General features: G+C 72.0%; 48 protein-coding genes and 1 pseudogene (1 of these 49 running past the window's edge). 24 read left to right on the top strand and 25 right to left on the bottom strand.

Going from position 1 to position 57671, the window contains the following annotated elements:
- Positions 1-787, top strand: partial view of a hypothetical protein gene (locus tag AB0H84_RS45315; RefSeq protein ID WP_357619079.1) — the 3' portion only. It extends 641 nt beyond the left edge of the window; only the last 787 of its 1428 coding nucleotides appear in the window; its start codon lies off the left edge, out of view; it ends in the stop codon at positions 785-787.
- Complete coding sequence (locus AB0H84_RS45310) at positions 784-2076, top strand: AAA family ATPase (RefSeq protein ID WP_357619076.1); 1293 nt, start codon at positions 784-786, stop codon at positions 2074-2076. Before AB0H84_RS45315 ends, AB0H84_RS45310 begins: the two co-directional genes overlap by 4 nt.
- 37 nt (positions 2077-2113) lie before the next feature.
- Here AB0H84_RS45310 and AB0H84_RS45305 read toward each other — a convergent pair whose 3' ends face one another.
- Both AB0H84_RS45305 and AB0H84_RS45300 read right to left on the bottom strand, forming a co-directional pair.
- Complete coding sequence (locus tag AB0H84_RS45305) at positions 2114-3055, bottom strand: GNAT family N-acetyltransferase (protein ID WP_357619073.1); 942 nt, start codon at positions 3053-3055, stop codon at positions 2114-2116.
- A 91-nt stretch (positions 3056-3146) separates the two neighbouring features.
- The gene (locus AB0H84_RS45300) at positions 3147-4685 is read right to left on the bottom strand and encodes an MDR family MFS transporter (protein ID WP_357619188.1); all 1539 of its coding nucleotides are present in this window, start codon (positions 4683-4685) and stop codon (positions 3147-3149) included.
- Positions 4686-4820: 135 nt separating this feature from the next.
- Here AB0H84_RS45300 and AB0H84_RS45295 point away from each other — a divergent pair, with 135 nt between their 5' ends.
- Both AB0H84_RS45295 and AB0H84_RS45290 read left to right on the top strand, forming a co-directional pair.
- The gene (locus tag AB0H84_RS45295; protein ID WP_357619069.1) at positions 4821-5366 is read left to right on the top strand and encodes a TetR family transcriptional regulator; all 546 of its coding nucleotides are present in this window, start codon (positions 4821-4823) and stop codon (positions 5364-5366) included.
- A 95-nt stretch (positions 5367-5461) separates the two neighbouring features.
- Positions 5462-5905, top strand: a complete 444-nt coding sequence (locus AB0H84_RS45290) for an ATP-binding protein (protein ID WP_357619066.1) — start codon at positions 5462-5464, stop codon at positions 5903-5905.
- 77 nt (positions 5906-5982) lie between these two features.
- Here the strand turns inward: AB0H84_RS45290 and AB0H84_RS45285 are convergent, their stop codons facing one another.
- Together AB0H84_RS45285 and AB0H84_RS45280 are read right to left on the bottom strand one after the other, a co-directional pair.
- On the bottom strand, positions 5983-6339 hold the full coding sequence (locus AB0H84_RS45285) for a hypothetical protein (RefSeq protein WP_357619063.1): 357 nt from the start codon (positions 6337-6339) through the stop codon (positions 5983-5985).
- Positions 6340-6397: 58 nt separating this feature from the next.
- Entirely contained in the window at positions 6398-7360 is a 963-nt protein-coding gene (locus AB0H84_RS45280) for a Ppx/GppA phosphatase family protein (protein WP_357619061.1), read from the bottom strand.
- A 188-nt stretch (positions 7361-7548) separates the two neighbouring features.
- Between AB0H84_RS45280 and AB0H84_RS45275 the strand changes: the two genes are divergently transcribed.
- The 3 genes from AB0H84_RS45275 (at position 7549) to AB0H84_RS45265 (ending at position 12511) form a co-directional block, all read left to right on the top strand.
- Positions 7549-8535 (top strand): formylglycine-generating enzyme family protein, encoded by a 987-nt coding sequence (locus AB0H84_RS45275; protein WP_357619058.1) that lies wholly within the window; start codon positions 7549-7551, stop codon positions 8533-8535.
- Between the two features lie 4 nt (positions 8536-8539).
- Positions 8540-9670: an undecaprenyldiphospho-muramoylpentapeptide beta-N-acetylglucosaminyltransferase gene (gene murG, locus AB0H84_RS45270; RefSeq protein ID WP_357619055.1), complete on the top strand. Its 1131-nt coding sequence runs from the start codon at positions 8540-8542 to the stop codon at positions 9668-9670.
- 120 nt (positions 9671-9790) lie between these two features.
- Positions 9791-12511, top strand: a complete 2721-nt coding sequence (locus tag AB0H84_RS45265) for a SpoIIE family protein phosphatase (protein ID WP_357619052.1) — start codon at positions 9791-9793, stop codon at positions 12509-12511.
- Positions 12512-12513: 2 nt separating this feature from the next.
- Here AB0H84_RS45265 and AB0H84_RS45260 read toward each other — a convergent pair whose 3' ends face one another.
- From AB0H84_RS45260 to AB0H84_RS45220, 9 genes are all read right to left on the bottom strand, one after another.
- Positions 12514-13395 carry a hypothetical protein gene (locus AB0H84_RS45260; protein ID WP_357619050.1) on the bottom strand — a complete coding sequence of 294 codons (882 nt, stop codon included), beginning with the start codon at positions 13393-13395 and terminating at the stop codon, positions 12514-12516.
- A gap of 21 nt (positions 13396-13416) precedes the next feature.
- On the bottom strand, positions 13417-14325 hold the full coding sequence (locus AB0H84_RS45255) for a hypothetical protein (RefSeq protein WP_357619047.1): 909 nt from the start codon (positions 14323-14325) through the stop codon (positions 13417-13419).
- A gap of 22 nt (positions 14326-14347) precedes the next feature.
- Positions 14348-15235: a hypothetical protein gene (locus AB0H84_RS45250; RefSeq protein WP_357619044.1), complete on the bottom strand. Its 888-nt coding sequence runs from the start codon at positions 15233-15235 to the stop codon at positions 14348-14350.
- 410 nt (positions 15236-15645) lie between these two features.
- A complete protein-coding gene (locus AB0H84_RS45245) occupies positions 15646-16998 on the bottom strand; it encodes a High-affinity nickel-transporter (RefSeq protein ID WP_357619041.1) in 1353 nt (450 codons plus the stop codon).
- Positions 16995-18323 carry a hypothetical protein gene (locus AB0H84_RS45240; protein WP_357619039.1) on the bottom strand — a complete coding sequence of 443 codons (1329 nt, stop codon included), beginning with the start codon at positions 18321-18323 and terminating at the stop codon, positions 16995-16997. The genes AB0H84_RS45245 and AB0H84_RS45240 overlap by 4 nt, the downstream gene beginning before the upstream one ends.
- A gap of 53 nt (positions 18324-18376) precedes the next feature.
- Positions 18377-19753 carry a DUF4331 domain-containing protein gene (locus AB0H84_RS45235; RefSeq protein WP_357619036.1) on the bottom strand — a complete coding sequence of 459 codons (1377 nt, stop codon included), beginning with the start codon at positions 19751-19753 and terminating at the stop codon, positions 18377-18379.
- Positions 19754-19832: 79 nt separating this feature from the next.
- Positions 19833-20507, bottom strand: a complete 675-nt coding sequence (locus AB0H84_RS45230; protein WP_357619033.1) for a hypothetical protein — start codon at positions 20505-20507, stop codon at positions 19833-19835.
- A gap of 142 nt (positions 20508-20649) precedes the next feature.
- A complete protein-coding gene (locus AB0H84_RS45225; RefSeq protein ID WP_357619030.1) occupies positions 20650-20790 on the bottom strand; it encodes a hypothetical protein in 141 nt (46 codons plus the stop codon).
- Between the two features lie 115 nt (positions 20791-20905).
- Positions 20906-22291, bottom strand: a complete 1386-nt coding sequence (locus tag AB0H84_RS45220) for a phospholipid carrier-dependent glycosyltransferase (RefSeq protein WP_357619027.1) — start codon at positions 22289-22291, stop codon at positions 20906-20908.
- A gap of 150 nt (positions 22292-22441) precedes the next feature.
- Between AB0H84_RS45220 and AB0H84_RS45215 the strand changes: the two genes are divergently transcribed.
- Positions 22442-23098: a response regulator transcription factor gene (locus tag AB0H84_RS45215; RefSeq protein ID WP_357619024.1), complete on the top strand. Its 657-nt coding sequence runs from the start codon at positions 22442-22444 to the stop codon at positions 23096-23098.
- Entirely contained in the window at positions 23095-24270 is a 1176-nt protein-coding gene (locus AB0H84_RS45210; RefSeq protein ID WP_357619021.1) for a HAMP domain-containing sensor histidine kinase, read from the top strand. Before AB0H84_RS45215 ends, AB0H84_RS45210 begins: the two co-directional genes overlap by 4 nt.
- Here AB0H84_RS45210 and AB0H84_RS45205 read toward each other — a convergent pair.
- A complete protein-coding gene (locus AB0H84_RS45205; protein WP_357619018.1) occupies positions 24262-27084 on the bottom strand; it encodes a hypothetical protein in 2823 nt (940 codons plus the stop codon). The two genes, AB0H84_RS45210 and AB0H84_RS45205, sit on opposite strands and share 9 nt — an antisense overlap.
- A gap of 75 nt (positions 27085-27159) precedes the next feature.
- A complete protein-coding gene (locus tag AB0H84_RS45200) occupies positions 27160-29025 on the bottom strand; it encodes a propionyl-CoA synthetase (RefSeq protein WP_357619015.1) in 1866 nt (621 codons plus the stop codon).
- A 45-nt stretch (positions 29026-29070) separates the two neighbouring features.
- Here AB0H84_RS45200 and AB0H84_RS45195 point away from each other — a divergent pair, with 45 nt between their 5' ends.
- From AB0H84_RS45195 to AB0H84_RS45185, 3 genes are read left to right on the top strand one after another with little or no spacing between them, the layout of a single operon-like run.
- Positions 29071-29709, top strand: a complete 639-nt coding sequence (locus tag AB0H84_RS45195; protein WP_357619012.1) for a nucleotidyltransferase domain-containing protein — start codon at positions 29071-29073, stop codon at positions 29707-29709.
- Positions 29706-30500: a nucleotidyltransferase domain-containing protein gene (locus AB0H84_RS45190; RefSeq protein WP_357619008.1), complete on the top strand. Its 795-nt coding sequence runs from the start codon at positions 29706-29708 to the stop codon at positions 30498-30500. The genes AB0H84_RS45195 and AB0H84_RS45190 overlap by 4 nt, the downstream gene beginning before the upstream one ends.
- Positions 30501-30519: 19 nt before the next feature.
- The gene (locus tag AB0H84_RS45185; protein ID WP_357619005.1) at positions 30520-33555 is read left to right on the top strand and encodes an AAA family ATPase; all 3036 of its coding nucleotides are present in this window, start codon (positions 30520-30522) and stop codon (positions 33553-33555) included.
- A gap of 38 nt (positions 33556-33593) precedes the next feature.
- Here the strand turns inward: AB0H84_RS45185 and AB0H84_RS45180 are convergent, their stop codons facing one another.
- Both AB0H84_RS45180 and AB0H84_RS45175 read right to left on the bottom strand, forming a co-directional pair.
- Positions 33594-34355: an arylamine N-acetyltransferase gene (locus tag AB0H84_RS45180; RefSeq protein WP_357619002.1), complete on the bottom strand. Its 762-nt coding sequence runs from the start codon at positions 34353-34355 to the stop codon at positions 33594-33596.
- Positions 34356-34391: 36 nt separating this feature from the next.
- Positions 34392-35327: a GNAT family N-acetyltransferase gene (locus AB0H84_RS45175; RefSeq protein ID WP_357618999.1), complete on the bottom strand. Its 936-nt coding sequence runs from the start codon at positions 35325-35327 to the stop codon at positions 34392-34394.
- 133 nt (positions 35328-35460) lie between these two features.
- Here AB0H84_RS45175 and AB0H84_RS45170 point away from each other — a divergent pair, with 133 nt between their 5' ends.
- Complete coding sequence (locus tag AB0H84_RS45170; protein WP_357618996.1) at positions 35461-36387, top strand: hypothetical protein; 927 nt, start codon at positions 35461-35463, stop codon at positions 36385-36387.
- Positions 36388-36408: 21 nt separating this feature from the next.
- Positions 36409-36924 (top strand): hypothetical protein, encoded by a 516-nt coding sequence (locus AB0H84_RS45165; RefSeq protein WP_357618993.1) that lies wholly within the window; start codon positions 36409-36411, stop codon positions 36922-36924.
- Between the two features lie 160 nt (positions 36925-37084).
- On the opposite strand, the gene AB0H84_RS45160 is transcribed toward AB0H84_RS45165, so the two are convergent.
- Entirely contained in the window at positions 37085-37879 is a 795-nt protein-coding gene (locus tag AB0H84_RS45160; RefSeq protein ID WP_357618990.1) for a class I SAM-dependent methyltransferase, read from the bottom strand.
- A gap of 166 nt (positions 37880-38045) precedes the next feature.
- Between AB0H84_RS45160 and AB0H84_RS45155 the strand changes: the two genes are divergently transcribed.
- From AB0H84_RS45155 to AB0H84_RS45125, 7 genes are read left to right on the top strand one after another with little or no spacing between them, the layout of a single operon-like run.
- The gene (locus AB0H84_RS45155; protein ID WP_357618987.1) at positions 38046-39077 is read left to right on the top strand and encodes an SIS domain-containing protein; all 1032 of its coding nucleotides are present in this window, start codon (positions 38046-38048) and stop codon (positions 39075-39077) included.
- The gene (locus AB0H84_RS45150) at positions 39077-39961 is read left to right on the top strand and encodes a PfkB family carbohydrate kinase (RefSeq protein ID WP_357618984.1); all 885 of its coding nucleotides are present in this window, start codon (positions 39077-39079) and stop codon (positions 39959-39961) included. The genes AB0H84_RS45155 and AB0H84_RS45150 overlap by 1 nt, the downstream gene beginning before the upstream one ends.
- Positions 39931-40764 (top strand): transporter substrate-binding domain-containing protein, encoded by an 834-nt coding sequence (locus tag AB0H84_RS45145; protein WP_357618981.1) that lies wholly within the window; start codon positions 39931-39933, stop codon positions 40762-40764. Before AB0H84_RS45150 ends, AB0H84_RS45145 begins: the two co-directional genes overlap by 31 nt.
- Positions 40765-40771: 7 nt before the next feature.
- Entirely contained in the window at positions 40772-41668 is an 897-nt protein-coding gene (locus AB0H84_RS45140) for an amino acid ABC transporter permease (RefSeq protein ID WP_357618978.1), read from the top strand.
- A gap of 1 nt (position 41669) precedes the next feature.
- Positions 41670-42437 (top strand): amino acid ABC transporter ATP-binding protein, encoded by a 768-nt coding sequence (locus AB0H84_RS45135; RefSeq protein ID WP_357618975.1) that lies wholly within the window; start codon positions 41670-41672, stop codon positions 42435-42437.
- Positions 42437-43408, top strand: coding sequence for an ornithine cyclodeaminase family protein (locus AB0H84_RS45130; RefSeq protein WP_357618972.1), 972 nt, complete (start codon positions 42437-42439; stop codon positions 43406-43408). The genes AB0H84_RS45135 and AB0H84_RS45130 overlap by 1 nt, the downstream gene beginning before the upstream one ends.
- Before the next feature lie 20 nt (positions 43409-43428).
- On the top strand, positions 43429-44511 hold the full coding sequence (locus AB0H84_RS45125) for a LacI family DNA-binding transcriptional regulator (RefSeq protein WP_357618969.1): 1083 nt from the start codon (positions 43429-43431) through the stop codon (positions 44509-44511).
- Here the strand turns inward: AB0H84_RS45125 and AB0H84_RS45120 are convergent.
- The 3 genes from AB0H84_RS45120 to AB0H84_RS45110 form a co-directional block, all read right to left on the bottom strand.
- Positions 44501-46027: an aldehyde dehydrogenase family protein gene (locus tag AB0H84_RS45120; protein WP_357618966.1), complete on the bottom strand. Its 1527-nt coding sequence runs from the start codon at positions 46025-46027 to the stop codon at positions 44501-44503. The genes AB0H84_RS45125 and AB0H84_RS45120 overlap by 11 nt on opposite strands.
- A gap of 27 nt (positions 46028-46054) precedes the next feature.
- Entirely contained in the window at positions 46055-47209 is a 1155-nt protein-coding gene (locus tag AB0H84_RS45115) for an FAD-binding oxidoreductase (RefSeq protein WP_357618963.1), read from the bottom strand.
- 123 nt (positions 47210-47332) lie between these two features.
- Positions 47333-50128, bottom strand: coding sequence for an FAD-linked oxidase C-terminal domain-containing protein (locus AB0H84_RS45110; RefSeq protein WP_357618960.1), 2796 nt, complete (start codon positions 50126-50128; stop codon positions 47333-47335).
- A 30-nt stretch (positions 50129-50158) separates the two neighbouring features.
- Between AB0H84_RS45110 and AB0H84_RS45105 the strand changes: the two genes are divergently transcribed.
- Positions 50159-51607, top strand: coding sequence for a VOC family protein (locus AB0H84_RS45105; RefSeq protein ID WP_357618957.1), 1449 nt, complete (start codon positions 50159-50161; stop codon positions 51605-51607).
- 7 nt (positions 51608-51614) lie between these two features.
- On the opposite strand, the gene AB0H84_RS45100 is transcribed toward AB0H84_RS45105, so the two are convergent.
- Complete coding sequence (locus AB0H84_RS45100; protein WP_357618954.1) at positions 51615-52355, bottom strand: GntR family transcriptional regulator; 741 nt, start codon at positions 52353-52355, stop codon at positions 51615-51617.
- A 119-nt stretch (positions 52356-52474) separates the two neighbouring features.
- Between AB0H84_RS45100 and def the strand changes: the two genes are divergently transcribed.
- Positions 52475-53014, top strand: coding sequence for a peptide deformylase (gene def / locus AB0H84_RS45095; protein ID WP_357618951.1), 540 nt, complete (start codon positions 52475-52477; stop codon positions 53012-53014).
- Positions 53015-53063: 49 nt separating this feature from the next.
- On the opposite strand, the gene AB0H84_RS45090 is transcribed toward def, so the two are convergent.
- The 3 genes from AB0H84_RS45090 to AB0H84_RS45080 all read right to left on the bottom strand — a co-directional run bounded on the left by AB0H84_RS45090 (position 53064) and on the right by AB0H84_RS45080 (position 57090).
- Positions 53064-54596 (bottom strand): discoidin domain-containing protein, encoded by a 1533-nt coding sequence (locus tag AB0H84_RS45090; RefSeq protein ID WP_357618948.1) that lies wholly within the window; start codon positions 54594-54596, stop codon positions 53064-53066.
- Positions 54597-54692: 96 nt separating this feature from the next.
- Positions 54693-55955, bottom strand: coding sequence for a cellulose binding domain-containing protein (locus AB0H84_RS45085; protein WP_357618945.1), 1263 nt, complete (start codon positions 55953-55955; stop codon positions 54693-54695).
- 46 nt (positions 55956-56001) lie between these two features.
- Positions 56002-57090 carry a glycosyl hydrolase 53 family protein gene (locus AB0H84_RS45080; protein WP_357618942.1) on the bottom strand — a complete coding sequence of 363 codons (1089 nt, stop codon included), beginning with the start codon at positions 57088-57090 and terminating at the stop codon, positions 56002-56004.
- Between the two features lie 394 nt (positions 57091-57484).
- Between AB0H84_RS45080 and AB0H84_RS45075 the strand changes: the two are divergent.
- A pseudogene (locus AB0H84_RS45075) lies at positions 57485-57671 on the top strand (silent information regulator protein Sir2); the annotation flags it as partial.

Here is a 57671-nt window from a genome sequence, read left to right as displayed (position 1 = left end):
CTGGCCGCCCGCCGGGCCCGCGACCGATCCGGGGTTCGACGCGGAGGTGCTGGCGCCGGCCATCGAGAGCGGGGCGGCCGAGCGGATCACCGAGGCGCTGCGTACGCAGCTGGAGCCCACGTGGCGGCTCATGTGGCAGGCCATCGACCTGCTCGCCGGACTTCCCGAGGGGGCCGGCGTGGCCCAGCGGTGGGAGCAGGACCGCGGCTCGTTCAGCGGCATGGCGGCGCACATCGCCGAGGGCGCGCCGCCGCAGCCCAGGCGTGACGGCGCGGTCGCCGCCGCGGCCAAGCTGGCCCGCATGGAACGCGCCCAGGCCGCCTACGACGTGCAGCGGGCGTACGACGACCCCCTGGTCATGGCCGAGTACCGGCTCACCGGGGAGGCGTTCGCGGGCGAGGTCGTCGAGACCGTCCCCGACAACACCGAGGGCGAGGCCCGCTCCCGCAAGCTCCGCCCGCTGGTGGTGATCAAAACCGACGATCCGGTACGCCTCGCGCCCGGCACCTCCCTGGGCACCCCGCAACGCCGCGGCCAGGGCGCCGAGCTGGTCTCGGCCGACCAGGGCCTGGTCACCCTCAAGATCACCAAAGGTATGGGCCGGGGCAAGACGGCGGCGCCCGGAGCCGTGCCGGAGGTCGGGGAGCGCGTCTGCTACACCTCGCTGACGGACGACTTCCAGGGCTCCCCCAACCTCCCCGACACCGAGGCGACGCCGTGGACGCACGGCGGGCCGCCGCAGGAGTACGTACCCGACGACGAGGACGCCCAGGAGGAGTGGTCGTGACCGGCAGCCCAGAGCCCGGCAGCCCGGAGCAGGTCATCAGGAACGTCCTCGCCGACCTGCCCCGGCACCGCGGCGTGGTGGTCGACTCGCCGCCCGGGGCGGGCAAGTCCACGCTGGTGGTACGGGCGGCGGCGCACATCGCGGCGACCGGCGAGCCGCTGATGATCGTCGCCCAGACGAACGAGCAGGTCGACGACCTGGTGACCCGCATCTCCGAGAAGCACCCCCACCTGACCGTGGGGCGGCTGTCGGCCGGCGGGTACGTGCCGCCGCTGCGGCTGCTGGAGGTGCCCGGCGTACGGGTCGGCACCCGGATCCAGGACCTGGGCGATCCGGACATCGTCATCGCCACCGCCGACAAGTGGGCCTGGATCGGCGACCGGGTGTGGCCGTGGGCGATCGTGGACGAGGCGTACCAGATGCGCTCGGACAAGCTGCTGCGGATTGCGGGGCTGTTCGAGCGGGCGCTGTTCGTGGGCGATCCGGGGCAGCTCGACCCGTTCTCGATCGTGGACGGGGACCGGTGGTCGGGGCTGTCGTGGGATCCGCTGCAGAGCGCGGTCTCGGTCCTGCTGCGGCACAACCCCGACCTGCCGGTGCACCGGCTGCCGGTCTCGTGGCGGCTGCCCGCCTCGGCGGCGCCGGTGGTGTCGCAGGCGTTCTACCCGTTCACCGGGTTCCGGTCGGGGACCGGTTTCGAGGATCGGCGGCTGGAGCTGATGACCGGCGGCATGGGGACGGTGCACGACCGGGCCCTGGAGGAGGCGGCCCGGTCGGGCTGGGCGCTGCTGGAGCTGCCCAACCGGCACACGGTCCGTACGGACGGGGAGGCCGTGCAGGCGGTAGCCCAGCTGGCGGCCCGGCTGCTGCAGCGGGGCGCCGTGGCCTCCTCCGAGCAGGGCGAGCGCCCGGTGACGGCGGACCGCATCGCCGTCGGGGCCGCCCACCGCGACCAGGTCGCCGCGATCCGGGCCGCCGGGGTGCCCGCGGAGATCACCGTGGACACGGCCAACCGCCTGCAGGGGCGCGAGTACGACGTCACCATCGTCCTCCACCCGCTCTCGGGTCGCCGGGACGCCACGGCCTTCCACCTGGAGTCGGGGCGGCTGTGCGTGCTGGCCTCCCGGCACCGGCACGCCTGCGTGGTGGTGGCCCGGGCGGGGATCGCCGAACTCCTGGACGCCCATCCGTCGGCGGAGCCGGTGCAGCTGGGGGTGCCGGTCAAGTTCCCGGACGGGTGGGAGGCCAACCAGTCGGTCCTGGACCACCTGTCCCGCCACCGCGTCTGACAACCGCGGCGCGAGCCGGATGGGGGCCGTCCGGGCGTTACAGGCGGCGGCGCCAGACGTCGATGACGAGGACCGGGTGCATGCCCGCCGACTCGTACAGCCCCAGCGCGGGCGTCGTGTTGTTGGAGTCCACGTGCAGGATCGTGCCCTTGCGGCCCCGGGCGGAGTCGGCGGCGAAGGCGTGGCGCAGGAGGAACCGGCCGAGGCCCCTCCCCCGGAACTCCGGCAGGACCGCCAGGATGGCCACGTAGCCGCAGTCCTCGTCGGGGAGGAACTGGTTGTTGCCGATCACCACCCCGGCGGGGCGGCCGCCGACGCGGGCGAGCGTGAGCTGGGACCAGTCGTTGACCGACTGCGCCTGCCGGCGCGCGTACCAGGAGTCGTAGTCGACCGGCACGAACCCGAAGTGCTCGGCGAAGCCGGCCTGCTGCACGGCGTGCGCCTCGCGCCGCACCTGCTCGCTCTCCCCCGTGTGCAGCGTCACCCCGTCAGGCGGGACAGGCGGGTCCACGGGGCCGGAGTGGTCGATGCGCATGCGGTGGAAGCTGGTGCCGGGCTCGAAGCCGAGCTCCTTGGCCAGGGTCTGCATGGCCTCGTCGGAGCGGTAGACGTCGAGGTCCACGGTGACGTGGTCGTGGCCGCGTTCGGCGCCCAGTTCGCGGGCCCGGTCGAGCACCAGCCGCCACAGCTCGGCGGCCAGCTCGTCCGCCTCCTCGGCCCCGGGACGCACGATCACCTGGACGTGCACCAGGTCGCCGTCGCCGACGCGGTGCGCCCACGCCCAGGCGGTGAGGCGGCCGCCGGCGTCGCGGGCCAGCCAGGCGTCCTTGCCGAGGTCGAAGCCGGGCTCGGCGAGTTCGTCGGCGACGTCGTCAAGCGTGGCGTCGGGGGCGCCGATCACCGAGGTGTCGTAGGCGGCGATGAGCTCGTGGATGGCCGCCGCGTCCTCCACGCGCGGGCGGCCGAGGGTGTGATGCATAGCGGCGATTGTCCACAAAACGCCCGCCGCTCGCCTCCTGTTTTCCGCGGGCGCCGGCGCCACCACAGCGCCGGCGCCCCACTCAGGAGAATCAGCCGGCCGCTGAGGTGACGGCCTGCTCGTCCGCGGCCGCCGCGGGAGCGCCGCCGCGCAGCGGGATCTCCTTGACGAACGCCGCCAGCAGCGGCACGACGACCGCGAACGCGATGGCCCACCAGAAGACGCCGGAGATGGAGGTCGCCAGCGACTCCAGCAGCCCGGTGCGCATCTGGGCAGGCATGTGCGCGACCGCCCCGGGGTCCATCCGGCCGCCGCTCTTGGCCATCCGCTCGGCCGCCTGCGCGCCGAACCTGTCGGTCAGCTCGGACAGGAAGTGGTTGTTGAAGATCGCCCCGAACAGCGAGACGCCGAACGAGCCGCCGATCGACCGGAAGAACGTGGTCGCGCTGCTGGAGACGCCCAGGTCCTTCTGCTCGACGCTGTTCTGCGCGATGAGCATCGTGGTCTGCATCAGGAAGCCCATGCCGAGGCCGAGCACGGCGATGTAGACGCCGGTCTGCCAGGCGGACGTGGTGACGTCCATCGTGGACAGCAGCCACATGCCCACGGTCATGCCGATGCCGCCGAGCACCGGGTAGATCTTGTACTTGCCCGTCGCGGTGATGGCCTTGCCGACGAACAGCGACACGACCATCGCGGCCGCCATCATCGGCAGCATGAGCAGGCCGGAGTTGGTGGCCGTGGAGCCCTGCACCATCTGCTGGAACAGCGGCAGGAAGTTGATCGCGCCGAACATCGCGAAGCCCAGCAGGAAGCCGATGGCCGAGATGAGGGTGAAGTTGCGGTTGCCGAAGAGCTGCAGCGGCATGATCGGCTCGACGGCCCTGCGCTCGACCGCGATGAAGGCGACCAGGGTGACCACGGCGACCGCGATCAGGCCGAGGATCTGCCAGGAGCCCCACGCGTACTCGTTGCCGCCCCAGGTCGTGATGAGCACCATCGCGGTGATGCTGATCGACAGCAGGATCGCGCCCGCCCAGTCGATGCGCACCTTGCTGTGCAGCTTGGGCAGATGCAGCCGGACCATGATGACGGCCAGCGCGAGCGCGCCGATCGGCAGGTTCACGTAGAAGGCCCAGCGCCAGTCGAGGTGGTCGGTGATGAAGCCGCCGACCAGCGGGCCCGCGATCATCGCGAGCGACATGACACCGGCCATGATGCCCTGGTACTGGCCGCGCTCGCGGGGCGGCACCAGGTCGCCGATGATCGCCATGACGTTGACCATCAGGCCGCCCGCGCCGAGCCCCTGGATCGCGCGGAAGGCGATCAGCTCACCCATGCCGCCGTCCGGGCCGCCGAGCATCGAGGAGCCCGCCATGCCGCAGAGCGCGGAGCCGATCAAGAAGATGACGATCGAGATGATGAAGATGTTCTTGCGCCCGTACAGGTCGCCGATCTTGCCCCAGATCGGCGTCGAGACGGTGGTGCCCAGCACGTACGCCGTGACGACCCAGGACAGGTGAGTCAGACCGCCGAGCTCTCCGACGATGCGCGGCATGGCAGTGCCGACGATCATGTTGTCGAGCATCGCCAGGACCATCGCTAACATCAGCCCCGGCAGAACGACCATGACCTCGCGACGCCGTCCGGCTGTCTCCGCCACCACATACCCCCCAGTGAGTTGCAGACTTGCTTACTTGCCGCCCGGCAAGCATAGAATAAGGTAGATACTTACTTGCCGGCCGTCAAGTCGAAAAGGTGTGAAGTGCGGGAAGATACGCGAAGCCGGATTCAGGAGGTCGCGCTCAGGCTGTTCACCGAGCAGGGTTACGAGGCGACCTCGCTGCGGGAGATCGCCGAGGAGCTCGGGGTGACGAAGGCCGCCCTGTACTACCACTTCAAGACGAAGGACGACATCGTGGCGAGCCTCGTCGACGGCCGGCTGGCGCAGCTCGACGAGTTGCTCGAATGGTTCAAGGGCCAGCCGAAGACCACGGAAACACGGCGCGAGCTGGTCGAGCGCTACGCCGAACTGCTGAGCGGGACCCGGCACATCGAGGTGGCCAGGTTCCTGGAGCGCAACCAGACCGCGATGCGGGACCACCCCACGCTCATCAAGATCCGCGACCGGATGATGGATCTCGCGGCCGAGATGAGCGGGCCCGACGCCACGCCCGTCGAGCGCATCAGCCGCTCGCTGGCGATGTTCGCCGTGCACGCGGGCAAGTGGCTGGTGAAGGAGGGCGAGCTCTCCGAGGACGAGGTGCACAAGGCCGCCCTGGAGGTGGCCAGGCGCCTGCTGGAGGTCTGACTCCTGGGGCTTCCCACGTCCAAAGAGACGATTGACTCATCGGATGGAGGGCAGAGGGGTCCATGCACGCATCCGATTGGGAGGAGGAGTAGGCGGTGGAGGCCACGATAGCGCTCCGGCTGCCCAGGGATGCGGCGAGCGTCCCACTGACCAGGCAGATGTTGGACGGCACGCTGCGATCACTAGGCGTCGAACCACAAGTACGCGATGACATCGAGCTCATGCTCACCGAGGCCTGTTCCAATGTGATCAGGCACGCGGAGCCGAGCGACGACTACACGGTCAGCGCGACCGTGCACGATCATCTGTGCATCATCAAGGTCATCGACACCGGGAACGGGTTCGACCCTGAGAAGGACCCGAACAAGATGGTGGATCCCGAGCCCGGCGCCGAGCACGGACGGGGGATGCAGATCATGCATGCGCTCGCCGATGACATCCGCTTCACCAACAGGCGCGAGAACGGGGCAGTGGTCTGCCTGGAGAAACGCCTGCGGTACGCCCCCGGAGCGGCTGGACCGTCCCTCATGGCCACCTGAGACCCCCACCTGCAAGCGACGATCTTAAGGCGGCCATCCGAGATGGCCGCCTTAAGATCGTTGAACGCGCCGCCCGGTCAGAGCTGCGTGTGCCGCTCCGCCGGGCGGTGCGCGTGGATCCTCGAACGGTGCGCCTCCCCGCCGCGCCGGTACGCCCTGAGCTGGACGCCGCCGAGCGGGAGCCGACGGCGCATCCGGGGCACGGCCCCGCTCAGCTCCGCCCGCAGCCGGTCGGGAATCGCGCTCCCGCTGAGCTTCAGCGTCAGCTTCGGCCTGCGGTGGCCCAGCCGCCGCCGCAGCGCGCGCCAGTCCGCCATCGAGCCGGCCAGCACCGCGAAGCCGACGAGGGCGAGCACCGAGATGCCGAGCACGGCCAGGACGATGAGCAGGAGCGCGGCCAACAGGGAGCCGATCGTGCCGATCACTTCCAACATTTGGCGGAAAGTGCCCGCCCACCACCCCTTTATGCCAACTTCTCTGGGTATATCGGCCTTACTCTGGCGTACCACCGTTGAGTTGGTCGAGTCGCCCGGGCAGGAGGTCGAGCCGGCGCAGTATCACTCCCTCCCGCAGCGCCCACGGGCACACCTCGAGCCGGTCCACCTCGAACAGGTCCATGGTCGCGTCGGCGACCAGCGCCCCGGCGGCGAGCTGCGCCGCCCGGCCCTCGGACACGCCGGACAGCTGGGCCCGCTCGGCGGCGCCCATGGTGGTGAGCTTGATCACCCATTCGGCCATGTCCGCCCGGGACAGCGAGCGCGAGACGTACGGGCCCTCGCTGGAGGGCGCGGCGCCGGCGATCCTGGCGAGCTGCTTGAACGTCTTGGACGTGGCCACCGCGCGGTCGGCCTCGCCGTATCTGACGACGCCGCCGACCGTGCGGGCGATCTCGGTGCGTACGTGCCTGCGCAGCGCGCGGACCTCCTCCGGCGACGGCGGATCGCCGGTGAACCAGTCGCGCGTCAGCCGCCCGGCGCCCAGCGGCAGCGAGACCGCCACGTCGGGCTCCTCGTCCACCCCCGCGGCGATCTCCAGCGAGCCGCCCCCTATGTCGAAGGCCAGCAGCCGCCCCGACGACCACCCGAACCACCGCCGCACGGCCAGGAACGTCAGCCTGGCCTCGTCGCGCCCGGACAGCACCTCGATGTGCACGCCGCTGCGCGCCTCGACCTGCGCGAGCACCTCCTCGCCGTTGGCCGCCTCGCGCACGGCGGAGGTGGCGAAGGCCAGCAGGTCCTCCACCCCCTTGTCCTCCGCCAGGGCCACGGCCTCCTCGACGAACGCGGCGAGCCGCTCGATGCCCTCGTCGGCCAGCCGGTTCTCCTCGCCCAGGTATTCCGTGAGGCGCAGCCCCTCCTTGTGGGAGTAGGCGGGAATGGGCCGGGCGCCCCTGTGGGCGTCGACGACCAGTAAATGGACGGTGTTCGAACCGATGTCCAGCACGCCGAGTCGCATGGGAAAACGCTACCGGTCCGCTGCTCCGACAGCGAAGCGGAGTCCTGCGTGACCGAGCGTGTCGCGGCAGGTCCGCCTGCCTCCCGGGCGGTCCGGCCGGGCGCTCGGGCAGGCTTCTGCCCCGTCGTGATCGTGGGCAGGCCCGAGGCACTACCCTTCCTTGGTGGTGTGACACGTTGGGGGGATCTTTGAGCGCTTGCTGTGGCCCGACCAGAGGCGGAGCCCCCGGGGCCGGAGCCGGAGCGGCCGGAGCCGGGGCTGGGGCCGCCGGAGCCGGGGCCGCAGGGGCGGCCGAGGCCGTCGCGGAGCCGTACCGGCAGCGCGCCGGGATCGCCGCGCGGCCGGCGGCGGCGCGCGGGATGGTGCGCATACCGGGAGGAACGTTCCTCATGGGCGGGGACGACCCGGACGGGCGGCCCGAGGACGGCGAGGGGCCGGTTCGGGAGGTACGGCTGGAGCCGTTCATGATCGACCCGGCGTGCGTGACGAACGCCCAGTTCGCCACGTTCGTCAAGGAGACCGGGTACGTCACCGAGGCGGAGCGGATCGGCTGGTCGTTCGTGTTCGCTCAGTTCGCCGCGCGCGGGGTGATGGACGCCACGGTGCCGGGCGCACCCTGGTGGGCGGGGGTTGAGGGCGCCACGTGGCGCTCGCCGGAAGGCCCCGGGTCGTCGGTGGGCGACCGGCAGAACCATCCCGTCGTGCACGTGTCGTGGAACGACGCCACCGCGTACGCCGCGTGGGCGGGCAAGCGGCTGCCCACGGAGGCCGAGTGGGAGATGGCCGCCCGCGGCGGCCTGGAGCGCAAGCGCTACCCGTGGGGCGACGAGCTGGCGCCCAAAGGGCGGCAGCGCTGCAACATCTGGCAGGGCCCCTTCCCGGCCGCGCCGAGCAAGGGGACGATGCCGGTGAAGTCGTTCCAGCCCAACGGGTACGGCCTCTACAACGTCTCGGGCAACGTGTGGGAGTGGACGGCCGACTGGTGGGGCACGGAGTGGGAGCCGTCCGCCGACAACCCGGCAGGTCCGGCCGAGGGCACGGCGAAGGTGATCCGCGGCGGCTCGTACATGTGTCACGATTCCTACTGCAACCGCTACCGGGTGGCGGCCCGCACCTCCAACACGCCTGACTCCTCGACCGGGCACACGGGTTTCCGCTGTGCGGCCCTAGTCTGATCGCATGTCACGAACCCTGCGACTGTTGATCACCGGCGGCGGCACCGGTGGTCACACCTATCCGGCTCTGACCACTCTGGCGGCCGTTCAGCGACGTCAGGTGCCGCACGACGTGCTCTGGGTGGGCACGGCCAACGGCCTGGAGGCGCGGATCACGGCCGAGCACGGCATCCCCTTCAAGGCGATCACGACGGGAAAGCTGCGGCGCCGCCCGAACCTCAAAGAGCTGGGCACCAACATCGCCGACGTGTTCCGCATCCCGATCGGGGTGCTGCAGGCGGTGGGGCACGCGGCCCGCTACCTGCCCGACGTGGTGCTCTCGACCGGGGGGTACGTGGCGGTGCCCATCGGGGTGGCGGCCAAGCTGATCCGCCGGCCTCTGGTGATGCACGAGCAGACGACCGTGATCGGGCTGGCCAACCGGATCCTGGCCAGGCTGGCGACCAGGATCGCGCTGTCGCACGAGTCGTCGCTGGAGTACCTGCCGGCCTCCGCGCGGTCGAAGGCCGTGGTGACGGGCAATCCGATCAGGCCGGAGCTGCTGCAGGGCAACCGGGCGGCGGCGTACGACCTGTTCGGGCTGACGTTCGAGGTGCCGCTGATCTACGTGACGGGCGGCGCGCAGGGCAGCAAGCAGATCAACACCTTGATCGCGGAGATCCTGCCGCGGCTGCTGCCGCACGCGCAGATCGTGCACCAGTGCGGACCGGCGTGGATCGACCAGATGCGGGCCGTGCAGCTCCCCTCCGACCTGGCCGATCGCTACCATCCGGTGCCCTATGTGGGCGGGGAGCTGGCCGACCTGTTCGCCGCGGCCGACGTGGTGATCTCCCGCAGCGGGGCCGGGACGGTGTCGGAGCTGACGGCCATCGGCAGGCCCTCCGTGCTGATCCCGTTGATCCCGGCGGGCGGTGACGAGCAGCGCAAGAACGCCGCGTACCTGGCCTCGGCCGGGGCGGCGCGGGCCCTGCTGGAGCCGAACCCGTCAGCCGAGCAGCTGCTCTCCGAGCTGATGCCGCTGCTGGCCGACCCCGAGCTGCGCCAGGCGATGGGGCAGGCGGCGGCCAAGCTCGGCCGCGTGGACGCGGCCGACGCGCTGTGCGACCTCCTTCTGGAGACCGCCCGCCCCGTCTGAGCCCCCCGCCTCCCGAGAGCGTGTTCGCCGCTGCTACCGGCCTGGTAATACCCTGGATATGCGGATTGCTCCTCGCCCTGAAGGAGACCCCGGTGACGCGGTGAAGGGCAGGGGATGGGGATGGGCGAACGGCGTGCGCCTGGTCTGCGGATCAGGAGGGCGGACCAGGTTGCCGAGGAGCGCAAACGGCTCCTGGCGCTGGCCGGCGACGAGCTGTGGGGGCTCGAGCTCCTGCGGTTCGCGATCCAGCAGGCGGTTGCCGAGCTGGCCGGCCTGGGCGGCATGGTGCACCTCGGCAGCCCCGGCTTCGGCGGAGGGCTGCGCCTTGCGGTGACCAGCGGACTCCCCCGCGCTTTCACCCAGGAGTGGGAGCGCGTCGACGGGAACGGCCCGCTCCCCCCGGCGCGCGCTTTCCGGGACGGCGCGTTCGTACATGCTTCTCTGGTGCACCTCTACGGCGGGCTGCCCGACCAGGGCGCGACCGGGAACGGGGAGCCGGACGGGGCCGGACGCGGATCCCGGCCGGTCGGCACCGCGATGGCGGCGGTCCCGCTGCTCGGCCCCGGCGGGCCCATCGGCACGCTGTCGGTCGTGACGGCCTCCTCGTGCAAGCCGTCGGCCGGGCGACGGGCCTTCCTCGACCTGCTGGGCCGGTGGGCCGGCGAGCGTCTGGGCAGGCACGCGGCGCCGCCGCCCGATCCGGGCCTCATGGGCCGGCAGGAGCCGCCTCTGCCGCAGGACCCGCAGGCGGTCGGCACGTGGGACTGGGACATCCGCACCGGTGACATCCTCTGGAACGACGCCATGCCCAGGGTGCTCGGCCTCGATCCGGCCACCTTCGACGGCCGGATCGACACCTGGATGGGCGCCATCCACCCCGAGGATCTGCCGTGGGTGCTGTCCGACATGGACGAGGCGATCTACACGGGGAGGATGCACAGCACCGAGTACCGGGTGTGCCGCCAGGACGGGACGATCGGCTGGGTGCGGGTGCGCGGCCGGGCGGTGCTCGACGACAGCGGCGAGGCGGCACGCATGGCCGGCACGCTGTGGGACGTCTCCGGGGCCCATGACGTCCTGGAGATGGTCACCGACCCGCAGGCGCAGAGCTCCGAGAGCGTTTCCGCGGAGCGGGCCTCCCATATCAGGCGGCTGGCCGGCGCGCTGGCCGAGGCGGTCACCGTGCGGGACGTGGTGGACGCCTCCGCCGATCACATCCTGCCCTCGTTCGGCGCCTCCGGGCTGATGCTCGCCTTCCTGGAGGGCGACCGCCTGCGGCCGGTCGGGTTCACCGGATACCCCAACGAGTTCGTCGACCGGATAGCCCGGAGGCCGACCTCCTGGAGCCTGCCGATCATGGGGGTCCTGCGGGAGCGCACCCCCATCTTCATCAGCTCCTCCGAGGAGTACATCGAGCGCTACCCCGCGACGGCCGACATCCCGGCGGTGGCGGGCAAGCAATCATTCGCCTTCCTGCCGCTCATCGCCTCGGGGCGCCCGGTGGGCAGCTGCGTCGTCTCCTTCACCGATCCGCGCCGCTTCACCGGCGTGGAGCGCAACCTCCTCACCACGCTCAGCGGGCTGATCGCCCAGGCCATGGAGCGGGCCCGCCTGTACGACAGGGAGCACACGCGGGCCCGGGAGCTGCAGCGCGGGCTGCTCCCGCGCGAGCTCCCCAGTCTGCCCGCAGTCACGCCCGCCGCCCGCTACCTCCCCGCGAGCACGGACATGGAGGTCGGCGGCGACTGGTACGACGTCATCCCGCTCTCGGCGGACCGGGTCGCCATCGTCATCGGCGACGTCATGGGACACGGCGTCGCCGAGGCGGTCACCATGGCCCGCCTGCGCACCGCCGTCCGCACCCTGGCCGACCTGGAGCTGTTCCCGGACGAGCTGCTCTCCCACCTCAACGACCTGGTCAGCGACCTCGGCGACGACTTCTACGCCACCTGCCTGTACCTGGTCTACGACGCCACCACCCGCTCCTGCGTCATGTCCCGCGCCGGCCATCCCCCGCCCGCCGTCGTCCACCCCGACGGCACCGTCCGCTTCCCCGACGCCGACCCGAACTCACCCCTCGGCGCCGCCACCCCGCCCTTCGACACCGTCGAGCTGGACCTGCCCGAAGGCAGCCTGCTGGTGCTGTACACCGACGGCCTGGTCGAATCCCCCACCATGGACATCGACCAGGGCATGACCCGGCTCGCCAAGGCGCTGCGCGGCACGGTCTCCGGGGCTCCGGCCGGACACCGGGATCACGCCGCGGCGCCGGACGCGGCGGGGCTGGACTGCGCCGAATGCCTCGAATCCCTGTGCGACACCCTCACCGCCACCCTGCTGCCCGGCAGGAAGCGGACGACCGACGACGCCGCGCTGCTGGTCATCCGCACGCACGCGCTGGCCAGCGAGGACATGGCCTGCTGGCCGCTGCCCGAGCACCCCAAGGCCGCGGGCGAGGCCCGCGAACACGTCCGCGCCCAGCTGCGCGCCTGGGACCTGGACGACCTGTCGATGACCACCGAGCTGCTGGTCAGCGAGCTGGTCGGCAACGTCGTCCGGCACGCCAAGGGCCCCATCCACCTGCGCCTCCTGCGTACCGACGTGCTCACCTGCGAGGTCTCCGACGGCAGCCTCACCACCCCGCGCATCCGCCGGGCCGCCGACACCGACGAGGGAGGGCGCGGGCTCCAGCTGGTCGCCGCGCTCGCCCATCGCTGGGGCACCCGCTACACCACCACCGGCAAGTGCATCTGGACCGAACAGCCCTTGAAATCCGAATCGCCCATCCTGCTCCCCGAGCAGGCCGGCCTGGACCTGTACGACCTGCTGGGCGAGGAGTGAGGCTAAGGCTCGAGGGAGCGGAAGGCCTCGTGGGCGGAGTGGACGCTGCGCCGGAGCGCCTGTTCGAGCCGGTCCGCGTCCTGCGCCAGGCGCTCCAGCTCCGGCACGGCGAACCCGTCGGCCCCGGTCTCGGCCACCAGCTCCTCGTACTGGTGCACCCGTCCCCGCAGCTCCTCGATCTGGTGCTGGGCCAGGTACGCCCGCTCGGCGTCGGCCACGTTGGACGCGTAACGTTCCAGCGCCTCCACGCGGGCCAGCACGGCCTCCTCGCTGCTGTCGAGCGCTCGCGCCAAGGGCGCGGCCACGGCCTCGACCTCGGGTGTGACCCCCTTCGACACGGTCTCCCTGTGCTTGGCGCGCAGCGCGGAGAGCTTGGCCAGCAGCCGGGCGATCTCCCACTCCTGGGCCGGCAGCATCACGGCGTTGCGCACGTCGTCGAGCAGGCCCTCGGCGTTGACCCGGGAGTCGGTGACGGTGGCGATGGCGCGCTGGGCGCGGGCGAGGAGGCGGGCGGAGGACTCGTCGAGGTCCTCCACGAGCACGTAGCGCCCCTCGTACGAGCGCAGCTGCTCGTAGACCTCGCGCTCGTGCTCCACCTCCTCGTCCTCCGGCCAGTCGGTGCGGACGAACAGCGCGATCATCAAGGGGATGCCGAGGAGCACGAGCATCAGTCCGAGGCCCCGGCCCACCAATCCGATGCCGGCCAGCACCCCGAAGAACATCACCGTCCCGAACACCGCCATCATGCGGTAGTGCGTGCCCGACATGGCCCGCTTCGGCTCGGGGGCCCAGCCCTGGCGCATCTTGATCAGCACCCGGCTGCTCTCCCTGAGCAGCTGCGCGTCATCCGGCGGCATCTCTGGGTCAACCACCACTTCCGCCACGAATCCGGATTTTAAGGGAATTCACCCCCTAAGGTGTCGAAAAGCTTCATGTGCGGAGCTGACGCTGTCGCGTAGTGCCTGCTCCAGGCGGTCGGCGTCGTCGGACAATCGGCTCAGCTCGGGCACGGACGACCCGTCGGCGCCCGACTCGGCGAGGAGTTCCTCGTAGCGGGGCAGCTTGGCGCTGAGGCGCTCGATCTGGTGGCGGGCGCGGTAGGCGCGCTCGGCGTCGGCGACGTGGCCCGCGTAACGTTCCAGCGCCTCGACGCGGGCGAGCACCGCCTGCTGGCTGCTGTCGAGCGCCTGGGCGAGGGGTTCGGCGACGGCGGCGACCTCGGGGGTGAGGCCCTCCGAGACGACCTCCTGGTGCTCGGCCCGCAGCTCCGACAGCTTGGTCAGCAGCCGGGCGATCTCCCACTCCTGGGCGGGCAGCATCACGGCGTTGCGCACGCCGTCGAGCAGGCCCTCCGTGTTGACGCTGGAGTCCATGACCTGGTCGATGGCCGCCTGGGCGCGGATCAGCAGTGCCCTGGCGGGCTCGTCGAGCTGCTCGCGGAGCACATAGTGGCCCTCGTGCCTGCGCGCGCCGTCGTAGACCTCGCGCTCCAGGGCGTGCGCGCGCTCCACCTCGGCGTCGGGCCTGGGCCTGAGCAGGACGCCGACGATCAGCAGGGCCGCGCACGTCATGATCACGACGAAGGGGGTGTAGCGTTCGGCGACGAAGAGGGCCAGTCCGTAGACGGCCGCCACCACGGCGGTCACCGTCGCCGCGAGCCGGGCGAGGAGGCCGGCGAGAGGGCGGTGGCGCTTGTGCGCGGGCACCCAGCCGGCGTGGATGCGTAAGAGGAGCTTGCGGTTGTCACGTAAGAGGGCCGCGACGTCGTCGGGCACCGCCGGATCGACTATCACCTTCGCATGACGTCCGGGCACGTTTTGATCCTATGCGGATTAATCAGCCTTCGAGATAGCGAAAGGCCTCGTGGGCGGACTGGACGCTGCGTCGTAAGGTGCGTTCGAGCACGTCGGCGTCGTCGGTCAGCCGCTCGATCTCGGGCACGGCGAGCGAGTCGGCGCCCGACTCGGCCAGCAGCTCCTCATAGCGCGGCAGCCGGGCGCGCAGCTCCTCGATCTGGCTGCGGGCGTGGTAGGCGCGCTCGGCGTCGGCGACGTGGGCGGCGTAGCGTTCCAGCGCCTCCACGCGGGCGACCACGGCGGCCTCGCTGTTGACCAGCGCGCGCTCGAGCGGCTCGATCACCGCGGCGACCTCGGGCGCGATGCCCCTGGCCAGCAGTTCCCTGTGCTCCTGGCGCAGCGCCGAGAGCTTGGCCAGCAGGCGGGCGATCTCCCACTCCTGGGCGGGCAGCATCACGGCGTTGCGGGCGTCGTCGAGCAGCCCTTCGGCGTTGACGTGGGAGCGCAGCACCGACCCGATCGCGCGCTGGGCCCTGAGCAGAACGGCCCGGGCCTCCGGGTCGAAGTCCTCGGGGAGCAGGTAGCGGCCGTCGTAGCAGCGGGCCTGCTCGTACACGCCGCGATCGTACGGCCGGCGATCCTCCGTCACCTCGTTCATGGTGGCGATCCTGACGAGGACGATGAAGACGTACGTGCCGAGCAGCACGAATCCGGCCGCCCTGATCGGCGAGGCCAGCAGGACGGCCATGAGGGCGATCATGACGGGGGTGGCGGCCAGGAGCGCCGCGCCTGCGGGGCTCTTGTGCCGCGGCGGGCGCACCTCGGCGGGCGGCACCCATCCGGCCCTGATCCTGGACAGCAGCGGGGCGTTGGCACGCAGCAGTCCGGCAGCTTCCGGAGGTACTCCGGGATCGACGACCACACCCACGTTCTGTCCTGGCACCCTGGCGCCCCCAACGCTCGTGATGTTCGTGATATTACGTAACATTCCACCGAAGTGTCAGCCCTCGGAAAGGACAGACGGGGGAACCACGGAGCCCGCTCGGGAGGCGCTTCCAGGGCGGCGGACAGGCATCGCCACGGCCTCCACCAGCACCGCAGCGGCCGCCCCCGCCCCTTTGGACGCGCGAGACGCGCTCACCGATGCTCTCCGGCACGCAACATGATCGTAGCCACCGGGGTAAGCGGGCCGGGTCGTCAGCGACGGGCCCGGTGCACGGTCAGCGCCGCGGCCACGCAGGCGACCGGGATGGCGGGCAGGACGCCGAAGAGCGTGCCGTGCAGGAATCACGGGCACGGGCGGGAGTAGACACGCTGCCCCGATCGCAGCGCCGTCGTTCAGATGAGCGTGGCCATCGCCCGTACGGTGATGCCTGTGCCGACCAGGAGGACGAGCGCGGCGGTCATCGTCGCCGTGTACGGCCGCAGCCGTCGCAGACGCCCCGCGAGGGCGAGATCGCGAAAGCGGCGCAGCACGAGCGCCGCGGCCAGCAGCGTCGCCGCCATGCCCAGGCCGTAGCACACAACGGTCATGACCCCGAACGCCGTACGCCCCAGCGCCATCGCGCCGAGCAGCACCACCAGCGCCGACGGACTGGGCACCAGCCCGCCCGCGACCCCTAGCGCCACCACTCCGCGATGCCCATGCCCGTGGCCATGCCCGTGGCCATGCCCGTGGCCATGCCCGTGGCCATGGCTGTGCCCGTGCCCATGCCCGGGCTTCCTGGAGCGCAGCGCGGAGCAGAGGAGCGCGGTGCCGATCAAGGCGATGAGCAGGCCGCTGACCACCCCGAGCCAGCCAAGCACCACTTCCCCGGCCACCGACGCGGTGATCGTGACGAGCAAGCCCAGGACCAGCACGCCCGCCGTGTGCGTCAGCGTCACAGTGGCCGCGACCGTGCACGCGTCCCGCAGCCGGCCGTCGCGTCCAGCGAGGTAGGCCGCCATGACTGTCTTGCCGTGGCCGGGCATGGCGGCGTGCACGGCGCCGAGGACCAGTGAGAGCAGGAGGGCCAGCAGTCCGAGCGGTATGGTCAGCCGCTCCGCGCCGATCACCGCGTTGAGGCGGTCGGCCAGCGTCCCCGTGTAGCGGGTGATCACGTCTACGCCGGGAACGCCCGCCGCCGTCCCGCGCTCCCCGCTGCCCGGCTCCGCCGTGAGCCGCGCCTGCCGGACGTCGGGCGGCGAGCTGAGCAGATCGGACGGGTAGTCGCGCAGCTCATCCGACATGCTGCGCGAGGGCACGCTGGAGTCGCGCAGCCGCACGCCTGAGCCGATCGCGGTGATCTCCCGCCAGCCCACTGCGTCGGCCCGGTGCGCGTTGGCGAAGGTGAGGGTGAGCGGCCGGTCCACGCGGATCGGGGCGCTCAGGCGGCAGGTGAGCCTGCTGGTACGCAGTCCCGCCGCGCCCGGCCGGTACGCGAAGGACGCCTCCTCGACCCGCCACGCCAGTGCCCGGCCCTCGGCCTGCCCGGCCACGTCGCCGCGCAGCTCCTCGCAGGCCCGCCGCGCGTGAAGCTCTGCCGGGCCGGTCGGCGGGTCCTGAAGCGTCGGGATCTCGGCGCTGTCGACGATCGCGACGTCCTCGATCCTGTCGTGGCGCACCGTCAGCCCGTCGTAGTGGTTGACGCTGAAGTTGCCCAGCGGATGGGCGGCCAGCACCACGCCAGCCAGAGCGGCGGCCGCGATCACGTTGCGTCACTCTCCAAGCGGGCCAGCGCAGCCCGTGCCCTGGCCGCGCCGTCCGGTGAGAAATGCGGGTTGATGGACAACGCTAGGGTCAGCTGGGCCCGCGCAGCCCCGGTGTGCCCCAGCGCCCGCTCGATCTCACCGCGGTGATAGGCGAACAACGCGTCCCGGCCGCCGAGCCGGGCGGCGCGGGCGGCGTACCCAGCGGCCTCGGTATCATGGCCGGCCCGGTGCAGGGCCCAGGCAAGCGCGTCGGCCACCTCCACGCTCTGCCGCCGCGCCCATTCCGCCCGCAGGTGCCGCACGGCCGTGTCCGGGTCGCCGTGGTCCGCTTCGAACCGGCCGTATGCGAGGTCGTCGTTGATCCCGTTGGCGGCCAACAGCTTGAGCTGCCCGCTGAACACGGTGTACTGCCGTCTGGCCCCGGCCCGGTCGCCGAGGTGTTCGAGCAGTTCGCCGTACTCGACGACGAATGAGGGTGAGCGGGCGACCGCGGCGGCGTAACCGCGCAACGCCTGTCCGGTGCGGCCAAGCGCGGCCTCGGCGCGGGCCCGGCCGGCCAGCGAGGGCGCGTGCGTGCGGTCAGCGGCCAGCGCCTGCTCGTAGAAGCCGAGTGCGGCCCGTGGGTCGCCGCCGCTCCAGGCCAGCTCGCCGAGTTGCCACAGCACGAACGCGTACTCTGCGGGATCTCCCGCGATCTCGCGTGCCCGTTCCAGCGCTGTACGGGCGGGGCCGGTGCGCCCGTGCAGGTGTTCCATGCGGGCGGCTCTGGTGAAGGAGGCGAGGTCGGGCCGCCCCTGGAGCATGCGGCGCAGTGCGCTCTGGGCCCGTTCGTAGTCACCGAGCTCCAGGTAGGCGTCGGTGAGCACGCCGTATAGTGCCCACCGGTATGGCGCCGCATTGCGGGCCTGCTCGGCCCAGCGCAGCCCGCCGGTGAAGTCGTGCTTGGCGTTGGCCAGAGCGCCCATCCCGATCACGGCGTCGATGTTCGGCCCGCCATCGTCCGCGGGCAGGCGCAGGGAACGCTCGAAGGCGCCCTGCGCCTTGCCGTAGTAGGTGACGTCGGCGCTGCGGCGCGCCTGCTCCAGGTAGACGCCGCCGAGGCTCGCCCAGGTCGCCGCGTCATCCGGGTGATGGCGCAGGTGTTCCTGGGCGTCCTCGATGTACTCGCTCAGCTCGTACGGCGACCACCCCTTAGGCCGCCCCTCAACGCGTGGGGGCGGCCCGTCGTCCCGGCGCAACACCCCGCCGGGGGCGAACAAGGTCAGCAGGGTGCACCCCAGTAGCAGGCAGCTGAGCAGGGGCAGGAGTCGTCGTACGTGTGTCATCTGATCGGATGTCCTCAGTGGGTCTGCTCAGTGGCTGGGTCTACCGGCGGGATCTAGGGGGCGGCGGTGACGGGCAGCGCGAGGTAGGGGAAGCTGTCGGAGATCGGCTTCCACAGGAAGGCAGGGCTGTTCTCGTTGACCACGTCGGGTTTGCCGTTGCCTGCGGGCTCGCCCAGGAGCATGCGCAGGTTGATGGTGACCACGTCGTCGATGAGGCGGCGGCCGTTGGGGTAGCCCTGCTTGTCGCCCTTGAGGATGCCCCACTTGTCGGGGTTGGCGGCCAGTGGGGTGCTCATGTTGAGCCGCAGCTCCTCCACCCGCGAGATGTCGGAGACATCGCGGTTGAGCAGGTGGGAGTTGAGGTCCTCCTTGATCGGGCCGTCACGCTGGGTGGTGAGCCCGGTGAGGTAGATCTCCTCCAGGTCCTTGCGCGGCGCGGGCGGTGCCTTGGCATTCACCCGGTCGGCGACGACCTTGGCCTGGTGCGGGTCCAGGGTGGACGGGCCGACGAGCCCGCCGCTCTCATCGTTCTCCGGTCGCAGGGTGTTGAAGCGGTCGCGCTCGACGAGCGGAATGATGACCTCGTTGTAGTTCGGGTTGCCGAGCCGCGACACCTGCCGGTGGTCGGAGCCGAGCGACTTGCGCGAGGCCGTGGTCCATATGCCGACGACGGGGTTGGCCGAGGCGTCGCCGCCGAGCGCCAGCTCCGACTTGGGCAGCTGGAGGGCCAGCGAGCTGACGTTCATCGGCACGCCGGACTTGATCGGGAAGAACCGCAGGCCGAACCTGAGCGTGTTCACGGCGTCGTTGTCGGAGTAGAACGGGTCCGCGGCCGTGCCGGTGAAAACCTTCCCGCCGCCGGGCAGGTCGCGTACGGCCTTCTGGCGAAGCCGCGAGTAGCCGGGCGTGATCAGGGGGCCCATGTCGGTGGGCGCCACGTACCCGTTGGTGACCAGCGTCTGCGCGGGCTTGCCCTCCTGCAGCTTGGTGAGCGTGTAGCTCTGCTCGACCAGGGAGTCGACCGGGCCCGCCTGGTGGGTGCGCTTGCGGATGAAGGAGGGCACGCCGGGCAGCGGGCTGTTCTTCTGGAACGTCCACCGGTAGGTGATCGCGGGCTTACCCGTGCCCGTGTTGTCGATGTGCACCTCGTAGCGGGTGTTGGTGTCGAAGTCGTACGGCTTATGCGGGATCTGGAAGGGGATGTAGTCGGCGATGATCGTCACCGTGTCCGGGTTCTCCGGGCTGGTGAAGGCGTACAGGTCGCTGGCGTCGATCTGTTTGTCGGCGAAGGTGGCCGGGGCGTCCCAGTGACTGGTCGCCTCGCCCGCCCGCATTGCGGGGCCGAGTAGCGCGGTGGTCGTCAGCACGGCCGTGGAGGCGGCCGCGATGAGGAGCCAGGCTCGCCTGCTCTGGCTGCCGGTGTGGTGCATCTGTCCCTCGTTTCGCGGAGCGCCCGGCCCGCGGGTCTCACCGCGGGCGCGGGCGGTGGATCTCAAGTGAGGACGAGCGTCACGGCACGTACTGGACGACCGCGTCGAGGTTTGCGAGATAGTCGCCCTCGGCCACCTGGATGCCGGTGAGGTCCCTGACCTTCTGGCTGAGGTATGCGCTGACGTAGAAGGGCCAGTGCTTCGGCCCGATGCCGCCTTCGAGCGGACGCGGTGTCGGAACGTTCCAAGCGAACTCTTCCAGCTTGTACGTCGCCACCAGCTGCTCGCCCTGCTCCTGACCGTCGAGCGTGACCTGGGCGTGGGCACCGTCAGGGCGCAGGTAGATGTCGTGGACGGTGGCCTTGTGCCCGCTCCGGACATCGTTCAGCGTGAAGCCGCCGGGGTAGTACACGCCCTTGCACGGGTCGATGTGGTCCTGCTGCCAGCCGATGGGCATGTAGACACCGGCGTTGCCGGGTTTGGCCTGGATGGGGTCGACGCCCTCCACCCGGACGCCGCGCTCGGTGAGCAGGCTGACGATCTTGTTGCCGAAGTCGAAGTTCGCGTGACCCTTGGGGCCGAAGTAGGGGAACTTGAAGCATCCGGCGCTGGGCGGGTCGATGGAGGGGGAGTTTCCGGGAATGGGCGCGCTTGGTAGCGGGGAGAATGGGCCGGCGGCGGCGGAGAGGGTCGGCATTACCAGGAAGGCGGCGACGACGGCGAGGAGTTGAGCGATCCGGGCGAACACACGCATACCGCTTCGACCTTTCGTCGGAGAGGAAGTCGCAGGAGCTCTTTGACCTGCATTTACTCACTCACCGTAGTTAGGCAAACACACACTGTAAAGAGCCGCAAGGACTCTTGTCGAAATATTCGGCTGTCGATCTTCGCTTTTTTCAAGGTCCAGAGGCGTTCCGTACCTGGTCGATGAGGGCGTATCCCGAGGGGAGCGGCCACGCGCCGCGCGAGAAGGCCGTGAACGGCGTCGTCTGCTTCGGGTGGGCGACGGGCTCCCAGGTGACGGCGAGTATCGCCATGGCTCCACCAGCACCGCAGCGGCCGCCCCCGCCCCTTTGGACGCGCGAGGCGCGCTCATCGATGCTCTCCGGCACGCAGCATGATCGTAGCCACCGGGTAATGCCAGCCGGATCGTCAGCGACGAGCCCCCTGCACCGTCAGCGCCGCGGCCACGCAGGCGACCGGGATGGCGGGCAGGACGTACCGGTGGTCGAAGTCGAGGGCGGCCACCGGCGCGACGAGCAGGAACATCGCGAACGACCACGGCAGCACGACCGGACACCGGCGCGCCACCGCACCCACCCCGCCCGCCAGCAGCAGGACGCCGAAGAGCGTGCCGTGCAGGAACCACGGGTACGGGTAGGCGGCCAGGACCGAGGCGAAGGGCTCGACGGAGCGCATGCCCCGGATGTCCGGGCCGTAGTCGTTCCGCACCTGGTCGATGAGGGCGTACCCCGAGGGGAGCGGCCACGCGCCGCGCGGGAAGGCCGTGGACGGGGTCATCCGCTGCGGGTGGGCGACGGGCTTCCAGGTGAAGGCGAGCGAGGTGTCGCGGGCGACCTCGCGCAGGTAGTCGAGGGGCTGCGCGGCGATGGCCCTGAGCGCGAACGACCTGGCCAGGTCGTTATGGACGAACCGGTCGCCGGGCAGGCGGTTGAGCGAGGCCCGGGGGTCCCAGACGTACTCGGAGGCGGCGTCCAGGACGGTGCCGTTCGGGCAGAGCACCGCCTGCTCCGGTGGCGGCTTGATGATCGAGCAGTCGGCGAAGGTCATGGTACGCGCCCACAGGGCGACGCCGTCCGAGCCGCTGAGCGCGAACCTGCCGTGGTGCTGGGCGTACCAGCCGGCGTAGGCGAGCAGCGGCAGCGTGCCGGCCACCGCCAGGGCGAGGGCCTGCCGCCACGACGTGCGCCGCGCCAGCAGGTAGAGGGCGGCCAGGCCGATCAGCGGCACGGTCGCGGTACGCGTCAGTCCGGCGAGCGCGAGGAGCACCCCCGCTGCCGCGCCTGTCCAGGTGGCGGCCCGCGTGGACGCCTCGGGCTGCCGCAGCAGCACGAGCAGCGCGGCCACGACGAGGAAGATGACCTGCGAGTCCGACAGCACGGCGTGCTCCAGACGGACGAACGCCGGGTCGAACAGCACCGGCACCGCCGCCAGCGCCGCGGCCCAGCCCGGCAGCGACCGCCGGCGCAGCAGCAGGTAGATCATCGCCCCGGTGGCCAGCCCCATCGCGTGCTGCACGCCCACGACCAGCTCCACGCTGTGGAAGGGCCGTAGCGCCCACAGGAACCACGAATAGCCCGCCGGGTGGAACGCGCCCTGCGGCCGCATGTGCACGGCCGTGTCCAGGTACGTGAAGGAGTCGTACCAGTAGAGCCGCGCCGTGTCGTACCCCAGCATGACCAGCACGCGCAGCGCGGCGGCGAGGACGAGCACGCACCCGAACAGCCCATGAGCGCGCACGAGGTCCGGACGTTCCAGGCGTGCCCCCATGGGCGTGGGCGCCAGCATGGACGTCATGGCCTTCACCCCCGAAAGAGCCGGGCGGATCCCGGCTTCGGGCGGCCAGTCCAGTGCGTCACTTATAACCTGAACGTCACTGATTTTGGTTATGCGCGCGTTATGCCGACCGGAGCAGACTGGCGGCTTTTAGATCTTTTTGGGGGCGCGGTGCGCGTTTTGGTCGCCGAGGACGAGCGGATGCTCGCCGACTCGATCGCCGAGGGGTTACGCGGGGAGGCACTGGCCGTCGACGTCGCCTATGACGGGGACGCGGCGCTCGAACGGCTCGGCGTGCACGACTACGACGTGGTGATCCTCGACCGGGACCTGCCGATGGTGCACGGGGACGAGGTGTGCCGGACCGTGGTCGAGCAGGGCTGGCCGGTACGGGTGCTCATGCTGACCGCCGCGGGCGACGTGCGGGCCCGGGTGGCCGGGCTGTCGCTGGGGGCCGACGACTACCTGCCCAAGCCGTTCGCGTTCGAGGAGCTGGTGGCCCGGGTGCACGCGCTCGGGCGGCGGTCCAGGCGCGCCGACCCGCCGATGCTGGAGCGGGCGGGGGTACGGCTGGACTGGGCGCACCGGCAGGTGTTCAGGGAGGGCAGGTACGTGCCGCTCGCCCGCAAGGAGTTCGGCGTGCTGGCGGAGCTGCTGCGCGCCCAGGGGGCCGTGGTGTCGGCCGAGACGTTGCTGGAGAAGGTGTGGGACGAGCACATCGACCCGTTCACGAACACGGTGCGCACGACGATGATGAAGCTGCGCAAGAAGCTCGGCGAGCCGCAGGTCATCGAGACCGTGCCCGGATCGGGGTACCGCATCCCATGAGCATGCGCCTGCGGTTCGCGCTGGCCTGCGCGGGCGTCTTCTTCGTGATCGCCGGGACCGCGCTGGTCTCCGTCTACTTCGTTGTCCGGGCAAGCCTGCAATACCGGGCGAGCGTGTTCACTCCCAACTCCATCGTGCTTCCCGACGATCGATGGGGCTGGCTGTCGAGCCAGCGTTTCGATGACGGTTATGAGCTCGCCCGGAAGTTCGCCCTCAAGGTGCACGGCACCTACCAGGACAGTGTCCTCGACAACCTGCGTAACGCCGGCGTGCTGACCGTGCTCGCCGGCACGGGGCTCGCGTTCGGGGTCGGCTGGCGGACGGCCGGCATGGTGCTCCGCCCGCTCAGGAACGTCACCGACACCGCCCGCCGCATCGTCCAGAATCACGACCTGAGCGAGCGCATCGGGTACAAGGGCTCGCGCGACGAGATCAAGGAGCTGACCGACAGCTACGACGTGATGCTCGACCGCCTCGCGCGCTCGTTCGACGGCCAGCGCAGGTTCGTCGCGAACGCCTCGCACGAGCTGCGCACCCCGCTCACCATCAACAGGACGCTCGTGGACGTCGCCGTGCGGCGGCCGGACGCGACCGAGGACGTCAAGCGGCTCGGCGAGTCGCTGCTGCTGGTCAACGCCCGCCACGAGCGGCTCATCGACGGCCTGCTGGCGCTCACCGAGGGCGAGCAGGCGGTGCTGGACCGGCGGCCGTTCGACCTGGCGGACGTGGCCGAGCACGTGCTGGACCAGGCGGCGGGCGAGGCGGCCGAGCGCGAGGTGACCATGCACCGGCTGCTCGACCCCGCTCCGACGGCGGGCGAGGCGGTGCTGGTGGAGCGGCTGGTGCAGAACCTGGTCGAGAACGCCATCCGGCACAACCACCCGAAGGGCGAGGTGTGGGTGACGACGCGGCGGCGGGCCGACCGGGTCGAGCTGGTCGTGGCCAACACGGGGCTGCAGGTGCCGCCGTACGAGATCGAGACGATCTTCGAGCCGTTCCGGCGGCTGCACGGCGACCGGCTGCGCTCGGACCGGGGCAGCGGGCTGGGCCTGTCGATCGTACGGGTGATCACCGAGGCGCACGGCGGCACGGTCGCGGCCACTCCCAGGGACGAGGGCGGGCTGACGATCACCGTCGAGCTGCCCGTCCACTCCGAGGGCGGCTCAGTCTAGACCCTGGATCTCCCAGAGCGCCGTCTCCGGTATGCCGGCCTTGACGAGCTGTTCCCACGTGCCCATCCGGTCGGCCGGGTCGGCGAGCATGGCCTGCAGCAGCGGCCGCAGCTCCGCGTGGTCGGCCCCGTCCTCCGCCCACATCGCCCCCAGCGCCCGGTGCATGGCGGGCGAGCGCACGGCCACCGTCCGCACCAGCTCCTCCAGGATCGCCAGGCGGTCCCGGTACGGCAGGAAGCGGCCCTCCCCCAGGGCCCGCAGCAGCAGGTCGAGCAGCCGCCGGTGGCGGGGCGTGTGGCCGGTGGCGACCGCGACGACGACGTCGCCCATGCCGCCCGTCCCGTCGCCTCCGAGCACGACGTCCTCCTTGCCGTCCTCGACCACGCGGTGCGCCGACAGCGCGGTGACCAGCCCGGTCCAGCCCTCCTGGCCGAGCTGCCCCTTCCACAGGTGGCTGAGCGAGGACCACTGCTCCAGGTGGTCGGGGCCGGGCAGGATCGACGAGACGCGGACCGGCTCCTCGGAGGCGCAGACGATGAGCACGGTCAGGTTCGCCGAGTAGGCGGCCAGCCGGCGGGTCAGCGTGTGGCGTACGGGCTGGAACCCGGTGAAGTGGCGGCGCGGCCGCTCGTGCAGCGACCGGCGCAGCAGCCCGGCCAGCAGCTCCACGCAGCGGGCCCGCACGGCGGAGGGCACCTCGTCCAGCAGCTCCAGGACGAACCCCACGGTCGGGCCGCGCTCGGCCAGGCAGGAGTGGGACGTGACCGCGTACAGCAGGTCGTCGTCCACGGCCTGCACCACCGCGAGCGGCTCGTCCCCCGCCAGGCGGCGCCGCCTGTCGAGGTCGCGCAGCGCGTAGACGGCCAGCCAGGCCACCAGGAACTCGCCGAACGTGGCGTGCAGGAACGCGTAACCGGTCCTGGGGCCGTTGCCGCGCACGAAGAAGAACCGCTCGGTGGCCTTGCGCGCCCAGTCGATCCGGTCCTCGTCGTCCGGCTCGTCCTCGCCGCCGTGGCAGAGGGCCGGCAGGTCGCGCTCGAGCGCCTCGTCGGTGATGAGCTGGCGGCCGCGGGCGAGCATGGACAGCGCCACCGCGCCGAGCAGCACCAGCTCCTGGTCGATGGCGACCCGCCGCACGCCGCCGGTCTCGCGCTCGGTGTAGTCGCGCAGCAGCACCTCGTACAGGCGGGCGCGGCCGAGCGGCCCGTGGTCGTGCTGGAGCGCGTTGCCGCCCGCGTCGTAGAGGGCGAGCAGCAACAGCAGCAGCGGCTGCCTGGCCATCTCGCCGTGGACCAGCGCCGCCTCGGCGGGCAGGGGCTTCAGGTCGCGGCGGGCGAGCAGGGCGCGGTTGGCCTGGTCCCAGATGTTCAGCCACTGCCGCACCTGATCGTCGTCGAACGGCTGGAGCTGCAGGCCCAGCAGGCCCTCGGGGAGGCGCATCCGTTCGGCCACCACCGTGCGGCTGGTCACGATCACCGCCGCCGGGCGGCCCAGCTCCGCCTCCCTGGCCTGGAACTCCTGCACCCGTTCGAGGTAGTCGTAGCGGTTGACGCCGCCCTGCACCAGCTCGTCGAACCCGTCGAGGAGGATCACCGGCATGGCCCCGTCCGCGGCCGCCACCAGCTCGGCGTAGCCCACCTCCTCCCCCAGCACGGCCGCGAGGGCCTGCTCGATCTGCTCGGTGACGTCCGCCCGCGCGGCCACGCTTCCGAGCTCGACCCGGATCGGCAGGAACTCCGACCTGGCCAGCCGCGCGGCGAGCACCTCGGTCAGCTTGGTCTTGCCCGAGCCGGGCTCGCCCAGCACGAGCAGCGGCGCCTGGGTGGCGCGCAGCGAGGTGAGGTGGCCGACCAGGAACGCCTCGGTGTCGGGCAGCAGCCGCTGCTCCTCCCACCAGCTAAGCTGCGCGGGCGCGGACTCGCGGGTCAGCTCGGCGACCCGGAAGCGGGGGCTGAGGTAGCCCTCGCCGAGCAGCGGGAGCGAGACGGCCTCGGGGAGCTTGCCGGCCAGCAGCAGCGGCCGGTCGAGCAGGTTGGCGGCCATCCTGGCCAGGTGGATCATGGGGCGGTCGCCGACCCGCGGCGGGGCCAGCTCGGCCAGCAGCCAGGCCACCCGCGACAGCGCCGTGGCGGGCGGCGGCTTCTCGGTGACGAGGCTGCGCACCCCGAACTCATGGCTGTCGAGCGCCAGCGACCGGTAGTCCTCGTCGTAGATGCGCAGCGCGTGCGCGGGCGGGCCCTCGGCGAGCATGCGGGGCAGCAGGAGCTGGTCGTCCACGGAGAGCTCATCCCAGACGACCAGGCCGCTCACGTATCCGGCCATGGCCTCGGACATGCGCAGGTAGGCACGTTCCACGGCCAGCCGGGTCCCGGAGTACGGCACGTGCGGCTCGGGCGTGGGCAGCCGCTCCAGGAGCAGGCTCGCCACCAGCCTGGCGAACCGCTCGGGCGTCGGCACCCCGCGGGAGATCCGGTCGCCGCGGTCGAGCTTGTCGAGCGTGAACGGCAGCTTCGTCTCGCCCAGCGCCTCGAAGTAGGCGGAGACGACGATCACGGCGTGCGCGGCGGCCAGCCGCTGCGTGCGGGTGAACCGGTCGACGCCGCTCTTCAGCTCGGGCATGCGGCGTACGACGTCCTCGCCGTACAGGGCGATGCTGTTGCGCAGGTCGGCCAGGCCGGTGGCGAGCTGGCCGGCGCCGGCCAGGGCCCAGCCGGTGCGCGCCGCCGCCGAGGCGAACCCGATCACCTTGACGAGCCTGGCGTCCTTGCATCCGAGGATCCTCAGGGCGTCGGCGTAGCTCGGGGTCTCGATCATGTGCCTTCTCCCGGGGACGGAGATGTCCCATCATGCGCCGTACGGGCGGGCTTTTCGGCGGAAGTTACCGGCCCGTCATGTTCGCTTCACGGCCTCCTCGATCTCCGGCAGCGCCGCCGGATCCTCGATGGTGGACGGCGTGGTGTACGGGTTGCCGTCGGCGATGTCCCGCATCGTGGCGCGCAGGATCTTGCCCGACCGCGTCTTCGGCAGCCGGGAGACCACGACGGCGCGGCGGAAGGCGGCGACGGGGCCGATGCGCTCGCGTACAAGGGCGGTCAGCTCGCGCTCCAGCTCCGCCGGGTCGCGCCCGGCTCCCGCCTTGAGCACCACGAACCCGACGGGGAGCTGGCCCTTCAGCTGGTCGGCCACGCCGATCACGGCGCACTCGGCCACGTCGGGATGGGAGGCGATGACCTCCTCCATCGAGCCGGTCGAGAGCCGGTGGCCGGCGACGTTGATCACGTCGTCGATGCGGCCCATGATGTACAGGTAGCCGTCGGCGTCCACGTGGCCGCCGTCGCCCGTGAGGTAGTGGCCTGGATAGCGCTCCAGGTAGGAGCGGGCGAAGCGGGCCTCGTCGCGATAGAGCGTGGGCAGCGCGCCGGGCGGGAGCGGCAGCTTGACGGTGACGGCGCCGTCCACGCCGGGCGGGCACTCGTTGCCGTCGGGGTCGAGGATCCGTACGTCCCAGCCGGGGACGGGCTTGGTGGGCGAGCCCGGTTTGAGCGGCAGGCGTTCGAGGCCGACGCAGTCGGCGGCGATGGGCCAGCCGGTCTCGGTCTGCCACCAGTGGTCGATGACGGGGATGCCGAGCAGGTCGGAGGCCCAGTGGTAGGTGTCGGGGTCGAGGCGCTCGCCGGCCAGGAAGAGGTAGCGCAGTCCGGACAGATCATGCTTTTTCGCGAAATATCCGGATGGGTCCTCTTTTTTGATGGCCCGGATCGCGGTCGGCGCGGTGAACAGCGTCCGGACCCCGTGCTCGGCCACCACCCGCCAGAACGCGCCCGGGTCGGGGGTGCCGACCGGTTTGCCCTCGTACAGCACGGTCGTGCAGCCGGCCAGCAGCGGCGCGTACACGATGTAGGAGTGGCCGACCACCCAGCCCACGTCGGAGGCGGCCCAGTAGACCTCGCCGGGGGCGGCGCCGTACACGTGGGACATGCTCCAGTGCAGCGCGACGGCGTGGCCGCCGTTGTCGCGCACGACGCCCTTGGGCAGGCCGGTCGTGCCGGAGGTGTAGAGGATGTAGAGCGGGTCGGTGGCGGCCACGCTCACGCAGGCGGCGGGCTCGGCCTCGCGCACCGCCTGCGCCCAGTCGAGGTCGCGCCCCTCCTCGAGCGTGGCCGGGCACTGGGGCCGCTGGAGGATCACGCAGTGGGCGGGCCGGTGCTCGGCCTGCTCCAGCGCGGCGTCCAGCAGCGGCTTGTACGCCACCACCCTGGACGGCTCGATGCCGCAGGACGCCGAGAGCACCACCTTGGGCCTGGCGTGGTCGATCCGCACGGCCAGCTCCCTGGCCGCGAACCCGCCGAACACCACCGAGTGCACGGCCCCGAGCCGGGCGCAGGCCAGCATCGCGACCACGGCCTCCGGCACCATGGGCAGGTAGAGGACCACGGTGTCGCCCTTCTCCACGCCGAGATCCCTGAGCATCCCCGCGGTCCTGGCCACCTGGTCGCGCAGCTCGGCGTAGCTGAGAGTCGCCGTGGCGCCGGTGACGGGACTGTCGTAGATCAGCGCCGCCTGGTCGCCGCGACCCGCCGCGACGTGCCGGTCCACCGCGTTGTGACAGGTGTTGAGCCGCCCGTCGGGGAACCACCGGCCGTCCGCGGTGACGGTGGCGGGGAGCACGTCCCAGTCGATGCCGCGCGCCGCCTCCGCCCAGAACGCGCCGGGGTCCTCGATGCTCCGCCGGTAAGCCTCGTCATAAGCGCCCACAATTCGATCAGAGCAGTCACCGGCCCCATCACGCAAGATATCCGGGTGACCGATGACATGATCCTTACCGTCGTCATGGGGTCGCGGGCGTACGGGCTCGAGACGGACGCCTCCGACACCGACAGGCGGGGCGTCTTCGTGACGCCGACGGCCGCGTTCTGGCGGCTGGAGAAGCCGGCGACGCACCGGGACGGGCCGCTGCCCGAGCAGTTCTCCTGGGAGGTCGAGCGCTTCTGCGTCCTCGCCCTCGAGGCCAACCCCACCGTGCTGGAGTGCCTGTGGTCCCCCATCGTGGAGGTGATCACGCCGGCCGGGCGGCGGCTGCGCGACCTGCGCGCGGCCTTCCTGTCGGAGCGGGCCAGGCAGTCGTTCGCCGGGTACGCCGCGGCGCAGTTCCGCCGGCTCGACCCGGCCGCGCCCAAGTGGAAGCAGGCCATGCACATGATGCGGCTGCTGCTCAGCGGCCGGCACCTGGTGCGCCACGGGGAGCCGCTCGTCCAGGTGGGGCCGTACCGGGAGCGGCTGCTGGCGATCCGGCACGGCGAGGTGCCGTGGGCGGAGGTGGACGCCTGGCGGGCCGAGCTCTCCGCCGAGGTGGCCGCGACCACCAGCGTGCTGCCGGAACGGCCTGATCGCGAGCGGGTGGAGGACTTCCTGGTGGATGTACGGAAGGAGTATCTGTGAAGCTGCCCGGATGGCTGGCGGACGTGCCCGGGGAGCAGCCGTACCCGCTGGTGTTCGCGACGGTGAGCGGGGCCCACCTGTACGGGTTCCCCTCGGTGGACTCGGACGTGGACCTGCGGGGCGTGCACGTGCTGCCGGTCGAGGAGGTGGCGGGGCTGCGGCACGGGCCGGAGACGCTGGAGCGGATGTGGACGCGCGACGGCGTGGAGGTGGACCTCGTCACGCACGACCTGGCCAAGTTCTGCCGGTTGCTGCTGGGGCGAAACGGTTACGTGCTGGAGCAGCTGCTGTCGCCGCTGGTCGTGACGTCGTCGCCGCTGCATGAGGAGCTGGTGGCGCTCGCCCCTGGGTGCCTGACGCGGCATCACGCCCACCACTACCTGGGATTCGCGCGTACGCAGTGGCGGCTCTTCACGAAGAGCGGAGAGCTCAAGCCGCTGCTCTACACCTTCCGCGTGCTGGCCACGGGGACCCACCTCATGCGCACCGGCGAGCTGGAGGCCGACCTGACGCGCCTGTACGAGTACGGGCCCGCGTACCTGCCCGACCTGGTCACCGCCAAGCGGGAGGCCGAGCACGGCCCGGCCCCGTCCGTGCCCGGGCTGGAGGCGGATGTGGAGCGGATGACAGGGGAACTGGAGCGCGCCCGGGACGGCTCGGCGCTGCCCGAGCGGGCGAGCGCCGCGGACGCGCTGCACGACCTGGTGGTGCGCGCCCGGACGCGGGGCCCGCTGACGAGCCTGGTGGCGGACCCGGCGGCGGGCCCGGCGGCGGGCCCGGCGGCGGGGTGAGGTTGGCAGAATCGGTGACGTGACGTTGGTGGGCAGGACGGACGCGCTGCGGGTTGTCGAGGAGGTGCTGGAGGCGGCGGCCGGGTGCGTGGTCGTGGAGGGGCCTGCCGGGATCGGCAAGAGCCGGCTGCTGGAGGAGGCGGCGGGGCGCGCGCGAGCGCGCGGGACGGCGGTGGCGTGGGGACGCGCCACCGAGCTCGACCGGGTCGCGCCCTTGTCCACGCTGCTCCGCCCGCTGACCGCGCCGCTCGGGCACGCTGGCGGTGGCGAGTCGCCGGTCCAAGGTGACCTGCCGCAGGTGCAGCCCGTTGGTGGTGGGCAACCGGTGGGCGACGGTGACGAGCCGCGGGAGTTGCCCGGCGGTGGGCCACCGGTGGGCGACGGTGACCGGCTGCGGGTGCTGCCCGGCGGCGGTGGGCGGCCGATGGGCGACGGGCTCCTGATGATCGAGCGGATCGGGGAGGCGATCGAGCGTTTCACCCGTTCCCGCGCCCTCGCCATCGTCCTGGACGACGTGCAGTGGGCGGACGAGCTGACCTGTCTGGCGCTGCGGCAGCTCGTGTCCGGGCTGGCCGGGTCGCCCGTGGTGTGGCTGCTGGGCCGGCGGCCACTGCCCGAGCAGGAGGCGGTCGAGCGGCTCATCGCGGAGGGCGCCCTGCGCGTGGCCCTGCCGCCGCTCACCCCCGAGGAGGCAGCCGAGCTGTGCGGGCGATTGCTCGGAGCCGACCCGGGGCCGTCCGTTCTGGAGCTGGCGCGAGCCGGCGGCGGGAACCCGTTCCTGCTGGAGGAGGTGCTGACGGGGCTGCGCGACGAGGGGCGGATCGTCGTGGCGCGGGGCGTGGCGGCGGTCAGCGGGGCCGAGTTGCCGGTGGGGTTCGTGACGGCCGTGGAGCGGCGGCTGCGCGACCTGTCCTCCGGGGCGCGGCGGCTGCTGGAGACGGCCTCGGTGCTGCGGCGCCCGTTCTCGGTGCACGAGGCGGCGGGGGTGCTCGGGGTGGCGCCCGGGGCCGTGCTCGGACAGGTCTCGGAGGCCGTACGGGCGGGGGCGCTGGTCGGGGAGGGTGATCGGCTGGCGTTCCGGCACGATCTCATCAGGGAGGCGGTGTACGGCGGGCTCGGTGCCGCCGTGCGGACGGCGCTGCACCGGGAGGCGGCGGCGGTGCTCAGGTCCGAGGGCCGGCCGCCCGCCGAACTGGCCGAGCATCTGCGGCACGGGGCGCGCGTGGGCGACGAGGCGGCGGTACGGGAGCTGCGCGCCGCCGCGCGGGAGATGACGGCCACCGCCCCTTCGGCCGCCGCCGACCTGATGCTGCGCGCCCTGGAGCTGGCGCGCGACGGGGAAGCTGCCGGGCCCGGTGCTGCCGTCGCGACCGATGGGGGCGACACCGGCACCACCGCGGCCGATCCTGCCTCCAGCGCAGCCGACACCGGAACGGCTGCGCCCAGTGCAGCTTCCACCACAGCCCACGCCGGAACGGCCGGACCCGAAGGTGCCGTCGTGTCCGGCGGACGCGACACGGACGCCACCGCAGCCGGTACTGCCGCCCCCGCAGCTGACGCCGGAGCGGCCGGGCACGGTGGTGACGTGGACGGTGGGCTGGTGGCTGGGCTGGTGGCTGGGGTGGTGCGGTTGCTGGCGTCGGCGGGACGGCTGGGCGAGGCGCGGGAGGTCGCCGACACAGGTGGCGGGCGTCATCCGGCGGGACAGCGGCCGGCGGGTGAGGAGGCCGAGATCGTGCTCGGTCTGGCCGAGGCGCTCAAGCACGCGGGAGACGACCAGGGCGTGCTCAGGCGGACCGGGCGCGTGCTGGACCGGCCTGGCGTGCCGGTGCGGGAGAGGGCGCGGCTGCTGGCCGTTCGAGCCCATGCCCTGATGATGACCGGCGGGATCGACGCGGCCGACGCCGCGGCGGTGGAGGCGGTTGCAGAGGGCGAGGTGTTCGCCCAGGTGGTCGGGCTGCAGGCGCGCTCCACCGTGGCGCTGTTCCGCGGGGATCTGGGCGGCGCGTTGCGGCATGCCGAGCGGTCTGTCGAGCTGGCCGACGCGGCGGGTGGTGAGACGGCGCACCGGCATCCGCGGTTGTGGCTGGGAGCGGCGATGGTGGCGCTGGACCGGTTCGAGGAGGCCGCGGGCGTTTACGCGGCGGTCGAGCGGGAGGCCGGACGGCTGGGGACAGCGTGGGCGCTGCCGTTGCTGCACCGGTTCAGGGCGGAACTGCTGCTGGCCTGGGGGCGGCTGGACGACGCGGCGGCGGAGGCCGAGGCGGGGTTGCGGGTGGCCGAGCAGCTCTCCGCCATGGCGCTGGTTCCGGCCCTGCTCGGCGTGCTCGGCCATGTGGCGCTGCTCCGGGACGAGGTGGACGCGGCGCGGGGGCACCTGCATCGGGGACGCGAGCTGGCCGGGGACGGGCCCGGCCTGGTGGCCGAGGAGCTGCGGTGGCGGCTCGGGCTCCTGGACACCGCCACCGCCGAACGGGCCAGGACCGGTGCGGCCGACCGGGCCGCGACCGGCGCCGCCCGCGCCGCGACCGCGCACGGAGGTGAGGCGCTGGCGTACCTGATCGTGCAGGAGCCGTGGACGGCGGCGCGGTGGCGGGACGATCCGCGGGTGGTCGCCTGCGTGCGGGAGCTCGCCCGGCGCAACCCCGGCGTGGTGTCCCTGGCGGCGGGGGCGGCGCACGCCGAGGGCCGGCTGGACGAGGCGATCGAGCTCTACGGCAACGCCCCGCGCCCGCTCGGGCTGGCGGCGGCGCTGGAGGAGGCCGGGCGGCGGGAGGAGGCGCTCGAGGTGTACCGGGCGTGCGGCGCCGTCAGGGGGACCGGGCGGTTGCGGGACGGCCGGAGGCCCGATCGGGGCTGGGAGGCGCTGAGCCCGTCGGAGCTGCGCGTCGTGCGGCTGGTCGCCCAGGGCATGACGAACAGGGAGGCCGCGGCCGCCCTGTTCCTGTCGCCGCACACCGTCGACAGTCACCTCCGCCACGCCTTCGCCAAGCTCGGCGTCAACAGCCGGGTGGAGTTGACCCGCCAGGTCCTGGCGCATGAGCCTGACCGGTGACCGCCGTCAGCCGAGGTAGGGGCGAGTGAGGGCGATGGTCAGGGTGAGAGCCTGGGCAGCAGGGCCTCCGCGTCCGCCTCAGTCACCTGGATGCCCAGGCGGTCCCGCAGGGCCGACAGCAGTTCACCGGCGGTGGACACCGGCAGGTCCTCGATGCGGACGCGGGCGTCCGCCGTGGTCCGCTGGGCGAGCACGTGCCGGGTGAACGGCGAATGCGGGCTGCCCGACACGTAGAAGTTGGCCACCTCGAAGTCGCTCGGATAGTGCGGCTCGTCCGGGCGGAGCGCGTACAGCTCGGTCGAGCCCGCACTCAGCACCCAGAAGTCCCCGTCCCTGCCCAGCCGCCACTCCCACGGCCCCGAGCGCACCTCCGCGCCGTCCTCGAACGCGATGGGCTCCACCAGCCCCTCCCCGCCGAAGCCCACGTCGGCCAGCCACGTGCGGCCGTCCGCCTCGACCGTGAGCGTGGCGTGCGAGCGCGGCAGGTGGTAGCGGCCCAGCCGGATCCTGGCCAGGTGCCGCTTCAAGGTGAAGCCGAGGCGTTCGAGTGCGGCGGCGAAGAGCAGGTTGTGCTCGTGGCAGTAGCCGCCGCGCCCGCCTGTGACCAGTTTGTCCTGCAGGCTGCCCAGGTCGAGGCTGACGCCCCGGCCGAGGAGCACGTCGAGGTTCTCGAAGGGGATGGAGCGCACGTGCGCCAGGTGCACCTGGCGCAGCGTCTCGTACGTCGGCTGGAGCGGGCCGTCGCAGCCGATCCTGGCAAGGTACGCGTCGAGGTCGAGCTTCTCAATGTCCCATGTCATGAGATCGACAATGCCGCGTGCGACGGCCCGCGCGCATCACGCGTTCACGGGATTCGGCGACAGGACGAGCCTGACGGCGAAGTTGCGGTACCCGGCCCGCTCGAACGCCCTGGCCATCGGGACGTTGCCGGCGTCGGTGTCCGCCGTGATCCGCCCGACCCCGCGCTCGGCGAGGAAGCGGGTGATCTCGGCGAGCAGGTCGTCGACGTACCCGTGGCCGCGGTGCTCGGGCACCACGCCGAGGTAGCCGACCACCGGGCCGCCGTTGTTGGCCGACGGCAGGGCGACCCCGACGAGGTCCCCGCTCTTGTCGTACGCCAGCCGCCACCACGACCGGTCGCCCGGCATGGACTTGTAGTCCTGGACGTCCTCGCGGGCCTGCGCCACGGGGTCCATGGTGGCCAGGGCCTGCTGCGTGTGGAAGTCGAGCGTCCCGGCGGCCACCCGCCGGAACGCCTCCACGAACGCCTCGTCGTCCTCCTCGCCGCGGAAGACGAGCCGGTCCGACGGCTCGGGCACGGGCCCGTCCACCCACTCGTAGCGGAGCCGTTCCAGCTCGTGGGTCAGCCCCGCGCGGCCCGCGGCCTCCCAGCGCCAGGCGATGGCCGCCGCGGCCTTGGGGTCGTCGCGCCAGCCGTTGCCGACGAACACGTGGTACGCGGGCGCCAGCCCGTACGCCTCGTGGGCCTGGCGCAGCAGCTCGGCGGCGAGGCCGACGCGGTCGCTCACCGACGGGTGGACGTAGACGCAGTCGAGCGCGAGCGGCTTGTCGCCGTCGGGGAAGCCCCACCAGACGGCGCGGGCCAGGATCTCGCCGTCGTCGGCGACGGCGAGCCAGATGCGGTCGAAGCGGTAGCTGCCGTCGTTCAGGAACGAGCGCAGCCGTTCAGGATGCGCCCAGCTGATGGACTCGTCGACGACGCAGCCGAGCAGGCGGTCTAGATCTTCCTCGACCGCGGTGCGGAAAAGCACGATTCCTCCGAGAAGCAGAAGTGTACGGCGCAGTGAGCGCCCAAACCCATGCCGAACATCTCAGCGCCTCCTTTCTTCCGACTTTTCGGCTTCAGGTGGCACTGTAGCGGAAATATCGCGACAGGATGGGCTCGTGAGGTCCTACGACGACACCCTGCCCCTGCAACCCCCGGTCCGGCTGCCGGAGGAGGCCACGCTCGCGGCGGCCGTACGCGCCGCTCCCCTGGCCGAGGAGCTGAAGCCGGAAGGCTCCGACGCGGAGGTGCTGGCCCTCTGGGCGGACCACTGCCGCGAGCGGCTGGCCGGCGACGAGGGACTGCTGCTGGAGCTCATCAGGATGTTCCTGTCGCGCGAGCCGCATCCGGGCCGGGCGCCCGAGGAGCTGACCGGTCTGGGTCTGGTACGGCAGGCGGAGCCGTACACGCTGAGCTGGCTCGGCCTGTGGACGGCGCGGCTGATCATCGCGGAGACCACGGGGCAGGACGTCCCCGTCATGGGATCGCTCGCGGACGCCGGCGCGGCGGCACTGCTGCACGGCCTGCGCTCCTATCCGGAGGCCGAGCGCGGCGAGGAGCTGGCGGGGTGGCTCAAGGGCCGGGACACGGACGCGGCGGCGGCCGAGATCGCCTCGGTGCTCGGCACGGTGAGCCCGCTGAGCCGGGCGGTCGGCGTGGAGCTGCTGTCGTCGGACTTCGGTGAGTCCGGCCGGGCGGCGCTGTCGGGGCTGCTGGAGGAGCCCAGGCTGGGGGCGGTGATCGCCGCCAGGACGGGGCGCGAGGACCGGCAGCCCGCGCCGGGCGAGATCGCGTGGGTGCTGGTGGACATGGCGGCGGCGCTGCTGGAGTTCGGGGGCGAGACGGGCGAGGTGATCGAGTCCATCGCCATGGGGATGGACGCCGAGGAGCAGGCGGGGACGATCGCGATCCTGGCGTTCGGGGACCATCCGTGGACGGGGCAGGTGCTGCGGGTCTTCATCGACCATCATCCCGACGAGCGGGTCGCCGCCGCGGCCCGCAAGGCCCTGCGCCGCCTCCACGGGCTGGCGGACGTGCGTGGTTGAACATTCTGTAGAGTCGGCTCGGTGACGACGCATTCGATCTTTCCGCAGGCCGGCATCCTGGGTGACGCGTTCGCGTGCGAGTGCGGCGCCGTGCTGGCCGGGCGGATGACGGCCGAGCTGCACGCCGCCGAGAACGGGCTGTGCTCGGTCTGCCTCGGATCCGGCCAGGAGGAGCTGGCGCCGGGGCTGACGCACGGCTGCACGGCGTGCGCGGCCACCGGGCGGCGCAAGGAGCAGATCACCTGGCAGCTCGCGTACGCCGAGGCGGAGCAGCTCATCACGCCGGCCGTCGTGCGCGGGGTCGTGGCGGGCTTCGAGGGGCCGTTCCACCTGTCGGAGATCGCCGACGCGGTGCGGGCCGGGCTGGGGCTGCAGGCGGGGCGGCTGCCGGTCGGGCCGCGGGTCCGCGACCTGCTGCTGGAGCTGCAGGTCGCGGGTGAGATCACCATGCTGTCGGCGCCCGACGAGATGATCGGCAACGACATGGTCCTCTACCGCGACCCGCAGTGGCAGCGCGTCCGCACGCTCGGCCTGTGACCCGACCGCTGGGCGTGTGACCCGCACGCACCACGCCTGCCCGCTCGGCGTGTGACCCGCCCCGACTACGGCCGCCCGCTCGGCTGAGACACGTCGGCGCGCACGCTCGGCGACTGAGACACGTGGGCGCGTGCCGGCCTGGGCCGCGGCGCGCGGGGCGTCAGGCGCGGCAGAGGATCTCGCCGTGCAGGACGGACATCCAGCCGTCCTCGGCCGCCGCCCACGTCAGCCAGCCCTCCGAGATCCGCCGCAGGTCGGCCTCCGTGGCGGCCCCGCTCGCCAGGGCCTGCTCGGCCATGGACGAGCGCAGGATCCGGTCCGCCCACATCCCGCCCCACCAGGCGCGGTCCTCAGGCGTGGCGAAGCACCAGGTGGACGAGGTGGCCGTCACGTCGGTGAAGCCCGCGGCCCTGGCCCACGACAGCAGCCGCCGCCCGGCGTCGGGCTCGCCGCCGTTCCCCCGGGCGACCCGCTGGTACAGCGCCATCCATTCGTCCAGCTCCGGCAGGAGCGGATACCACGCGAACGCCGAGTAGTCGCTGTCGCGCACCGCGACGTACCCGGTGGGCCTGGTCACCCTGCGCATCTCCCGCAGCGCCTGCACCGGGTCGCCCACGTGCTGCAGCACCTGGTGGGCGTGGACCACGCAGAACGTGTCATCGGCGAAGTCCAGCGCGTGGACGTCCGCCACGGCGAAGTCCACGTTCTCCGCTCCCCGGGCGGCCAGCTCGGCCCTGGCCAGGCCGAGCGCCTCCTCGGTCACCTCGGACGCCGTCAGGTGCCCGACCAGCCCCGCCAGGTCGGCGGTGATCGTGCCGGGCCCGCTCCCCACGTCCAGCACCTTCATGTGCGGCTTGAGGTGGGGCAGCAGGTACGCGGCCGAGTTCTCGGCAGTGCGCCAGCGGTGCGAGCGCAGCACCGACTCGTGGTGGCCATGCGTGTAGACGGCATTCATCGCCAAACTCCTTCGTTCCGCTCCGATGACGTCCACCCTAGCGTTCGTCTCACAGTTCAAGAAGATTTGTCTTGAAATATAAGACAGACGCCACCCCTTGACGGGCGTGCCGGGCGAGCGGCATCATCTACCCCATTCTGAGATCGATCTCACATTGGAGCGCATAATGAGCCAGGTCCGCGTGCCCCTCCGTCCCTTGGGGAGCATTCCCGAGACTTTCCGGGCCGATCTCGACCAGGCGGTCACCCCCCAGATCGAGGCCCAGGTGACCGCTTTCGTGGAGAAGGCGCTCAAGCCGACGACACGGGTGATCTACCTGGTGGGCTGCGGCGGCTCGCTGTTCATGTTCGGCGCCATGCGCTTCCTCCTGGAGCGCTCCCCCATCCCGGCCGTCGCGCTGAACGCCGACGAGTTCATGCTGAGGAGGCCGGCCGCCCTGGGCCCCGACTCCGTCGTGATCGCCGGCAGCACCAACGGCGGCACGCCGGAGACGGCGCGGGCGGTGCGTTTCGCCCGGGAGGCCGGCGCGCCGGTGCTGCTGGTCACCAAGGATCCGGAGAGCGTCGTCGCCAAGGAGGCGGCCGACATCGTGCTGCACCGCAGCGTGGAGGCCAAGCAGGTGCTCCAGGGCCTCATCGCGTACGCCCTGCTCAAGGCGCAGGGCGTGGCCGACGACTACGACGCGGCCGTGGCCGCCTTCCGTGACTGCGCGGGGGCGTTCGAGACCTCGGTGCGCGAGCTGGACGACCGGCTGCGTGACATCGCGGCCGCGTGCGTGGACGAGCCCTGCGTGTACGTCCTCGGCTCGGGCCCGCTGGAAGGCGCGGCGCAGACGTTCGCCGCCTGCTACCTGCAGGAGATGCAGCTCAAGCACGCGGTCGCCACCGGCTCGGGCGAGTTCCTGCACGGCGCCTTCGAGGTCGTCGACGGGAACGTGCCGGTGATCGTGCTGCTCGGCGAGGACGCCACCCGGCCCATGGGAGAGCGGGCCATCCGGTTCCTGGAGCGCTACAACACCCGCAACCACGTCGTCGACGGCGCGGCGCTGTCGCTGCCCGGGGTCCCCGCGAGCCTGCGCGCCACCATCGGCTCCTTCGTCATGGCCAGCGCCGTCACCGCCCGCCTCGCGCAGCACTTCGAGGCGTTCTCGGGACGCCCGCTGACCGACCGCCGCTACATGTGGCGGGTCGAGTACTGATGCGGATCGCCGCCGTCGGTGACAACATCACCGACTGCTATCCGGAGGCGGGCCACATGTACCCGGGCGGCAACTGCGTGAACGTGGCCGTCCACGCCGCCCGTGCCGGCGCGCGGGCCTCGTACGTCGGGGCGGCCGGGCAGGACCAGCGGGGCGAGCAGCTCGTCGCGGCCCTGCGCGCCGAAGGGGTCGACGTCTCCCGCCTGCGCCGGCCGGCCGGGCCGACCGGCTACGCCACCGTCGTCACCGTCGGCGGCGAGCGCACGTTCGGCCCGTTCGACCGGGGCGTGGCCCGCTTCCGGCTGGACGAGGAGGACCTGGAGTTCGTCGCGGCGCACGACCTGGCGCACTCCAGTTACTCGGCCTTCCTGGAGGAGCAGCTCCCGGCCATGGCCGAGCGCGTGCCCCTGTCGTTCGACTTCGACGTCCACACCGGCGACGCCTACGCGGCCGCGCTGATCCCGTACGTCACCTACGCCTTCTTCTCCGCCTCCCACCTGGACGCGGCCGCGACCGCCGACGTCCTGAGCTGGGCCTGCGCGCAGGGGGCCGAGATCGCCGTGGCGACCCGCGGGGCGGCGGGCTCGCTGCTCTTCGACGGCCGGCGCCTGGTCATGGAGCCGGCCGCCGAGGTGGAGGTGGTCGACACGCTGGGTGCGGGAGACACCTTCATCGCCCATGTCCTGACCGGCCTGGCCACCGGGTCGGGCACGCGGGAGAGCCTCCGGCGCGCCTCCGCGCACGCCGGCCAGGTCTGTACCTCGCCCGGCGCCTTCGGGCACCCCTCGCCGATGACCCCCGACCTGACGGGTCTCATCCGGCAGCACACCCCCCAACCAGCAAAGGAAGAGACATGTCCGGAATCAGCAAGGCCGCGGCCCTGATGTCGGTGTGCGCGGCGCTCACCCTCTCGGGATGCGGCAGCTCCGCGGAGCCCGCGCCCGCTGAACCGGCCGCCAAGACGCTCAAGGTGGCGGTCTTCGGCGACTGGGCGCCCGAGGAGTACGTGGAGAACGGCCAGGTCAAGGGCTGGAGCGTCGATCTCGCGAAGGCGTTGGAGGCCAGGACGGGCCTGACGTTCACGTACGAGGCGACCGGCTTCGACATGATCATCCCCGGGCTGGACAACGGCCGCTACGACGTGGCCGTGGCCTCGCTCGGGGTGACCCCCGAGCGGCTGGGCAGCCTGGACTTCGTGCCGCTGCAGAAGGAGGGCACCGCCTTCGGCTGGAAGAAGGGCGCGGGCCTGAACATCCAGAAGGTCGAGGACGTGTGCGGCAAGACCGTGGCCGTGCTGACGGGGGCGTGGGAGTACAAGTACCTCACCGAGAACAACCCCAAGACCTGCGGCGCGAACCCCATGAAGATCGAGCAGTTCAAGGACCAGCCCTCCGCCGAGCTGGCCGTCACCTCGGGCCGCGTCCAGCTCGTCGCGGCGGGGTCGGGCAAGCTGAAGTACACCGCGAAGCAGACCGGGCAGCTGGAGACGTCCGATCTGCTGATCAACGCCGTCTACAACGGCCTGGGCGTGAAGAAGGACAGCCCTCTGGGGCCGAAGCTCAAGACGGCGCTGCAGGCGGTCATCGACGACGGCACGTACGCGAAGATCCGTTCCGAGTGGGGCGTGACCAGCCAGGGCGACCTCAAGACGGCCGTCCTCATCACCGAAGCCAACCCCGAAGGCTGAGCCGGCCATGACGTTCCGCAGCGCCGCGGGCGCGCGCAAGGTGCCGCTCCGGCATCCGTGGTGGTGGGCCGGCGGGGCCGTCCTGCTGCTGCTGATCGCGATGTTCACGCACCTGCTGGTCACGAACGAGAACATGCGCTGGTCGGTCGTCGTCGCGTACCTCTTCGACGCCGAGATCCTCGGCGGTCTCGTGACGACCCTCGAGCTGACGGCGCTCGCCATGGTGGCCGGGCTGGCGCTCGGCATCGTGCTCGCGGTGATGCGGCTGTCGGCCAACCCGCTGTTCCGGTCGGTGAGCTGGCTGTGGCTGTGGTTCTTCCGCGGCGTGCCGCCCCTGGTGCAGATGGTGTTCTGGTTCAACCTCGCCACGCTGATCCCGGTCATCGAGCTCGGCGTCCCCCTCGGACCCACGCTGGCCTCGTGGGACACCAACACGGTCATCTCGTCGTTCTCGGCGGCCATCCTGGGCCTCGCCCTGACCGAGAGCGCGTACGCCGCCGAGATGATCCGCGCCGGCATCCAGGCCGTGCCGAAGGGGCAGACGGAGGCCGCGCTGGTGCTCGGCATGTCGAAGTTCCAGGTGATGCGGCGGGTCGTGCTCCCGCAGGCGATCCGGATCGTCGTCCCGCCGATCGGCAACGACCTCATCTCCATGTTGAAGTTCACCTCGCTGGTGAGCGTCCTGGCCACGCCGGACCTGCTCTACAGCGCCCAGATGATCTACTCCCGCAACTACCGGACGATCCCGCTCCTGCTGGTGGCGACGATCTGGTACCTGGTCCTGACCACGCTGCTCACCGTGGCCCAGCAGCACGTCGAGCAGCGCATGCGGCTCGCCCGCGGCACCGTGCCGGGGCCGGTGGGCAAGCGGCTGAGGTTCCTCCCCCTGTTCGGAAGGGCGTGACATGACGGACATCCCCCTGCTGCGCGTCGAACGGGTCAGCAAGGCGTTCGGCGGGAACCAGGTGCTGCGCGAGGTCTCCCTGGACGTACGCGCCGGGCAGGTGCAGTGCGTGATCGGCCCGTCCGGCTCCGGCAAGAGCACGCTCCTGCGCTGCGTCAACCGGCTGGAGGTCCCGGACAGCGGCCACGTCTACCTCGAAGGCGAGCCGATCGGCTACCGCTGGAAGGGCGAAAGCCTGTACGAGCTGACCCCGTCCCAGCTGGCGGTGCAGCGCCGCCGGATGGGCATGGTCTTCCAGAACTTCCACCTCTTCCCCCACCGCCGCGTCATCGAGAACGTGACCGAGGGCCCCGTCGTCGTGGGCGGCATGGACCGGGCGGCGGCCCGCGAGCAGGCGATGGCGCTGCTGTCCAAGGTGGGCCTGGCGGAGAAGGCGGACGCCTTCCCCGAGTCGCTCTCGGGCGGGCAGCAGCAGCGGGTCGCGATCGCGCGCTCGCTCGCGATGCGGCCCGCGCTCATGCTGTTCGACGAGCCCACCTCTGCGCTCGACCCCGAGCTCGTCGGCGACGTGCTCGACGTGATGAAGGACCTGGCGAACGAGGGGATGACGATGGTGGTGGTCACCCACGAGATGGGCTTCGCCCGTGACGTCTCCGACCATGTGGTCTTCATGGACGGGGGATGCGTCGTCGAGTCCGGCACCCCGGAGCAGATCTTCGGGGCGCCGGAGCACGAGCGCACCCGGTCCTTCCTGTCGAGGGTCATCTGATGGACGTCCTGGTCCTGTCGGACGCGCAGCTCCGCGCCGTGCTCACCGCCGCGGACGTGGTGGAGGCGCAGGAGCACGCCTTCCTGCTGGCCGCCGAGAGCGGGCGGGTACGGTCGGCGCACACCCACCACGCGACCTTCGACCCGGACGGCATGGCGTTCGTGCACAGCGCCGTCGCCGACGGCGAGACCGGCGTCGTGGTCAAGGCGGGCACCCAGCACCCCCGCAACGCGGAGCGCGGCCTGCCGGCGGTGCACGCCACGGTCACCGTGCACGACCCGGTGTCCGGGCGGCCCGTCGCGGTGCTGAACGGCACGACGATCACCGCGCTCCGCACCGCGGGGGGCCTGGTCGCCGCGGCGCGCGCCCTGGCACCGAGCGGCCCGCACACCGTCGGCGTGCTGGGCTCCGGAGCGCAGGCCACCGAGTTCGTACGCCTGATGGGCGAGGTGATGCCGGTCGAGCGGTTCCTGATGTGGAGCCCCCGGCTCCGTCGCCGGGGGCTCGACGAGCGCCTGTCGGGCCTGCCGGTCGAGGTGGCCGCCTCGCCGCGGGAGCTCTGCGGACGCAGCGGCGTCATCGCCACCTGCACGCTCAGCCGCACGCCGGTGGTCGAGGGCGCCTGGCTGCGGCCGGGCGCCACCGTGCTCACGATGGGCTCGTACGCTCCGGACCGGCGCGAGCTCGACCTGGCCTGCGCGCGGCGGGCCGCCCTGACCTTCACCGACCTGCCCGAGCAGGCGCTGCGCTCCAACGGGCCGGTGCTGGAGGCGATCGCCGCCGGGGCACTGACGGCGCAGGCGGTCCGGCCGCTCTCCGACGTGCTGCGCGGCGATCATCCGGGACGCGCCGCGGCCGGGGAGACGGTAATCTTCCACAGCAACGGCCTCGGCATCCAGGATGCGGTGCTGGCCTGGCGTGCGTACACGCGCGCCCGCGCGAGCGGCATCGGCACCCCCATCGACCTTTGAGCCGGGAGAGTGAACTGATCGTGGCGACGGGAAGCGCCAAGCGGCCCAGCCTCAAGGACGTCGCGGCCCGCGCCGGGGTCTCCAGGGCCAGCGCCTCCCGGGTGCTCGGCGGTTACGGCTACTCCAGTCAGGAGATCGTCGACCGGGTGACCGCGGCGGTCCGGGAGCTCGGCTACGAGCCCGACCGCGTCGCCCGGTCGATGCGCAGCGGCAAGTCCGACGTCATCGGGTTCGTCTGCGCCGACATCTCCGACGCCTTTTTCTCCAGCGCCATGCGGGGCATCTGCGACGTGGCGCTGCGCGAGGGCTCCCAGGTCATCGCCATGAACACCGACGACCGGCTGGCCCAGGAGCAGGACGCCACCCGGATGCTGCTCTCGCGCAAGGTGGACGGCCTCGTCATCACCCCCGTGTCGGTCCGCGACCACGCGCACATCGACGCCGTCACCGGGGCCGGGGTCCCGGTCGTCTCGCTCGATCGGCAGCTCAGCGGGATCGACAGCGTCGTCGCGGACAACGAGGCGGCGACCGAGGCCGCGATCCGGCACCTCATCGGCCAGGGGCACGAGCGGATCGCGTTCCTCGGCTCGGTGCAGCGCGAGGAGCCGCCCGCGCTGCGCATCGGCAAGGTCCGGGCGAGTGTCGCGGGTCCGTCCCGGCCCTCGCTCGACCGCGTGCGGGGATACCTGCGCGCGCTGAGCGCCGCCGGGCTGCCCGTGGACCGCCGGCTCATCGCGTTCGTCCCGCAGGACGAGCCGGAGCACCGCCTGGACGCGGTGGCGGCGATGCTCGCGGTCGAGGAGCCGCCGAGCGCGCTGTTCACCGCCGACAGCTACATGACGAGGAGCGCCTTCTCGTTCCTGTCCGAGCGCGACATCCCGATCCCCGGCCAGGTGTCCCTGCTCGGCTTCGACGACCTGGAGTGGACCACGCTGGTGCGCCCGCGGATCTCCGTCGTCGTGCAGTCGGCGTACGACATGGGACGGGCGGCGGCCGACCGCCTGTTCGCCCAGATCGGCGGGTCGGGCGCCGCCCAGGGGCGGCGCACCGTGGTCCCGACGCGCTTCCTCGAGCGCGAGAGCGTGGCGGCGGTCAGACGCTGAACTCCACTCCCTGGGCGAGCGGCAGCTCGCCGGAGTAGTTGACGGTGTTCGTGGCCCGGCGCATGTAGCCGCGCCAGGCGTCCGAGCCCGACTCGCGGCCGCCGCCGGTCTCCTTCTCGCCGCCGAACGCGCCGCCGATCTCGGCTCCGGAGGTGCCGATGTTGACGTTGACGATGCCGCAGTCGGAGCCCTCGGCCGACATGAACAGCTCGGCCTCGGCCAGGTCGCGGGTGAAGATGCTGGACGACAGGCCCTGCGGCACCGCGTTGTTGAGTGCGATGGCCTCATCCAGGGTGTCGTACGGCAGGACGTACAGGATGGGCGCGAACGTCTCCTCGGTCACGATCGGCGTCTGCTCCGCCATCCGCACGAGCGCCGGCTCGGCGTAGAAGGCGTCGGGCGCCTGGTCGGCGAAGCGGCGGCCGCCACCGGCGATCAGCGTGCCGCCCTGCTCCACAGCGGCCTCCAGCGCGGCGCGCATGGCCGCGTGCGCCCGCCCGTTGATGAGCGGCCCCACCAGGGTGCCGGGCGCCATCGGGTTCCCGATCGGCAGCCTTCCGTAGGCGTCGGCGAGGCGCTCGACGAGCGCGTCGGCGACGTCGGTGTGCGCGATCACCCGGCGCATGGTGGTGCACCGCTGGCCGGCCGTCCCGGCGGCGGAGAAGACGATGCCGCGCACGGCCAGGTCCAGGTCCGCCGACGGGCAGACCACGGCCGCGTTGTTCCCGCCGAGCTCCAGCAGCGACCGCCCGAACCTGGCGGCCACGCGCGGGCCCACCGCGCGGCCCATGCGGGTCGAGCCGGTGGCGCTGACCAGGGCTACGCCGGGGTGGTCCACGAGCGCCTCCCCGACGTCGGGGCCGCCGATGAGGACCTGGCTCAGGTACGCCGGCGCGCCCTGCTCGGCCGCCGCCCGCTCCAGCAGCGCCGCGCAGGCCAGCGCGGTCAGCGGCGCGAGCTCCGACGGCTTCCAGACGACCGGGTCGCCGCACACCAGGGCGATCGCCGCGTTCCACGACCAGACCGCCGCCGGGAAGTTGAACGCGCTGATCACCCCGACGACGCCCAGCGGATGCCACGTCTCCATGAGCCGGTGGCCGGGCCGCTCGGAGCTGATCGTGCGCCCGTACAGCTGGCGGGACAGGCCCACCGCGAAGTCGCAGATGTCGATCATCTCCTGGACCTCGCCGAGCGCCTCCGAGGTGATCTTGCCGACCTCCAGGCTGATCAGCGTGGCGAGGTCCGTCTTGTGCTCCGACAGCAGCTCGCCCAGCCGCTTCACCAGCGCGCCCCGCGCCGGCGCGGGCACCGCCCGCCAGGCCAGGAACGCCTGCCTGGCGCGCGCCACGGCGTCGTCGACGGCGTGCGCGTCCACCCAGTCCACCGTGGCCAGGCGCGCGCCGTTGATGGGCGAGGTGGTCGCGACGGCGCCGTCCGGCACCTCCACACCGCAGCGCTTGGCGCTCTCCCGCGCCGTCGCGGCCAGCTCGTCGGCGCCGGGCAGCGTGTGCACCATCAAGTTCTCCCCTTATCAGATGATCCGTCAGACGATGTTGAGCTCGGGCCTGGCACCGGCCAGGGCGAAGCGGCGGGCGTCGAAGCCGGAGACGTCCACGAACGGCGTCCGGCCCAGGTAGAGGTCGCGGACCACCTCGCCGACGGCCGGGCTCATCAGGAAGCCGTGGCCGGAGAAGCCGGTGGCGTAGATGAACCGGTCGACCTCCGGGGCGGTCCCGATGAGCGCGTTGTGGTCGGGCGTCACCTCGTACAGGCCGGCCCATCCGGTGGCGATGCCGGTCTCCATCAGCGCCGGGGCGCGGCGCGCCATGGCCTCGCCCAGCCGCGGCAGCCAGGCGTCGGACCGGTCGAGCTTGAACCCCGGCGTCTCGTCGGGGTCGGACATGCCGAGCAGCAGCCCCGGACCCTCGCGGTGGAAGTAGAAGGTGGTGCCGAAGTCGATGGTGAACGCGGTCGGCGGCAGATCCGGGACGGGCTCGGTGACCAGGATCTGCCTGCGCAGCGGGATCACCGGCAGGTCGACGCCCGCCCAGGCGCCGATCGGCTGCGACCAGGCCCCGGCCGCGCAGATCACGGTGTCGGTCTCGATCCGGCCGCCCTCGGTGCGGACGGCGACGATGCGGCCGTCCGCCGTCTCGATGCCGGTCGCGGCGCAGCCCGGCAGCAGCCGCGCGCCGAGCCGCCGGGCCGCGCCCGCGTAGCCGAGGACCACGGACTCCGGCGTGCAGTGGCCGTCGGTGGGGCAGTAGGCGGCGGCCAGCAGCCCGTCGGCGTCGATCAGCGGGGACAGCTCCATGGCCTCCCGCACCGAGATCATCCGGCTGGGCACGCCGAGGTCGTTCTGGACCGCGACGTTCTTCTCGAACTCGGCTACCGACTCGGGCGAGTCGAGCAGGAACAGGTAGCCGGGCTTGTGCAGGTCGATCTCCTGGCCGAACCGCTCGGCGAAGGTGTCGAACGTCTCCAGGCTGCGTACGGCGAGCTCGATGTTGACCCGGTCGGAGAACTGCGCGCGCACGCCCCCGGCCGCCTTCGAGGTCGAGCCGGAGCCCAGCGGCCCCTTGTCGATCAGGACCACGTCGCTCACCCCGGCGGCGGCCAGCGCGTACGCCGAGCTGACGCCCATGGCGCCGCCGCCGATGATGACCGCCGAGGCATGCGAGGGGAGCTCACGTCCCATTGATCGGTTCCTTTCACCAGTGACCACTTCCAGGATCGCGGATCGGACAGAGCCGGAGGAAGCGGTCAAGCAACACCATTTGTCGGCAGTCCGCAGGCGTAGCGGAGGGAGCACCAGCAGACCTCATGGCAGTCGATCGGCGAGGAGCTGGGCCAGGTGGACGCCCTGCCGGGACGTCAGATCGGCGATCTGCGTACGGCAGGAGAAGCCGTCGGCCAGGACCGCGCTCTCCGCACCCGCCTGCCGGAGCGCGGGCAGGAGCTGCTGCCCGGCCACCGCCACGGAGACGTCGTAGTGTCCCTTCTCCACGCCGAAGTTGCCGGCGAGGCCGCAGCAGCCGCCCAGCCGCCGCACGTCCGCGCCCGCCTCGCGCAGCAGCCGGGCGTCCTGCTCCCAGCCCATGACGGCGTGGTGGTGGCAGTGCGGCTGCGCCACGACCTCCAGCCCGTGCAGCGGAGGCGGCCGCCAGTCAGGGGTTTCAAGCAGCAGCTCGGCGAGCGTGCGGGTCATCCTCGCCACCGGTGCGGCCGCCTCCTCGCCGAGCAGTTCCAGCGCGTCGGAGCGCAGGACCGCCGTGCAGGACGGCTCCATACCCACGATGGGCACGCCCTGCGCCGCGGCCTCGCCGAGCTCGGCGACCGTACGGCCGAGGATCTTCCTGGCCGCGTCCAGCTGGCCGGTGGAGATCCAGGTGAGCGCGCAGCACTGACGGCGCTCGCTGATCCGCGGCCGGTAGCCTGCGGCCTCCAGGACCTTCACCGTGGCGCGACCGGCCTCCGGCGCGAAATGGTCGGTGAAGGTGTCGACGAACAGCAGCACCGGTTCGCCGGGCGCCGGGCGCCTCCGCCGGAACCACGCCCGGAAGGTCTCCGGCGCGAAAGCGGGCAGCGTGCGCCGCGAATCCACTCCCGCGATCGCCGGCAGCCCCGGCACCCGCAGCAGGGCGTTGGCCGCGCGCGGCAGCCGGCTCGCCAGCCTCGCCCAGAGCGGCAGGCGGCCCAGCGAGTAGTGCGTGAGCGGGCGGAGCCGCCCACGGTAGCTCTGGTGGAGCACTTCGGACTTGTACGCGGCCATGTCGATCCCCGTCGGGCAGTCCGAGGCGCAGCCCTTGCAGGACAGGCAGAGGTCGAGGGCCTCGTGGACCTCGGGCGAGCGCCAGCCGCCCGCGACGGCCGAGCCGTTGACCATCTCCTGCAGCGCGCGGGCGCGGCCGCGGGTGGAGTCCTTCTCCTCCCTGGTGGCCAGGTAGGACGGGCACATCACGCCGCCCGTCGCGGTGTTGTCCGCGCGGCACTTGCCCACGCCGGTGCAGCGGTGCACCGCCTGGCTGAAGTCGCCGCCGTCGTGGCGGTAGGCCAGGGCCAGCCTCTCGCGCACCGGGCGGGCGGCCGGGACCCGCAGGTCGGCGTCCACGGGACGGGGGCGGACGAGCACGCCGGGGTTGAGCACGTCGCCCGGGTCGAAGATCGCCTTGACCTGTGCGAAGAGGTCGATCGCGGCCTCGGAGTACATGAGCGGCAGCAGTTCGCTCCGGGCGCGGCCGTCGCCGTGCTCGCCCGACAGCGAGCCACCGTAGCCGGCGACCAGCGTGGCGGCGGCGACCAGGAACTCCCGGAGCGCCTTCGCCCCACCCGGCCGCTCGAGCGCCCCATGCGGGCGATCCAGCGGCACGTCGAGGCGGATGTGCAGGCAGCCGTCGCCGAAGTGCCCGTACGGCAGGCCGGTCAGGCCGTGCCCGGCCATCAGCTCCTCGAAGTCGCGCAGGTAGCGCCCCAGCATCGCGGGCGGCACGGCGGAGTCCTCCCAGCCCGCGTGCGCGGGCAGCCCGGCGGGGCTCCGCCCGGACAGGCCCGCGCCGTCCTCCCTGATGCGCCAGAGCGCCGCGGCCCGCGCCGGATCGGTGACGACGAGCGCGTCCTCGCCGCCGGACGCCACCCGGGTGGCCCGCTCCCCCACCTCGGCCACGTCGTCCCCCGCGACCTCGACGAAGAGCCAGGCCGCCCCGCGCGGCAGCGGCGGCACCGCCTGCGGCCCCCGCCGACGGCGCACCACGTCGACGATGCGCGCGTCGATGCCCTCGCAGGCCGTGGGCCGGTGCTCCAGCAGGGCGGGGGCGGCGTCCCCGGCAGCGGCGATGTCGGCGTAGCCCAGCACCACGAGGGCCCGGTGCGCCGGGTCGGTCACCAGCTTCACCGTGGCCTCGGTCAGCACGGCGAGCGTGCCCTCGCTGCCGGCCAGCAGGCCGGTCACGTCGAAACCGCGCTCCGGCAGCAGGTGCTCCAGCGCGTACCCCGACATCTGCCGCCCGAACCGGCCGAACTCGGTCCTGATCGTGGCCAGGTTCGCCAGCACGAGATCGCGCAGCGCGGCCGGGCCCCCGTGCGCGGGGAGGTCCAGGGCCGTGCCGTCGCCGGCGACCGCCTTGAGTCCGGCGAGGTTGTCGCTGGTGCGGCCGTAGCCGAGCGTCCTGGAGCCGCACGCGTTGTTCCCGATCATGCCGCCGATCGTGCAGCGCGTGTGCGTGGACGGGTCGGGGCCGAACCTGAGCCCGTACGGCGCCGCCGCCCGCTGCAGGGCCGCCTGGACGACGCCCGGCTGGACCACCGCCGTGCGGGTCCCGGCGTCGACGTGCAGCACCCGGTTCATGTGACGGCTGAAGTCCAGCACGAGCCCGGGGCCGATGGCGTTCCCCGCGACGGACGTGCCGGCGCCGCGCGCGGTCAGGGGGATCTCGTGGCGTGCGCACAGCTCGATCGCGGTGGCCACGTCCTCGGCCGACCTCGGCCGCGCGACCAGCAGGGGCGGCACCCGGTAGAGCGAGGCGTCGGAGGAGTGGACGGATCGCGTGGTGGAGTCGGTGAGCACGTCGGCGACTCCGCGCCGGCGGAGGTCGTTCGCGAGAGCGGCGGCCCGATCCATGAGTAGCATGCTACATGCGACACCTGTAACATGCCACTCACCCGTACCAGCGGCGAGGAGAGAAGAGGCACGATGGTCGGCTCCACCGCGCTCCGGGCGGCCTTCGCCCGGCGCCTGTCCACGATGTACGGCACGGAGGTCCCGGCGTACAACACGCTCGTCGACGTCGCCCAGGAAGTGAACGGCGAGGTGATGGCGCGGATGGGGGCCGACGCCGAGCGGCTCGGCACCATCGGCCGCGTCACGGCGGAGCGGCACGGCGCGATCCGCGTGGGCACCCCGGCCGAGCTGGCGCAGGTCGCGCGGATCTTCGGCGCGATGGGCATGTACCCCGTGGGCTACTACGACCTGCGTGAGGCGGCCAGCAGCTCCGTGCCGGTCGTCTCCACGGCGTTCCGTCCCGTGGACGAGGCCGAGCTGGCCGCCAATCCCTTCCGGGTGTTCACGTCCATGCTCGTGACGGGCGACCGGCGCTTCTTCGACGAGGACCTGGAACGACGGCTGGGCGCGTTCCTCGGGGCCCGCCGGCTGTTCCCGCCGCGCCTGCTCGACCTGGCCGACCGCGCCGAGGCCGAGGGCGGCCTGGACGACGCGGCGGCCGAGGAGTTCCTCACCCTCGCCACGCGGGCGTTCGAGCTGTCCACGGAGCCCGTCTCGCGCAGCTGGTACGCAGAGCTGGAGCGGGTGTCGGCGGTGGCCGCCGACATCGGCGGCGTGGCGAGCACGCACATCAACCACCTGACCCCGCGCGTGCTCGACATCGACGCCCTCTACGCCCGCATGAGCGAGCGCGGCATCACCATGATCGACGCCATCCAGGGCCCGCCCCGCTGGGACGGCCCCGACCTCCTGCTGCGCCAGACCTCCTTCCGCGCGCTGGCCGAGCCGCGGCTGTTCAGGGAGGACGACGGCAGCGTCGTACGCGACGACCTGCGGGTGCGGTTCGGGGAGGTCGAGGCGCGGGGCATCGCGGTGACGCCGGCCGGACGCGCGCTCTACGACGACCTGTCCGCGGAGCTCGACTCGACGCTCGCGGGCCGCCGCGTCACCGCGGAAGAACGCAACGAGATCGCGGCCAAGCTCTGGGAAGCCCGGGTGCCGCGCAGCGAGAACGAGCTCGTCACCGGCGACCTCGCCTACTTCACCTTCCACGTCCGCGACGCCCGCCCCGGCGCCGCGCCCCCGGCCGACCTCGCCACGCTCCTGTCCGAGGGGTGGGTGAGCGCCCGGCCCGTCGTGTACGAGGACTTCCTGCCGCGCTCGGCCGCCGGGATCTTCCAGTCCAACCTGACCTCCGACGGCGCCAAGGACGCGACCAGGAGCGGCGCCGACTTCGGGCCCGACGCCCTGGCCGCGGTCCTCGGCCGGCCCCTGCACGACCCCTACGAGCTGTACGCCTCGATCAGGGCGGCGTCGCTGGCACGCGTGCGCGCGGAGCTCGGCCTGGACGGCGAGATCGCCCTGCCCGGCGCCCCCTGACGCCCGATCACGGCTCGTCGACGATGGCCGCCCACAGCGCGGCCACGTCGACCGGCTCCCCCTGGGCCCTGGCCGCCTGCCCGGCCAGGATGAGACCGGTGTTGGTCAGGTGGGCCCGCATCGCGCGCGCCGCTCCGTCCGCGTCGCCCGCCGCCACGGCCGCCACGATGGGCTCGTGCTCCTCGTGCACCTGCCGCAGCGTGCGGGAGCGGTCGTCGGTGGAGGTGCCGAGGATGCGCATGGTGTCGCGCAGCCCGCCGACGATCGCGCGGGCCCTGCCGTTGCCCGCCGCGGCCAGGATGTGGTCGTGCAGCGTCTGGTCCAGGTGGAAGAAGAGGGACTCGTCGCCCGCGCCCACCGCGGCCGCCATCTCCTCCATCGTCGCCCGCAGGGACCCCCCGAGCCCGGCGGCCCCGGCCGCCCTCCGGACGGCGGGCAGCTCCAGCGCGAGCCGCACCCCGAAGATCTCGACGATCTCCCGGGGGTGCGGCAGCACGACGCGGAACCCCCGGTTCCGCTCGACCTGCACCAGCCCCGCCTCCGCGAGCCGCAGCATCGCCTCGCGCACCGGGCTCCTGGAGACGTTGAGCTGCTCGGCCACCTGGTAGACGGAGTAGAGCCGGCCGGGGACCATCGCGCCCGTGTGCACCGCCCGGCGCACCTCCGAGATCACCTGCTCGGCCAGCGACCGCCCCGCCTGCGGCAACGGCTGCAGCTTCAGCTCGGCGTGTTCGCGGGTGGGCGGCATGGTGGCATGTTACCCGTACGGCACGAGCCGCGATCATCCCTGCACGCCGGAGCAGTCTCCGCAGGTGAGCACTACCATGTCGTGACGCGTTGTTGACGGATTCGAGAGAGGCGTTGGTCGTGGGAGAGGTCCGGCCGATCGTGCACGTGGGCGACCCGGTGCTGCATCACCCGTGCGAGCCGGTGACCCGGTTCGACGGGGAGCTCAAGGCGCTGGTGGACGACATGTTCGCGAGCATGTACGCGGCGGAGGGCGTGGGCCTGGCCGCCAACCAGATCGGCGTGCCGCTGCGCGTGTTCGTCTACGACTGCCCGGACGCCGACGGACAGCACCACAAGGGCGTCGTCGTCAACCCCACCCTGGAGCTGCCGGAAGTCGGCGAGCGCCACCTCGACCCGAGCGAGGAGGGCTGCCTGTCGGTCCCCGGCCAGTACGCGCCGCTCCCCCGGGCCGACCACGCCACCGTCCACGGCTTCGACGCCGACGGGGAGCCGGTCACCGTCGAGGGCACGGGGCTGCTGGCCCGCTGCCTGCAGCACGAGACCGACCACCTCGACGGCCACCTGTACATCGACCGCCTTCCCGCCAAGCGCCGCAAGCAGGTGCTGGCCGCGTACAGGGAGGCCCATTTCGCCGTCGCGGACGAACCACCGCTCTAGGACGTCGGGCCTCTCCGCGTATCCCTCATGGCGGAGAGGCCCTGAGCCCTTAGCGCAGGTACGCCACCGGCGAGAGGTTCAGCTCACGCATGCCCTGCAGGACGAGCTTGGCCATCTCGTTCGCCCCGTAGGAAGAGAAGTGCGTGTTGTCGGTCACGCCGTCCGCCGCCGCCGTCAGGTAGATCTTGGCCGAGGCGCTCGGGCCGAGCCCCTCCACCAGCGCCTTGCTTCTGGCGGTCAGGTCGATCAGCGGCGCGTTCTGTGCCGCCGCCACCTGCCGCATGGTCGCCGGCAGGTCCACGCCGACGCCGTTGACGTGCAGCGCGGTCGATGTCAGCTTGCCGCTGGAGTCGAAGAGCCGCCGCACCGGCGGGGTCACCAGCACCGGCACACCACCCCGCGACCGCACCTGGGTCACCAGGCTGGTCAGGTTGGAGGTGAACGCCGACGCCGTCGTCGACTTGTCGTTGTGCCCGAACTGGATCAGCACCGTGTCGCCGCTCTTGATCAGCGGTTTCATCGTGGGGAACAGCGCCGAGTTGGACAGGAAGCTGCCCGAGCTCTCGCCCGAGTCGCCGTAGTTGGACACCGACAGGCCCAGCTTGAAGTACTGCGGGAGCTGCTGCCCCCACCCGGTGTACGGGGCGGCCGGCTGGTCGCACACGGTGGAGTCGCCCGCCAGATACAGCACCGGCCCGCTCACGGCGGCCATCCCGATCCCGTTCAGCTTCGGCGCCGTCCCGGAGAAGACCAGGTCAAGCCCGGGAGTCCCGGCGCCGCCCTGCCCGGTCGGCTGTCCCTCCGGCTGGCGCACGTTCAACGTGAACGAATACCTCGCATACGAGCCCGCCGCCGTGGACACGGCCGGCAGCACCGTACGGCGGGCCTCCGCCTGCACGCCGGTCACCCCGGCGGCGTTCGCGTCGCCCAGGACCACCGTCACGTCGTAGTTGCCCGGCGAGACGTCGAAGTGGCAGATGATCGGCGAGGTGCCGGTGCACTTGGCACGGAGCGCCGGGTCGGGGACCGGTCCCGGCGGGGTGCCGGTGTCGGTGCCGAAGACCTTGAAGTCGGCGATGCTCGCCCAGGTGGAGGCCGCGAGTCCGGTGACCGTGATCCGCACGTAGCGCGCGGTCGCGGCGAACGTGTCGCTCTGCACCTGCGCGCTCGCCGTGCTTGCCGTGCGGTCGGCCACGCGCGTCCAGGTGGAGCCGTCGGCGGACACCGACACGTGATACTGGTAGGCGCGGGCGAACTCCCAGCGCACCTCGCTGCCGCTCAGCGCCACCGAGCTCCCGAGGTCGACCTGCCACCAGTGGCCGGTGCCGCCGTCGGCGGCGCACCAGCGGGTGGCGGTGTCGCCGTCGTTGGCCAGCGACGGGGGACGTCCCGACTGGCTGGAGTCCGCGCTCGCCGCCTTGCCCGACGCCAGGTCCGTCGCCGCCCCCGCCGGTGCCGCGAGCGGCATCGCCAGCAGGCCGGCCAGGAGGGCGACCAGCGCGAGGAGGGCGAGCGTCGTGCGAGAAGGCGCCGAACGTCTCGGCGGCCTGGGCGTATCGGGACCTGAATGACGTGAACCCATGGTGGTCCTGCACTTTCTCGCGATGGTGTGGGGGGTGGTCCACCGCACGCTGATCCCCGGCTCCGTCGGCCGCGGCCGGCAGCGTGCTGTTCGCACCTATGGGCTGGTGCAGGTGAACGGCTGGGTCGGCGGAGTGCCCGTGCCGATGAAGCCGAACGTGGTCGAGGCGGACGGCTGAAGTGATCCGTTGTACGAGGCGTTGCGCACCGAGGCGGCCATGCCGTTGACGCTGAGCGTGCCGTTCCACACCTGGTTGATGCTCTGGCCGCTGCCCAGGGCCCACGTGACGGTCCACCCGTCGATGGCCGAGGCGCCTGCCGTCACCGTGACCTCGCCCTGGTAGCCGCCGGACCACGAGTTGGTGGTGCGGTAGCCGGCCCGGCAGGCGTCACCGGGCGCCGGCGTGGTCGGCGGGGTCGGCGAAGTCGGCGGGGAGGGCGATCCGGTGGGCCCACCGGACGGCACGAGGGGGCAGGTGTTGCGGTAGGCCGTGATGCCGGTGGAGTCGGCCAGCGGGCACAGGAACTGGGTGTAGCGGGTGTCGTTGTCGACGAAGATCTTCAGCCAGGGGATGAGGATCCGCATCTCCAGCGTGTTGGCCTTGGTGAAGAAGAGGTGGCCGGCCCCGCCGAACTCGAGGAACGCGCTCTCCGTCGTGGCCGGCAGCCGCGCGTACAGGGCGTCGAGGGAGGAGCGGGTGACCGTCGTGTCGCTCTGCCCACCGATGATCATCGTCGGCACCCGGTCGTTGGCCAGGTTCCCCGACGGCATGAACGGCGCCAGCCCGACCGCGGCCTTCAGCGACGGACGCTGCACCGCCGCCAGCAGTGCCCCGCCGCCACCCATCGAGTGGCCCACGACGGAGAGCCGGTTCGGGTCGACCCGGCCGCGCACGGGGCTCCGCTGGGTGAGGTAGTCCAGCGCGGCGAGCAATTGGGTGGCCCGGGCGCTGTCCCAGTCGTTGGGGCTGTTGGTCTCGACGCCGATCACGACGAAGCCGAAGGAGGCCAGCCAGTGCCCCATCCAGGCCTCTTCGACGGCGAACCGGGCGGTGTAGCCGGGCATGATGCCGACGGCGCCGAAGGTTCCCTGGCTGGTGTCCGTCGGGTAGTAGATCATGCCGCCGTTGAAGCCGTTGCCCGGCGGCACGCTGACCTCCGCCGTGGCGAAGGTCCCCCTCGTGGCCGCGACGCTGGCCCGTGTCGGGTCCGGCCCCCGCTGGTACGGATTGTCGGCAGCGGCGGCCGGGCGGATCGCCACCAGGGCGGCGAGCGTCGCGATGGCGAGCACCACCGCGGCCAGCGTCCGCCGCCGTAACAGCGTCAGCGGCGTTCGGGATCTGTCATGGTCTTCAGTCACTTGAGATCTCTCCTCTCAGACATCAGGGGCGGCCTTTGCCCGGGTGTCACGGTGTCCACCGGACGTTGGGGTTGATCTGGCCGGTCCAGTTGAAGATGGCCATGTTGTCCCACTCGTTGCCGCTGCCGTTGATGTTCGCCGGGTCCCAGCCGTTCCCGGGCACCGCGTACCAGGTCGGCTCCCAGTAGAAGATCCCGATCGCCCCCGCGTTGCGGGCCGTGCTCTGCACCGCCGCGAACTCGGCCCCCTGTCCCTGCCAGGTGAGGCCATAACCCGAGCACCCCGACGTGACCGCGTTCCGCGTGGAGTCGGCATTGTCGGCGGTGAAGGGGTAGGCCGTTTCGGCGATGACCACGTTCTTGCCGTAACGAGAGCGCATGTCCGAGATCACGGTGGACAGGTTGGACAGCGTGCCGTGCCACATGCAGTAGTACGACAGGCCGGTGACGTCCCAGGACACGCCTTTGGCGCGGATGCCGTCGTAGAACCAGCGGGCGGAGGAGAGGCTCTCCGCCAGCGCCGTGTGGATGATCACCTGGGTGCCGCTGTTACATGCTTTGGTGGCGTTGTAACCGGCCTTGAGCAGCAGGCTCAGGTTCGTGAAGTCGTTGTTGACCACCTTGCCGTCGTTCCACAGCATGCCGGTGTTGATCTCGTTGCCGATCTGCACGCTGTCCGGGGTGGTGCCCTGCGCCTTGAGACTGGTGCACACGTCGTAGGTGTAGTTGTAGACATCCGTCCGCAACTGGCTGATGCCGTGGCTGGACCAGGCGGCGGGCTTGTACTGCTTGCCGGGGTCGGCCCAGGTGTCGGAGTAGTGGAAGTCGACCAGCAGCCTCAGGCCCTTGGCTTTGACCGCCCTGGCCTGCTGCAGCACCTTGGCCTTGTTGTTGTAACCGCTGATCGGGTCGTTCCAGATCCGCAGGCGGGCATAGTTGACGCCGACTCCCTTGAGGATGTCCAGCGGGTCCCGCTGGGTGCCATTCGCGTCGTAGTACGTGGCACCCAGGTCGAGCGCGCGCTGTAAGGAAGAGACGTCGGCGCCGAGCATGCTCAGCGTGGCGGCGTGCGCCGGCTGCGCGGCGGCGAGGGTCGCGGCGACGAACAGGACCAGCGACGCCAGAAGCCTTCTCATGATTCCTCCGGTCAGGTGCATGCCGAAGATCTGTGAACGTGCACAGTGGAGATCTTCGGCCTTCCGGACAGACTCCAACATGAATCCCACAAAACAGCGCAGACAACAACCACGTAACGACCATTGACGCCACAAACGCCTTCTCCCACACTCTGTGAACGCTCCCAGATCTCGCCGTTCCTGCTCCTCCTACGTCGATCCGCCTGGAAGGAAAAACATGGGTAGACCAGGGCATCACCGGCTGTTGACGGCGTGGACCGAGACCCTGCGCGCGACCCGTACCCCGGGTCGGCCGGACCGGCCGTGCACCCTCCACGCCGTGAAAGTTTCACCCGCCGTACCTGCGCCACTCACCACGTTCGGAGTCATCCGACCTCACTGCTGGAGTTGAATCATGCTTTTACGCAGACAGCGCGCCGCACTGCTGTCCGCTGCCGTCGCGGTGACGGTGGCCGCCTCCGGTGTCGTCATGGCCACGGGAGCTTCGGCGGCGACCCGCTACGAGGCGGAGAGCGCGCCGGCCACGTGTGACGGTGTCATCGAGTCCAACCATGCCGGCTACTCCGGCAGCGGATTCTGCA

The organism is Nonomuraea sp. NPDC050786 (assembly GCF_040654115.1).
GTDB lineage: Bacteria > Actinomycetota > Actinomycetes > Streptosporangiales > Streptosporangiaceae > Nonomuraea.
This window is presented reverse-complemented; position numbering and strand designations above follow the sequence as displayed.

Excerpts from the sequence above, each read along its gene's own strand:
- AB0H84_RS45305 (WP_357619073.1), bottom strand. The coding sequence starts at position 3,055 with ATGCATCACACCCTCGGCCGCCCGCGCGTGGAGGACGCGGCGGCCATC.
- AB0H84_RS45300 (WP_357619188.1), bottom strand. The coding sequence starts at position 4,685 with ATGGTCGTTCTGCCGGGGCTGATGTTAGCGATGGTCCTGGCGATGCTC.
- AB0H84_RS45285 (WP_357619063.1), bottom strand. The coding sequence starts at position 6,339 with ATGTTGGAAGTGATCGGCACGATCGGCTCCCTGTTGGCCGCGCTCCTG.
- AB0H84_RS45280 (WP_357619061.1), bottom strand. The coding sequence starts at position 7,360 with ATGCGACTCGGCGTGCTGGACATCGGTTCGAACACCGTCCATTTACTG.
- murG (WP_357619055.1), top strand. The coding sequence starts at position 8,540 with ATGTCACGAACCCTGCGACTGTTGATCACCGGCGGCGGCACCGGTGGT.
- AB0H84_RS45265 (WP_357619052.1), top strand. The coding sequence starts at position 9,791 with ATGGGCGAACGGCGTGCGCCTGGTCTGCGGATCAGGAGGGCGGACCAG.
- AB0H84_RS45240 (WP_357619039.1), bottom strand. The coding sequence starts at position 18,323 with ATGACACACGTACGACGACTCCTGCCCCTGCTCAGCTGCCTGCTACTG.
- AB0H84_RS45235 (WP_357619036.1), bottom strand. The coding sequence starts at position 19,753 with ATGCACCACACCGGCAGCCAGAGCAGGCGAGCCTGGCTCCTCATCGCG.
- AB0H84_RS45230 (WP_357619033.1), bottom strand. The coding sequence starts at position 20,507 with ATGCGTGTGTTCGCCCGGATCGCTCAACTCCTCGCCGTCGTCGCCGCC.
- AB0H84_RS45225 (WP_357619030.1), bottom strand. The coding sequence starts at position 20,790 with ATGGCGATACTCGCCGTCACCTGGGAGCCCGTCGCCCACCCGAAGCAG.
- AB0H84_RS45220 (WP_357619027.1), bottom strand. The coding sequence starts at position 22,291 with ATGACGTCCATGCTGGCGCCCACGCCCATGGGGGCACGCCTGGAACGT.
- AB0H84_RS45210 (WP_357619021.1), top strand. The coding sequence starts at position 23,095 with ATGAGCATGCGCCTGCGGTTCGCGCTGGCCTGCGCGGGCGTCTTCTTC.
- AB0H84_RS45205 (WP_357619018.1), bottom strand. The coding sequence starts at position 27,084 with ATGATCGAGACCCCGAGCTACGCCGACGCCCTGAGGATCCTCGGATGC.
- AB0H84_RS45180 (WP_357619002.1), bottom strand. The coding sequence starts at position 34,355 with ATGACATGGGACATTGAGAAGCTCGACCTCGACGCGTACCTTGCCAGG.
- AB0H84_RS45160 (WP_357618990.1), bottom strand. The coding sequence starts at position 37,879 with ATGAATGCCGTCTACACGCATGGCCACCACGAGTCGGTGCTGCGCTCG.
- AB0H84_RS45155 (WP_357618987.1), top strand. The coding sequence starts at position 38,046 with ATGAGCCAGGTCCGCGTGCCCCTCCGTCCCTTGGGGAGCATTCCCGAG.
- AB0H84_RS45150 (WP_357618984.1), top strand. The coding sequence starts at position 39,077 with ATGCGGATCGCCGCCGTCGGTGACAACATCACCGACTGCTATCCGGAG.
- AB0H84_RS45145 (WP_357618981.1), top strand. The coding sequence starts at position 39,931 with ATGTCCGGAATCAGCAAGGCCGCGGCCCTGATGTCGGTGTGCGCGGCG.
- AB0H84_RS45140 (WP_357618978.1), top strand. The coding sequence starts at position 40,772 with ATGACGTTCCGCAGCGCCGCGGGCGCGCGCAAGGTGCCGCTCCGGCAT.
- AB0H84_RS45135 (WP_357618975.1), top strand. The coding sequence starts at position 41,670 with ATGACGGACATCCCCCTGCTGCGCGTCGAACGGGTCAGCAAGGCGTTC.
- AB0H84_RS45130 (WP_357618972.1), top strand. The coding sequence starts at position 42,437 with ATGGACGTCCTGGTCCTGTCGGACGCGCAGCTCCGCGCCGTGCTCACC.
- AB0H84_RS45120 (WP_357618966.1), bottom strand. The coding sequence starts at position 46,027 with ATGGTGCACACGCTGCCCGGCGCCGACGAGCTGGCCGCGACGGCGCGG.
- AB0H84_RS45115 (WP_357618963.1), bottom strand. The coding sequence starts at position 47,209 with ATGGGACGTGAGCTCCCCTCGCATGCCTCGGCGGTCATCATCGGCGGC.
- AB0H84_RS45110 (WP_357618960.1), bottom strand. The coding sequence starts at position 50,128 with ATGGATCGGGCCGCCGCTCTCGCGAACGACCTCCGCCGGCGCGGAGTC.
- AB0H84_RS45105 (WP_357618957.1), top strand. The coding sequence starts at position 50,159 with ATGCCACTCACCCGTACCAGCGGCGAGGAGAGAAGAGGCACGATGGTC.
- AB0H84_RS45100 (WP_357618954.1), bottom strand. The coding sequence starts at position 52,355 with ATGCCGCCCACCCGCGAACACGCCGAGCTGAAGCTGCAGCCGTTGCCG.
- AB0H84_RS45090 (WP_357618948.1), bottom strand. The coding sequence starts at position 54,596 with ATGGGTTCACGTCATTCAGGTCCCGATACGCCCAGGCCGCCGAGACGT.
- AB0H84_RS45080 (WP_357618942.1), bottom strand. The coding sequence starts at position 57,090 with ATGAGAAGGCTTCTGGCGTCGCTGGTCCTGTTCGTCGCCGCGACCCTC.